Genomic DNA, 56,175 nt, shown 5'->3' with positions numbered 1-56,175 from the left:
ATCGGATCAGGCAGCTTTCTGTGCGCCATTGGGACGGATGCCCAGCAAATGGCTGATCGCGAACACGAGGTCCGCGCGGTTCATGGTGTAGAAGTGAAAGGTGTCGACGCCCTGTTTTGCCAATTTCTGCACCTGGCCCGCCGCGACAGTTGCGGCCACGAGCTTTCGCGTCTCGGCGTCGTCGTCGAGCCCTTCGAACTTGTCGGCGAGCCAGGACGGCACGGTGGTGCCGGCGCGGGTCACGAAGCTGCGGGCCTGCTTGAAATTGTGCATCGGCATGATGCCGGGCACGATCGGAATGTTGATGCCGCGGGCGCGGACGCGGTCGAGGTAGCGCAGATAAAGGTCGTTATCGAAGAACACCTGGGTGATGGCGCGCGCCGCACCGGCGTCGACCTTGGCCTGCAGCGTGTCGATGTCAGCGTCGAGGTTCGGGCTCTCCGGATGCTTCTCCGGATAGGCCGAGACCGAGATTTCAAAATCGGGATAACGCTTCTTGATGCCGGCGATCAGGTCGGGCGAACTTTGATAGCCGTCGGGATGCGCGTTGTAGGCAGTGCCGATGCCGGTGGTGGGGTCGCCGCGCAGCGCCACGATGTGGCGGACGCCGATCTCGTGATAGCGCGCGACCACGTCGTCGATCTCGCCCTTCGGCGCGCCGACGCAGGTCAGATGCGCGGCCGGCGTCAAGCTGGTCTCTTTCAGGATGCGGGCGATGGTCGAATGGGTGCGCTCCCGCGTGGATCCGCCGGCGCCATAGGTCACCGACACGAAATTGGGGGCAAGCGGCGCCAGCCGGTTGATGGTTTCCCAGAGCGAGCGCTCCATCTCCTCGGTCTTCGGCGGGAAGAACTCAAAGGAGATTTTTGGCGATTGCAGCGCGCGGTGAATGGACGCGGCGGACGTAACTTCGGTCATGGCACTCACAGGCTCCACAGGCGGACGGGCATCAGGCCTAGCGGCCATCAGCTAAAATAGGCCAAACGAGGCCGTCTCAATAGCCCATCAGGGATGGGAACTTGCCCACTAAATACATGAATAGTGAAATTTTAGCCCGTAATAATAGATTGGTGGGCCGAATGCTCCTTCGGCCCAATAGAACAAAAGTTGTATATAATACAGCTAGTTGATCCGTTTTCGGTTCCTGGCAAGTCTTCAGGAGGTCGGTGGGCTATGTCGATATCGAACCAGTATATGGCGTCACGTCCCACGCAGCGAGCGTCGAGTCCTGATCTCCGTCCCCGGAAGCGCGGGCCTGATCTGCGCAGGCCGGGCCTTTGTCGCTTCCACCGGCCGCACTAGTCTAGCGCGATGATCCCGCTTTCAGTCCTCGACCTCTCCGTCGTCACCACCGGCACCAAACCCGCCGCGGCCTTGCGCAACAGCATCGATCTGGCGCGCCATGTCGATGGGCTTGGCTATGTCAGGTACTGGCTCGCCGAGCATCACAACCTCGCCTCGGTCGCGAGCCCCGCGCCCGATCTGATGATCGGACAGATCGCGGCGGTGACGAAAAACATCCGCGTCGGCTCCGGCGGCGTGATGCTGCCCAATCACGCGCCGCTGGTGGTGGCCGAACGCTTCAAGATGCTGGAGGCGCTGTTCCCAGGCCGCATCGATCTCGGTCTCGGCCGCGCGCCGGGCACCGACGGCGCCACGGCTTACGCGTTGCGCAGCCGGCTCGACAAGCGCGAGGGCGACGATTTCCTGGAACGGCTGCAGGAGCTCATTCTGTGGGAGACGCGCGATTTTCCGGCCGGGCACCCCTACAACAATGTGGTGGCGATGCCGGACGATTCGCCGCTGCCGCCGATCTGGCTGCTTGGCTCCAGCGACTACAGTTCCGAACTCGCCGCCCAGGTCGGCATGGGCTTCGCGTTCGCGCATCACTTCGCCTCCTATGACGCGATCGCGGCGATGACGCATTACCGCGCGCGCTTCAAGCCGTCGGGCTGGCGCCCGGCGCCGCACGGCATTTTGGCGATCGCAGCCGTTGCCGCCGAAACCGACGCGGAGGCCGAAAAGCTGGCGTCCTCGATGGATCTCAATCGCCTGCGCCGCGACCGCGGCCAGTATCTGCCCTTGCCTGATGTCGAGGAGGCGCTGGCCTATCCCTATTCGGACGCCGAGCGGGCCTCGATCACCCGCAACCGCTCGCGGCTGTTCGTCGGCAGCCCGGCAACGCTGATGGCCAAGCTGCAGCCGATGATCACGGCAAGCCAGCCGGACGAACTGATGATCATCACGGCGGTCTACGACCACGACGCGCGCAAGAAGTCGTATAGTTTGCTGGCGGATGCGTTCGGGCTAGGCAAAAAAGCCGCGGCGTAACGCCTGTCGTCCCGGCGTTCGCCGGGAAGACAACTGAGATTAATCCACCATCTCGCTGAACGTGGCGCGGAACGGCTGCGCCGGGTAGACGCCGACGATGCGGAATTCGCGCGAGAAGAATTTCAGCTCCTCCAGCGCGAACGCCAGGCCCCGGTCCTCGGGATGGCCGTCGACATCGGCGTAGAATTGCGTGGCGGAGAATTCGCCGTCGACCATGTAGCTTTCCAGCTTGGTCATGTTGACGCCGTTGGTGGCGAAGCCGCCGAGCGCCTTGTAGAGCGCAGCGGGAAGGTTGCGCACCCGGAAAACAAAAGTCGTGACCAGCGGCCCCGATCCCTGTTCGGCCCATTTGGCCTCGCGCGCCAGCACCACGAAGCGGGTGGTGTTGTGGGCCTCGTCCTCGACGTCCTCGGCGAGAATGTCGAGACCATAGATATTGGCGGCGAGGCGTGACGCAATCGAGGCGCAATGCTTGTCGCCGCGTTCGGCGACGATGCGCGCGCTTCCGGCGGTGTCGCCCGAAACGACCGGCTTGATGCCGAGCTTGCGGATGATGCGGCGGCACTGGCCGAGCGCGTGGACGTGGCTCTCGACGGTCTTGATGTCGGCGAGCTTGGCGCCGCGCGGCGCCATCAGCTGGTGGTGGATCGGCAGGAACCATTCGCCGACGATGAACAGCCCGGAATGCGGCAGCAGATGGTGGATGTCGGCGACGCGGCCGGCGACCGAATTCTCGATCGGGATCATCCCCAGATCCGCTTCGCCAGAGGAGATCGCGGCCAGCGCGTCCTCGAAGGTCGGGCACGGCAAGGGCTCGGCGTCCGGATAGGCCTCGACGATAGCGATATGGGAGTTGGCACCAGGTTCGCCCTGGAACGCGATTTTCAGCTTGCTTGTCATGTCGTCTTTCTGGGGGCCTTGTATCAGCCGTTCAGGTTTTGGCCAGGATCTGGCGGGCAGTTTCGAGGTCGGCCGGGGTATCGACGCCCCGAGGGACCGTGTCCACGATCATGACGTCGATCCGCATGCCGGCTTCCAACGCGCGGAGCTGCTCGAGTTTCTCCTGCTGCTCGAGCGGCGAGGGCGGCAGCCCGACGAAACGCTCCAGCGCGGCGCGGCGGTAGGCGTAGAGGCCGATATGATGGTAGCGCGGCCCGACGCCTGTGGGCGCCGTGGCCCGCGTAAAATAGAGCGCCCGCAACCGCCGCGGGCCGATCGGTGAGCCGACCGCCTTGACCACACTCGGCGCGAGGTCCTCTTCCTCGGTATGGATTTGGGCCGCCAGGGTCGCGATATCGACCGCCGGATCGGCCATGGGCGGCAGCACGTCGCGGATATTCTCTGGCGAAATGGTCGGAAAATCGCCCTGCAGATTGACGATGATCTCGGCTTTCCCATCGGGATCGAGCGCCTTCATCGCCTCGTAAATCCGATCCGAGCCCGAGGGGTGTTCGGGGCGGGTCATGACCGCCTCGCCGCCATGGGCCGTCACCGCGGCGGCGATTTCCGCCGTGTCGGTGGCGACCGCGACCCGGCCGATGTTGGCGGCTTCCGCCCGCCGCAGCACATGGACGATCATCGGCACCCCGCCGATGTCCAAGAGCGGCTTGCCGGGCAGCCTTGTGGCGGCCATGCGGGCGGGAATCAGCACCAGGTTGCGGGTTTCGGTCATCGGGCGCGAGGTCACGTTCTAGCGAAAACAGGCCGGAAATAATGGGGATTGGCGGAAAGTCGGGGCGTTTATACGGGTTGCCAGAGCCCGGGCAAACCGATATCTCAACCCTGCTGAGGGTGCGGCGCGAAAGCCTGATTCCTGAGGCTAAACCGCGGCCGTTCTGCCGGCCTTTAAGTCGATCCTTTAAGGCCTGGAGCCTGATCCGCTATGGACTCCTTCGAACTCAACAAGATTATCGGCGCCGTTCTCGCCACCTGCCTTCTCGTCCTGGTGACGAGCTTTGCCGCCAACGCGATTTTCGCGCCCCATATGCCGGAAAAGCCGGGCTTCGAGATTGCTGTGAAGGAAGTGGCGAAAGGCGGGGCCACGGAAGCCGCGGCGCCGTCCGAGCCGATCGAAAAATTGCTGCAGACCGCCTCGGTTGAAAAGGGTCTCGGCGCCGCCAAGAAGTGCGCGGCCTGCCACACCTTCGAAAAGGGCGGCCCCAACCGGGTCGGTCCGAACCTGTTCAGTGTCATCAACGAGAAGAAGGGCGAGGGGCGCGGCGGTTTCAATTTCTCTGCTGCGATGAAGGGCAAGGGCGGCACCTGGACCTTTGACGACCTCAACAAGTTCCTCGCCAATCCGAAGGGCTTTATTCCGGGCACCGCGATGGGCTTTGCCGGTATCACCAAGGACAGCGAGCGCGCCGACGTGATCGCTTATCTGGCCACGCTGGCGGACAAGCCGGTGCCGCTGCCGACGGCGGCGAAATAACATTTCGACAGTCCTGCACGGACTTCGGCGACACGACGGCCAGGCATTGCCTGGCCGTTTGCGTATCGCGGATACGCAGTTTGCGTATCCTGGATCGCGTTGTTGTTATCGGGACCTTTCGCCGCACCGGCGCGTTGCGTTGGCTGATAACATGAGGAAAAAGCAACGTAATTTGTCGAACCCTTGCCTTATATTGGGTCCTCACTGGAGCATGATCCGGAAAAGCGGGCGCCGGTTTTCCGATTAGGATCATGCCCTCGGCCCGCAGCACAGGAATTCCGCATTGGCGATCACCCGACGACATCTCCTGCAAGGCGGCGCGGTCGCCGCGATGGCTCCGGCGCTGGGGCTCAACACAGGTCTTTCCGCGATTGGGACCGCGCATGCGCAATCCGCGCCGGACGGACTGAAATGGCGCCACGGCGTCTCCACCTTTGGCGACATCAAATACCCCGCCGGCTTCAAGCGCTTCGACTACGTCAATCCGGATGCGCCGAAGGGTGGCGTCGCGCGCCTGTTCGAGCTCGGCACCTATGACAGCTTCAACATTGTGGTTGCCGGGGTGAAGGGGTCGTTCCCCGCCGGCGTCTCGCGCATCTATGAATCGCTGATGGACTCGGCCTCGGACGAGCCGGACAGCTATTACGGTACGGTGGCGGAACTCGTCACGTATCCCGACGATTTTTCCTACGTGATCTATCGCCTGCGTCCGATCGCGCGGTGGCATGACGGCAAGCCGATAACCCCGGAAGACGTGATCTTTTCGTTCGATGTGTTCAAGAAGAACAGTCCACGGGCGAGCTTCTACTACCAGCATATTGTCAAGGCCGAGAAGGTCGGCGACCACGACGTCAAGTTCACCTTCGACAGCCCTGGCAACCGCGAGCTTCCGCTCATCACCGGCCAGCTCAACGTGCTGCCGAAGCATTGGTGGGAAGGCACCGACGCGCAGGGCCGCAAGCGCGACGTGACGGCGACGACGCTGGAGCCGCCGCTGGGGTCGGGTCCATACCGCATCAAGGATTTCGTCGCCGGGCGGACGCTGGTGCTGGAGCGCGTCAAGGAGCACTGGGGCAAGGACCTGCCGTCGAGCGTCGGCCAGCACAATTTCGATGAACTCCGCTACGAATTCTTCCGCGACGACGTCGTCGGCCGCCAGGCTTTTCGGGCCGACCAGTTCGACTGGTACGCCGAGCGCAGCGCCAAGGAATGGTCGGTGGCGTACGATTTCCCGGCGGTGCACGACAAGCGGGTGATCAAGGAGAAATTCCCGGTGCTGAGTTCGGGACGGATGCAGGGCTGGGCCTTCAACCTGCGCCGGCCGCTGTTCAAGGATGTCCGGTTGCGCCGCGCCTTCAACGCTGCGTTCGATTTCGAGGAGATGAACCGGGTGCTGTCGACCGGCGAATATCATCGCGACAGCAGCTATTTCGATGGCATCCCCGATTTCATGGCCACCGGACTTCCCGAGGGCCTCGAACTGCAAATGCTGGAGCCGCTGCGCGACAAGGTGCCTGCCGAGGTTTTCACGACGCCCTACAAGGATCCCGTCAACGGCAGCCCCGAAAATGTGCGCAACAATTTGCGCGAGGCGACGCGGTGGTTGAAGGAGGCCGGCTTCGAGGTCCGCGACCGCAAGCTGGTCGATCCTGCCGGACAGCCTGTCACCGTCGAGATTCTATCTCCCGACGAAGGCAATGAGCGAATAGCGCTGTTCTACAAGCCGTCGCTGGAGCGGCTCGGCGTCACCGTGAACATTCGCCGGGTCGACGATGTGCAGTTCCAGAACCGCACCCGGGATTTCGACTTCGACATGACGACCGTGGTCTGGCCGCAATCGCTGTCGCCCGGCAACGAGCAGCGCGAATGGTTTGGCTCGCAAGCAGCCGACAAGCCCGGCTCGCGCAATATGGGCGGGATCAAGAACCCCGCGGTGGACGCGCTGATCGAGCGCATCATCTTTGCCAAGGACCGCAAGGAACAGATCGCGGCCTGCAAGGCGATGGACCGGGTGCTGCTCTGGAATTTCTATTGCGTGACGCAATTCAACTACGGCTTCCAGCGCTATGCGCGCTGGGATCGCTTCAGCCGTCCCGACCCGTTGCCCAAATACGGCGTTTCCGCTTTCCCGGACGTGTGGTGGTATGACGCCGAAAAGGCAGCCAAGATCGGAAAGCGCAGTTGAAGGAAAAGTGCAAGGAACCTTGGATGGCGCACCTCAATCGCCGGCACGTGCTTGGCCTCGGCGCCGGCGCCCTGAGTGCCGGCATGTTTCGTCCCGCTGCCGCCGACAATGGCGGCACCGAAATGCACGGCATGTCGGTCTTCGGTGACCTGAAATATCCGGCTGACTTCAAGCATTTCGACTACGTCAATCCGGATGCGCCGAAGGGCGGCTTGTTTTCAACGATTCCGTCGATCCGCGCCTACAACCAGTCCTTCCAGACGTTCAATTCGTTCAACGCCTTCGTCCTCAAGGGCGAAGGCGCCAAGGGCATGGAGCTGACATTTGATACGCTGATGGCGCGCGCCAATGACGAGCCCGACGCGATGTATGGCCTTGCGGCGAAGTCGGTGCGGATCTCGCCCGACAAGCTCACCTACCGCTTCACCATGCGTCCCGAGGCTCGCTTCCGCGATGGCTCGAAGATGACCGCGCATGACGTCGCCTTCTCGCTCAACACGCTGAAGGAAAAAGGCCACCCGCTGATCGTGGTCCAGCTGCGCGACATGGTGAAGGCCGAGGCGCTCGACGATGCGACGGTGGCGGTGATGTTCGCACCAAACCGCGCGCGCGACGTCCCGCTTTATGTCGCTGGTCTGCCGATCTTCTCCAAGGCCTATTACGCGACGCGGCCATTCGAGGAATCGACCACCGAAATCCCGCTCGGCTCGGGACCGTACAAGGTCGGCAAATACGAGATCAACCGCTTCGTCGAATACGATCGCGTCAAGGACTGGTGGGCGGCCGATTTGCCCGTCAATCGCGGCAGCTACAATTTCGACACCGTGCGCTATGAATTCTATCGCGACCGCGACGTCGCGTTCGAAGGCTTTACCGGCAAGAATTATCTCTACCGCGAGGAATTCACGGCGCGCATCTGGGCCACCCGTTACGATTTTCCCGCGGTCAAGGACGGCCGGGTCAAGCGTGAAACCCTGCCGGATGAGTTGCCCTCGGGTGGACAGGGCTGGTTCTTCAACACCCGCCGCGACAAGCTGAAAGACCCCAGGGTACGCGAAGCGGTCATCAACGCGTTCGATTTCGAATGGACCAACAAGACCGTGATGTACGGCGCCTATGCGCGCACGGCTTCGCCGTTCCAGAATTCGGACATGGTGGCGACCGGGCTGCCGTCGCCTGAAGAGCTGAAGCTGCTCGAGCCGTTCCGCGGGCAGGTGCCCGACGAGGTGTTTGGTGAGCCGTTCGTGCCGCCGGTGTCGGATGGCTCCGGCCAGGACCGCACCTTGCTGCGCAAGGCCGGGCAGTTGCTGCTGGACGCGGGACTTGTCGTGAAGGACCGTAAGCGCCTGCTGCCGAACGGCGAGGTCTTCAAGATCGAGTTTCTGCTCGACGAGCCCTCGTTCAAGCCGCATCACGCGACCTTCATCAAGAACCTGGAACTGCTCGGGATCGAGGCGGAAATCCGGCTGATCGATGCCGTGCAGTATCGCGCGCGGGTGGAGTCGTTCGACTTCGACATGACGACGATGCGCCTCAGCATGTCGCCGACGCCGGGCGACAGCCTGCGGCCTTACTTCACATCGCATGCGGCGGCCACCAAGGGCTCGTACAATCTGGCTGGTGTAGCTAATCCTGCAATTGACGCGCTGGTCGACAAGGCCATCGGCGCCGAAACGCGTGCGGATCTGACGATCGCGTGCCGTGCGCTCGATCGGGTGTTTCGGGCCGGCCGTTATTGGGTGCCGCAGTGGTTTCGCACCAATCACCCGATCGCCTACTGGGATCAATTTGCCCATCCGCCCAAGCCGGCACGCTACACGCAAGGCACCGGAGCGCCCGAGAACTGGTGGTACGATCCGAACAAGGCTGCGAAACTCGAGCAGGCGAAATAATCCATGGCCGCTTACATCGCCCGCCGTATTTTTCTGATGCTCCCGACGCTGCTCGGCATCCTGTTCGTGTCGTTCATCGTCGTGCAGTTCGCCCCCGGCGGTCCGGTCGAGCGCGTACTCGCGCAGCTCTCCGGCGCCGACACCGGCGGCACTTCCAGAATATCGGGCGGCGGCGGCGATATGGGCCCGCGCGGCCAGGTCGGCGCGTCGGCGGATGCCGTCAGCTCGAAATACCGCGGCGCGCAGGGGCTCGATCCGGAATTCATCAAGAAGCTGGAAGTTCAGTTCGGCTTCGACAAGCCGGCGTATGAGCGCTTTGCGCTGATGGTATGGAATTTCGCGCGCTTCGATTTCGGCAAGAGCTATTTCCGAGACGTCAGCGTGATCCAGCTGATCAAGGAGAAACTGCCGGTCTCGATGTCGCTCGGGATCTGGATGACGCTGCTCACCTATCTGATCTCGATCCCGCTCGGTATCCGCAAGGCCGTGCAGGACGGATCCCGGTTCGACACCTGGACCTCGGCGATCATCATCGTCGGATTCGCGATTCCCGGCTTCCTGTTCGCGATCCTGCTTATCATCCTGTTTGCCGGCGGCTCGTTCTTCAACATCTTCCCGCTGCGCGGGCTGACCTCGGACGGCTGGGCGCAGTTCCCCTGGTACTGGAAGATCATCGATTATTTTTGGCACATCACGCTGCCGCTGATCGCGATGGCGCTCGGCGCCTTCGCCACCATGACGCTGCTGACCAAGAACTCGTTCCTCGACGAGATCCGCAAGCAATATGTGATGACGGCGCGCGCCAAGGGCTGCGGCGAACGGCAGGTGCTGTACAACCACATCTTCCGTAACGCCATGCTGATCGTGATCGCAGGCTTCCCGAGCGCGTTCATTCACGCCTTCTTCTCCGGCTCGCTCTTGATCGAGACCATCTTTTCGCTCGACGGGCTCGGCCTGCTCGGCTTCGAAAGCGTGCTGAACCGCGACTATCCCGTGGTGTTCGGCACGCTGTTCATTTTTTCGCTGGTCGGTCTCGTGGTCAATCTGATCTCCGACCTCGCCTATATGTGGGTCGATCCACGGATCGACTTCGAGGCGCGTGAAGTCTGATGACCATCACCGCGCCCCAGCCGGTCGAGACCACGACGCAATCGCCGCTCGGCGAGGCCGTGCCGATGACGCGCCATGCCTTCACGCCGTCGCCGCTCAACCGCCGCCGCTGGCAGAACTTCAAGGCCAACCGCAGGGGTTACTGGTCGTTCTGGATCTTCATGGTCCTGTTCGTGGTCTCGCTGTTTGCGGAGCTGATCGCCAACGATCGCCCGTTCCTGATCAAGTACGAAGGCCATCTCTACTGGCCCGCCTTCTTCAGCTATTCGGAGACCACTTTCGGCGGTGACTTCGAGACCGCCGCCGACTACCGCGATCCGTACTTGCAGAAGCAGATCGCCGACAAGGGCGGCACCATCGTCTGGCCGCTGATCCGCTATTCCTACAGCACGCATAACCTCGATCTGCCGACGCCGGCGCCGTCGAAGCCGACCTGGATGCTCACTGAAGCCCAGTGCAAGGAAGTGGTGACGAAGAAGGGTCTGAGCGGCTGCCGCGACCTCGAATACAACTGGCTTGGCACCGACGACCAGGGCCGCGACGTGGTCGCGCGCCTGATCTACGGCTTTCGCATCTCGGTGCTGTTCGGCCTGACCTTGACGATCTTCTCCTCTATCATCGGCATCGCCGCTGGCGGCGTGCAGGGCTATTTCGGCGGTATGACCGATTTGCTGTTTCAGCGCTTCATCGAGATATGGAACGCGATTCCCTCGCTCTATCTGCTTCTGATCATTTCGGCGGTGCTGCCGCCGGGTTTCTTCATCCTGCTCGGGATTCTGCTGCTGTTCTCCTGGGTGTCGCTGGTGGGTCTGGTGCGCGCCGAGTTCTTGCGCGGCCGCAATTTCGAATACATCCAGGCGGCGCGGGCGCTCGGCGTCTCCAATGCCAGGATCATGTTCCGCCATCTGCTGCCGAATGCGATGGTGGCGACCATGACGTTCCTGCCGTTCATCGTGTCGTCGTCGGTGATGACGCTGACGGCGCTGGATTTTCTCGGTTTCGGCCTGCCGCCGGGCTCGCCGTCGCTGGGCGAATTGCTGGCGCAGGCAAAGGCCAACGTGCAGGCGCCCTGGCTCGGCCTCACCGGTTTCTTCTCGGTCGCGATCATGCTGTCGCTCCTGATCTTCATCGGCGAAGCCGCCCGCGACGCCTTCGATCCGCGCAAGACGTTCAGGTAAGGGCAGCATGGACGCCATCAACCAGCCTCTGCTCGATGTCCGCGATCTCTCGGTGGCGTTCGGCGACAGCCTTGCGGTGGATCATGTCTCGTTTTCGATTCGGCGCGGCGAGTGCGTGGCCCTGGTCGGCGAATCCGGCTCCGGAAAATCCGTCAGTGCGTTGTCGATCCTGAGGCTGCTGCCTTATCCGAGCGCCTCGCATCCTTCCGGCAGCATTCGCTTCCGCGGCCAGGATCTGTTGACGGCGCCCGAGAACGAGATGCGCGGAATCCGCGGCAACGACATCTCGATCATCTTCCAGGAGCCGATGACCTCGCTCAATCCGCTCCATACGATCGAGGCGCAGATCGGCGAGATACTGTTTCTCCACAACGGCGTCCGCGGCACGATGGCGCGGGCGCGCACGCTCGAACTCCTGACCCAGGTCGGCATTCCCGATCCGGAGCGGCGGCTGCAAAGCTATCCGCACCAATTGTCCGGCGGCCAGCGCCAGCGCGTCATGATAGCGATGGCGCTCGCCAACGAGCCGGACCTGTTGATCGCGGACGAGCCGACCACGGCGCTGGATGTCACGGTGCAGGCCCAGATCCTGGCGCTGCTGGCTGAAATTCGCACCCGGCTCGGCATGAGCATGCTGTTCATCACCCATGATCTCGGCATCGTCCGCCGCATCGCCGACGTCGTCTGCGTCATGAATGGCGGCAAGATTGTCGAGCAGGGGCCGGTGGAACAGGTTTTTACGGCGCCGAAGCATTCATACACACGAGACTTGCTCGCGGCCGAACCAAAGCCGGACCCGGCGCCGCCGCGGCCCGATTCTCCGGTGGTGATGTCGGCGGATAATTTGAAGGTCTGGTTTCCGGTCAAGCGCGGCCTGCTGCGCCGGACGGTCGACCACATCAAGGCGGTGGATGGCGTCAGCCTCGCGGTGCGCAAGGGCGAGACGCTCGGCGTTGTCGGCGAGTCCGGTTCCGGCAAGACCACGCTCGGCCTCGCGCTGCTGCGGCTGATCTCGTCGGACGGGCCGATCGTGTTCCTCGGCAACAACATCCAGGGCCTGCGTTTCAAGGCGTTGCTGCCGTTCCGCCGCGACATGCAGATCGTGTTTCAGGATCCGTTCGGCGCGCTCTCACCGCGCATGTCGGTCGGCGATATCGTCGCCGAGGGCCTCACCGTACATCAGCCCAAGCTGACATATGAGGAGCGCAAGGCGCGCGTCATCAAGGCCCTCAGGGAGGTCGGCCTCGACCCCAAGACCCGGTTCCGCTACCCGCATGAATTCTCCGGAGGCCAGCGCCAGCGCATTTCCATCGCGCGCGCGGTGGTGCTGGAGCCGGATTTCGTCGTGCTGGACGAGCCGACCAGCGCGCTCGACATGCTGTTCCAGGCCCAGATGGTGGATCTCTTGCGTGAGCTGCAGCGCAAGCGCGACCTCACCTACATGTTCATCTCGCATGATCTGCGCGTGGTCGCGTCGCTTGCGAGCCATCTGATCGTGATGCGCCACGGCAAGGTGGTGGAGGAGGGGCCGGCCGCCGAGCTGTTCAAGAATCCGCAGAGCGACTACACCCGCGCGCTGTTCGCCGCCGCGTTCCGGATCGAAGCCGTGCCGGACGGGACGGTGGAGGTCTAGATAGCGTTTTCGAGCGAAGGGTTCGCGTAAAGAAAACGCGTCAAAGAACTAAAGCCGCTTGATCGCCATCACTTCGCTGCCTGCCGCCTTGATGCGGGCGATGGCCTCGGTCGTATTTTCAACCACCGTGGCCATGTGATGTGCATTGGCGTGGACGATGGTGTCGGCGTCGCGCACGATCGCGACATGGCCCTTCCAGAAGATCAGATCGCCGCGTTGCAGCTTTTTGGTCTCCGAAGCATTCAAGGCGCGGCCGAGGCCGTCCTGCTGCATGTCGCTGTCGCGCGGGCAGCCGGTGCCGGCGGCTGTCAGCGAGATCTGTACGAGGCCGGAGCAATCGATGCCGAGGCTGCTCTTGCCTCCCCACAGATAGGGCGTGCCGACGAATTTTTCTGCGACCGCAACGAAATCCTTCTCCATCGCCTCCAGACCGCCGACATGGCGGCGCGGCAGGTGCCAGCCTTCACGCGTCACGGCGAACGCGCCGTCTTCGCGCGCCACGTTGAGCAGCGCGCCCAGCGACAGCGTCTCCACCGGCGGCAGCTTGATCGACGCGGCCGGAAACGCAAAGGTCCGCAAGGCCGTGACCTTGTGGGTCGGTGCAGCAGATGGTTTGCCGAGCGCGGCATCGGGAATCCAGCCGACATAACCGTCGCTGTTCAATTGGCCCCAGGCAAAGCCTTCGCCATTGCGGTCGTAGATCCTGACGCGTTCGCCTTTCAGCGCCTGCGTCAGCAATGGGGCATCGGCGGCCGGCGCCTCGCGCAGCGGCGCGATCGCATCGATCACACAGTATTCTTCGCCCGTCACGAAACGCGCTGCCTTGACCTTGCCTTCGAGATATTTGGCGGCGAGATCAGGGCGTGCAGGCGTCAGGCGTGGATCATCCATAGCGTTCGCTCAACAGTTTGTAGATCGCGCGCGCGGCCTGGCATTCGCCGCCCTCGGGGCGCGCGGGTTTCGCCGACGGGGTCCAGCCGTAGATATCGACATGCAGCCAGCTTTTGACGTCGGAGACGAAGCGCTGCAGGAACAGCGCGCATGTGATCGAACCGGCAAAACCGCCGGACGGCGCGTTGTTGATATCGGCGACTTTCGAATCCAGCCATGAGTCATAAGCCGGCCACAGTGGCATGCGCCACAGCGGATCCCGCTCTTCCACCGCGAAACGCGCAACGTCCTGCGCCAGCGTCTCATCATTGGTGTAAAAGGGCGGTAAATCCGGCCCCAATGCAACACGCGCCGCACCGGTCAGGGTTCCCAGATCGACCAGCAGGTCCGGCTTCTCTTCGCAGGCAAACGCCAGCGCATCGGCCAGCACCAGCCGGCCCTCGGCGTCGGTGTTGCCGATCTCTACCGTTGGCCCCTTGCGCGACTTGAAGATGTCGAGCGGGCGGAAGGCGTTGCCGGCCACCGCGTTCTCGACCGCGGGGATCAGCACCCGAAGGCGGACTTTCAGTTTGGCGTCCATCACCATCTGGGCCAGCGCCAGCACGTTGGCCGCACCGCCCATGTCCTTCTTCATGATCAGCATGCCGCTGGAGGGTTTCAGGTCGAGCCCGCCGGTGTCGAAGCACACGCCCTTGCCGACCAGCGTCACCTTGGGATGCGAAGCGTCGCCCCAGCTCATATCGATCAGCCGCGGTGCGCGCGTCGAGGCCATGCCGACGGCGTGGATCAGCGGGAAATTCTGTTGGATCAATTCGTCGCCGACGATGGCTTTGAAGCTGGCGCCGAAACGATCCGCGAGTTGCCCGGCGGCGGCCGCCAGCTCTTCCGGACCCATGTCGTTCGATGGCGTATTGATGAGGTCGCGCGCCAGCGCGGCTGCTTCCGCCATCCGTGCGATGTCCGATATGTCGACGCCATCGGGCGGCACCAGCCGCACATCGGGGCTATCAGCCTTGCGATAGCGGCCGAAGCGATAGCTTCCGAGCGCGAAAGCGAGCGTCGCGAGGCGCGTGTCGTGCGGCGCATTGGCGAAGCGATAGATTCCCGGCGGCAGCAGCCCCGGCAGCGCGCCGGGCCGGAACAGGTCACGGGATTTGCTTGCCTCCTCTTCGAGGCCGAAAATGACCTGCGCAATCTGTCCGTCGGGCGAGGGGAGCGTCAGGCACTTGCCGGGCTTGGCGGAAAAATCGTTGGCCAGAGCAAATTGCTGGGCGTGCGGAGGAAGCTCCTTGCTGACCGTGGCCCATGTCGCCTTGGTGGCAAAATAAATCGGAATGCTGGAGGCGGCGGGCGCGGTCTCGAACGGGGATTGCATGCTTGTCTCGCGGAATGGAGCGGGCTCGGTCAGCTGCCGAGCTTGCAGGATATTCGTGTGACTTCAATGGTGAAGCCACAAAATTGTGGGTCAAAACCCCGTCGGTGCCGCAGCGCTGAGCCGCAGCTCCCACCTGCCGATTAACCAGCCGTTAGGGTTAACAGTCTATTGCTGGCGTGTTCGGCTCCACCCGAAATCGTGAGTTGAAGTGCCATGCGTGCATCATCCAGCCTTGTCCGGCCCAATGTGGCCCGGTTTCTCGCCTCCGCGGCCGTGACGGCGATTTTGGCCGCAGGCCTTGGCGGCTGCCAGACCATGTCCGATGTGACGGGCGCGCTGACCCAGAAGTCCAACAGCAGCGCCGCCGCTCCTGCCATTCCCGACGATCCGCGCCGTGCCGTCGAAGTCTATGGCGAGCGCTATCGCGCCAATCCCAAGGATGCCAACGCCGCCCTGGCCTATGGCCAGGCGCTGCGTGCCACAGGCCAGCGTTCGCAGGCCGCCGCCGTTCTCGAGCAGGCCACCATCGCCCATCCCGGCAACAAGGCGCTGCTCGCCGGCTATGGCCGCGCGCTTGCCGACAACGGCAATTCGCAGGCCGCCTTCGACGTTCTCAGCCGCGCCCATTCGCCCGACAATCCCGATTGGCGCATCCTCTCGGTGCAGGGCACCGTGCTCGACAAGCTCGCCAAGCATGAGGAAGCCCGCCGCTATTACGCCAGCGCGCTGAAGATCGCGCCGGAAGAACCGTCGGTGCTGTCCAATCTCGGCCTCTCCTACATGCTGACGCGCGAACTGCCCGACGCCGAGGCGACGCTGCGGCGGGCCTATGGCAATCCGCGGGCGGACGCGCGGGTGCGGCAGAATCTGGCGCTGGTGGTCGGCCTGCAGGGCCGCTTCGCCGAGGCCGAGACCATCGCCAAGGGCGATCTGCCGTCCGAGGAAGCCGCGGCGAACGTGGCCTATCTGCGCGAAATGCTGAGCCGCAAGGATCCGCGCGGCGGCAAGACGGTTCCGGTGGCCGCACTCAACCGGCCCGACTGACAGCTGCGCGGTGGGTCGATCGGCCGGACCGCTCAATCCACATTTTTCCGGCGGACCAATCCCGATCTAGAACGCTTCCGAGCGAAGCATGTCCTCGGACTTGATCCGGGAGCATACCGGTTCGCACAGCAATCGAGTTTACGCCGCTTGCGTAGGCCCATCTGCGCTAGAAACCAAAGCCAAAGCAGCTATCGGCTCTGATTTAATCAGAACCGATGATGCCTTAGAGGATCGGCGTCGTCTGCAGCTTGATGTAGGTCGGCCCGAGAATGACGATGAACAGGCAGGGCAGGAAGAACAGGATCATCGGCACGGTCAGCTTCGGCGGCAAGGCGGCCGCCTTCTTCTCAGCCTCGGTCATGCGCATGTCGCGGTTTTCCTGTGCCATCACGCGCAAGCTCTGGCCGAGCGGCGTTCCGTAGCGTTCGGACTGCTGCAAGGCCAGACAGACCGATTTGACGCCGTCGAGGCCGGTACGCTTCGCCAGGTTCTCATAGGCCACCTTGCGGTCCTGCAGATAGGACAGTTCGGCCGTGGTCAGCGCGAATTCTTCCGACAGCGCCACCGATTGCGAGACGATTTCGACGGAGACCTTGCGAAAGGCGACTTCGACCGACATGCCGGACTCGATACAGATCAAGAGCAGGTCGAGCGCGTCGGGGAACGCGCGTTTGATGGAAAGCTGGCGCTTGGTGATCGCATTCTGCAGGAACAGCATCGGCGCCTGCAGCCCGAAATAGGCCGCGCCGAGGCAGATGCCGATCTTGACCGGCATCGATTTGTCCATGTGCGTGATCACGAAGACGTAGAGGACCGCGCCAATGAGACATACCAGCGGCGCCACCGCGCGGGCGAACAGGAACGTGACGTAGGGTGCGTGGCCGCGGTAGCCGGCCATGATCAGCTTGTCGCGCGCGGCTTCCTGCGCCAGCCATTTGGTCAGGTTGAAGTCTTCCACCACCTTGGAAACCAGCTGCTTCGGGCTCTGGCGCAGCGATACCTTTTCCGTCTTTGCAAGACGGTCGCGCTCGCGCTGCCGGATCCGTTCGCGCTCGCTGGCGACCGCCTTCATGCGCTTGGCGAGGCCTTCGCCGGCAAACAGCGGCGTGACCAGCGTGTAGGCGGTCAGGGTCGCGGCAATGGCGGCCAGGAACATGGTCATGAACCGGGCGTCGTGCATCTTGTTTATGAGGAACTCAACCATGCTACACCGTCAGAAGTCGAAGTTGATCATTTTCTTCATCACGAGGACGCCGATCGTCATCCAGCCAACGCAGCACACAAGCATGAATTGGCCGAGCCGGTCGGTCCACAGCAGCGAGATGTAGTCGGGCGTTGTAATCCAGACCAGCACCATCACGACCGGCGGCAGAGAGCCGATGATGGCGGCGGAGGCCTTGGCTTCCATCGACATCGCCTGAATTTTCTCCGCCATCTTCTTGCGGTCGCGCAGCACCTTCGAAAGGTTGCCGAGCGCTTCCGACAGGTTGCCGCCCGACTTCTGCTGAATCGCGATCACGATGCCGAAGAAGTTGGCTTCCGGCACCGGCATCCTTTCATAAAGGCGCGCGCAGGCTTCGCCGAGCGGCATGCCGATGGTCTGGGTCTCGATGATGGCCAGGAACTCGCTCCTCAGCGGCTCCGGCGAGTCGGCCGCGACCACCTTGATCGATTCGAACAGCGGCAGTCCGGCCTTGATGCCGCGGACGATGACGTCGACGGCGTCCGGCAGCGCTTTCAGAAATGCCTTTTCGCGCTTTTTCTTGAGATAGCCCAGCAGCCAGCGCGGCAGCCCGAAGCCGGCGCCGAAGGCCATGCCGACGGCGCCCAAAACTCCGCCGCCGGCGCTGAGCGCGGCGAAGCCGGCGACCGCGGCCAGGACGCCGGAGATGATCCAGAATTTCTGCGTCGACCAGGAAAGTCCGGCCTGGGTGATGCGGGTGCTCAGGGGAACGGATTTTTCCTTCAGCCGGCGCGACTCGAGATCCTTCAGCGATCCCTCGACCTGTTCGCGGCGTGAACGCTGGCTCTTGTCGGCCTGACGCGCGGCCGCGGGTTCGGACCGCGCGATCGAGGCGCGGCGCGATTCCGCTTTCTTCTCGCCGGACAGCATCGGATAGATGAAAACCCAGGCGATGCCCCCGATCGCGGTGAATGCGAGAAAGGCCAGCGCGAGCGCTTGCATGGACATCAGCGTGCTCCGGGTTCAGCAGTGACTTCGGCGGCATCGAGCGCGGCCGCGAGACGCTTCTCCTCGCCATAATATCGTGCGCGTTCCCAGAACCGCGGGCGTCCGATGCCGGTCGAGCGATGCTTGCCGATGATCTTGCCGTTGGCGTCTTCGCCGATCAGGTCATACACAAACAGGTCCTGGGTGATGATGGTATCGCCTTCCATGCCCATCACTTCGGTGATGTGGGTGATGCGCCGCGAACCGTCGCGCAGACGCGCGGCCTGCACGATGACGTCGATCGAGGCGCAGATCATCTCGCGAATGGTGCGGGACGGCAGCGAAAATCCACCCATCGTGATCATCGATTCGCAGCGCGACATGGCTTCGCGCGGGTTGTTGGCGTGCAGCGTTCCCATCGAGCCGTCATGGCCGGTGTTCATCGCCTGCAGCAGGTCGAACGCCTCGGGTCCGCGGACTTCGCCGACGATGATGCGTTCGGGCCGCATACGCAGGCAGTTGCGGACCAGTTCGCGCATCGTGACCTGGCCTTCGCCTTCGATGTTGGGCGGCCGGGTTTCGAGCCGCACCACGTGCGGTTGCTGCAGCTGGAGCTCGGCGGCGTCTTCGCAGGTGATGACGCGCTCGTCATGCTCGATGAACTGGGTCAGGCAGTTCAGGAGCGTGGTCTTTCCGGAGCCGGTGCCGCCGGAGATCAGCACGTTGCAGCGGACGCGGCCGATGATCTGGAGGATTTCCGCGCCTTCCGGCGAGATCGCGCCGAACTTGACCAGCTGCTCGAGGGTCAGCTTGTCCTTTTTGAATTTGCGGATGGTGAGCGCGGGCCCGTCGATCGCCAGCGGCGGCACAATGGCGTTGACGCGGGAGCCGTCGGCGAGACGCGCGTCGCAGATCGGCGAGGATTCGTCGACGCGCCGGCCGACCTGGCTGACGATGCGCTGGCAGATGTTGAGCAGCTGCTGGTTGTCGCGAAACCGGATGCCGGTCTTCTGGATCTTGCCGGCGACTTCGATGAACACCGTGCCGGCGCCATTGACCATGATGTCGGCGATGTCGTCGCGCGACAATAGCGGTTCCAGCGGACCGTAACCCAGCACGTCGTTGCAGATGTCGTCGAGCAGTTCTTCCTGCTCGGCAATCGACATCACGATGTTCTTGATCGCGATGATCTCGTTGACGATGTCGCGGATTTCCTCGCGCGCCGACTCGCCGTCGAGTTTGGCGAGCTGGGCAAGATCGATCGCTTCGATCAGGGCGCCGAAGATCGTGGCCTTGACCTGGTAATAATTGTCGGAGCGCCGCGCTTCCATGGCGGGCGCCGGCGGCGGTTTTGAGGGCGCGATCGGCGGTGAAGAGACGGTCGGCGCGGCTATTTCGCGCGAAACGGCCGCCATGCCGGAGGGCTCCGGCGCGTGAATGGCGGGCTTCGGCGCCCGCGTGTCGTTGTCTCCGCTACGCTTACCAAACACGATCGTACTCCACGCGGACGGCTTACTTCTTGGCCCGCAACTTCTCGATCAGGGGCGACAGGAACGACCCCTTCGGCTTCTTGGTCTCGCCGCGGCCTGTCAACCGCTGCGCAATCTGCAGGAACATCTCGGTGGTCCGGTGATTGGCGGAGATTTCCGCAATCATCTGGCCGTTGTTGGCGGCCGAGCCGAACATCTGCGGCTCGAACGGGATCGTGGCGATCGGCTGGCTCTCGATGGCCTTGGCGAACTCGCTGGCCGGGATCTCGGGGCGCTTCGGAATGCCGACCTGGTTGAGGCAGTAGAGCGGCGCGCGGTCGTTCGGCCGCGACGCCTTCAAGAGGTCGTAGATGTTCTTGGTGTTGCGCAGATTGGCCAGATCGGGCGCCGCCACGATCAGAATATCGTCGGCTGCGATCAGCGCGCGCTTGGTCCATCCCGACCACTGATGGGGGACGTCGAGCACGATGCAGGGCATCGTGGTGCGAAGCGTGTCGAAGATCGCATCGAAAGCGTCAGCGCCGAAATCATAGACCCGGTCGAGCGTCGCCGGCGCCGCGAGCAGGCTGAGATGGTCGGTACATTTCGACAGCAGGCGGTCGATGAAGGCGGTATCGACCCGGTCGGGCGAGAACACCGCGTCGGCGATGCCCTGCGGCGGGTCCTGGTTGTAGTCGAGGCCGGCGGTGCCGAAGGCAAGGTCGAGATCGGCGACCACCGAATCCAGCGCCAGATCGCGGGCGATCGCCCAAGCGACGTTATGCGCGACGGTGGACGAGCCGACGCCTCCCTTGGCGCCGACCACGGCAATGATGCGGCCGACCGCCTTGGCTTCGGGCGCCGAGAACAGGTTGCATACCGAGCGGACGACGTCGATGGCGGTGACCGGGGCGATGACATAGTCGCTGACGCCGCGGCGCACCAGCTCGCGGTACAGCGTGACGTCGTTGATGCGGCCGATCACGATCACGCGCGTTCCGGCGTCGCACACGGTGGCCAGCTGATCGAGGCCGAGCAGGATATCGTTGCGGCCCTCGGTTTCCAGGATGATCACGTTCGGTGTCGGCGCGGAGCGATAGGCCTCGATGGCCGCGGCCATGCCGCCCATCTGGATCTTCAAATGAGCCTTGCCGAGGCGGCGGTCTTCGCCGGCCGACTGCACGGCGGCAGCGGTTTCCACCGTCTCGCAGAACGCCTGGACGGACACCCGCGGCGCCGGCGCGATATGATCTTCCGTCGACGGCGGCGGGCCGTCCGGCTGCTGTTCGGGGGTCTGGCGCGAGTAGCTGATCATTTGCCTGTATCGCTGAGTTTGGCCTTGTCGGCTTCGGGATAAACGGTCGTGGTTGACGTACCCTTGCGATATTTGTCGAAGGCGATGTTGCGCCGCGGCGTATAGGCGGGTGTCTCCTCACGCGGCTGCACGAGATCCGACGGATTATCGACCATCGCGGCAAGATTGCGCTGATTGGAGCAACCGAGATTGTAATAGGGCTTGTTTTCGAAATAGCCCCTGTTGTTGACGGACGGTCCGAGGTCGTCGGGCCACAGGCCGCAGGGGCCGGCGGTGGCCGAGATCTTCGGATAGGTCAGCCGGATCGCCGCCATGTGCCTCGGATCCTCGGGACGGTACTGGCGTATGGCGACCGCGCGCGGCGGGACGCCGGCAGCGGCGAACGTCGCCTGGATCTCGCGCAATGATTCGCTGGCAGCGCGCGCGTTCGGCGTATCGGTGGGCATGTCGATGGTGATGCCGCCGGTGCCCTCCTTGAGCCAGGTCTGCGCCATTCCCATCACATCGGAGCGCTGGTTCGCGGAAATTCCGCCGCGGCCACGGCCGACGAATACGATCACCGTGCGATCGGCTTCCTGAATCGCGATCGGATGGCGCAGGCGATAATCGTCCGGCACGCTTGCCGTCGCCACCGGGTCGGTGTGCTTGCAGGCGCCCAGCACCACGGCAAGACCGATCAGCGCTCCCGCGAGTCGGAGAGCGCGCTTGCGGTCGGCGGTTAATGCGGATGTGCTTTGTCGTGTCATCGTCCCGCCTCAGTCCGTAATAAAGCCGTAGGTGCCGCGATATTTCCGTCCCGGCTCATTGCTGCGGCCCGGAACGCCGTAGACGCGATTGATGCTGCCGAGCAGATCGGTCTGCGGATCGGAAGCGTTGGCGAACCCGTCATCGGGGCGCGAGAGATCCTTCTGCGCCACCGCGCGAACCACGTAGGGGGTGACCAGGACCATCAGCTCGGTCTGGCTGTTGACGAAGTCGCGGCTGCGGAACAGCGTGCCGAGCACCGGCAATTGCGCCAGACCCGGGAAGCCATTGATGGCCTGCTTGGTCTGCTCCTGGATCAGGCCGGCCATCGCCATCGCGCCGCCCGACGGGATTTCCAGCGTCGTCTCCGCGCGGCGGGTCTTGATCGAGGGAATGGTCAGCGAGTTGGTGCCCGCGGAGCTGAGCGACTGGGTCAACGTGATCGAGTTGTCGTTGGACAGTTCGGATACTTCGGTCATCACGCGCAGGCTGATGCGGCCTTCGGTCAGCACGACCGGCGTGAAATTGAGCGAAATGCCGAACTTCTTGAACTGGATCTGGGTCGTACAAACGCGCGTGACCGGGTCGCAGGAATAGCCTGCGGGAACCGGAAACTCGCCGCCGGCGATGAAGGTGGCGGACTCACCGGAAATAGCGGTCAAATTGGGTTCGGCCAGTGTCCGCACCACGCCGGCGCTTTCCATGGCGCGAAGGGTAGCCGTCACCGACGGGACGTTGCCGCCGCCGAACGTTCCCGATGCGACGTTGCCTGGGACCAGCGGACGGCCATAGGCGGTGAACGGGTTGGCGTTGCTGAAGTTCACCACCGCCGTGCCGTAGGTCATGCTGGCCGTGAGGTCGATGCCCATCTGCTTGATGATGTTGCGCGCGACTTCGGCAACCGTCACCTTCAGCATCACCTGGTCGCGGCCGCGGACGGCGATCGAATTGACGACCTTGTCCGTGCCACCGGCGAGGCGGGAGGCCAGATCGAAGGCCTGCTGCGCGTCGATCGGGCTTGCCGCCGTGCCGGTCAGCACCACGCCGTCGCCGACGCCGTCGATACGGATGTCCGAGTTCGGCAGCGTCTGCTTCAGCGCCGCACGCACGCCGTTGAGGTCGCGCGTGACCGCGATGTCATAGGCCGCGATCTGCTGGCCCGCCGAATCGAAGAATACGATGTTGGTCTGGCCCACCGCCGCGCCGATGATGTAGGCGCGCTGGGCGGAACGGACGACGGCGTTGGCGATCTTCGGATCGGCGACCAGCACGTCCTTGATGTCGCGCGGCAGGTCGATCACGATCGACTTTCCGATCCCGAGCGAAACCGCGCGCGCGTTCATCTGCCCGTCCATGGCGACCGGCGCCGCGGCGCGATAGTCGCTTGCCTTGACCGGGGTCAGGGCCGGATTGAGCGTCAGTGCTGCGACCGCCGAAAACGACAGGGCACGGACGATAAACGTCCGCAGCATCGGCTGATTTCCCCTGCACTTCATAACGAGCGTCCTTTCGGTCACGTCTGCACCGACTGCTGGCTGGCCACGCCGTATCTGACGAGGCTGATGCTGTCGCCGCGCCGGTTGGGCTGGTCGTCTGTCTTGTTTCCGGCCTTGTTGGCCCTGCTGATGAAACTGCCGCTGGCGGTCGCGGCCGGCCAGGTCTGCCATTGCGCATTCTCAGCCTTGAGCGACTGGCCGAGGCCGATGTCGCCCTTGGCGACCAGAATACCGGTGGTCTGCAGCTCCGCGACCGGATCCGGCGCGGCGGATCCGCTGGCCGGATATGGGGCAATGCCGCCAGCGCCGATGGCGATGGTCAAAACGACAATGCGAGCGGTATTCATACGCTTCACTTTCCACATTACGCCGCGACGCTTCCGTCGCCGTGATGGGAGTTGACCAGCTATTCGTCAAAGCATGGTTAATGAGGCGTGAGTAAATTGCCTTAACGGTGCGTTACCGTTCGAAGGATCAACGCATTGCGAGGTGCGTGACGTCGATCGACTTGATCCACTCGGTCTCCGGATAGACCATCAACGCGCCGATCGCGAGCGCGATGCCGTAGGGGATTCCGGTCTGCTTGTCGTGGAGGCGGAGCAGCCAGGCCTGGCCCGTGAGCGGCCGGGGGAGCGGCCATTGCCTGGCATAGAGCAGCAGCAGCGTCAGGGCGCCGCCGAGCAGCGAGGCATAGAGCAGATAGTTGAGCAGGTGCTCGAAGCCGAACCAGAGCGCCACCCCGGCCGCGACCTTGGCGTCGCCGCCGCCGACCCAGCCCATCGCGAAACAGCCAAAGGCCACGACGAGGACGGTGGCGCCGGCGCCGAGATGCATCAGGAAATCGTGCAGGCCCATTCCGCCCAGCGGCGCCAGAACCAGAAAGCCGGCCACCAGGGCCAGCGATATCCGGTTCGAAATCGTCATGGTGAAAAGGTCGCTCGCGGCCGCGAATGCCATCAGGGCCGGAAACAGCATGAGGCGGGCAATATCGAGGATCATGGATTCACACAGCCCGTGCTGCCAACGCGAAGGCCCGGAAGACCTGAAAGAAGACGTTCCAGCATCCGGCAAACCTATCGACGAGAAGTGAACAATCGGAAAACGGCCTGCACGAGACGGCCCCCGCAAAAACCCCGGGTCTCGAAAACGACCCCAGTCCCGCAAACGACAAAGGCCCCGGGTGACCGGGGCCTTTGAAGCAGATTGCGACGATCGCTTATTTCAGCGAGGTCGAGATCGTGCCGAAGTTGGTCGACAGCTTGCCGCCGACGCCCTGAACGGCGGTGATGATCGCGATCGCAATACCGGCGGCAATCAGGCCGTATTCGATGGCAGTCGCGCCGGACTCATCCTTGACGAAACGCGAAACGAGATTCTTCATAATAGATAACTCCTGTGTACACGTGGCTGGTCGAACTATCATTTGGTCTCGCCGGCGTTCTCAGCACCGTGACCATGACGCCACCCTAAAACCCGACCATTGCGGCGCAGTTAATTCGATTGCGCAAAACCGGGGGGAACTCGCTGTTCTCACTCAGAGTAAACGCGGAATTAAGCCAGTTGATAAAATGCGCGTAGTATTGCGGGCCTTGTTGTCGCAGCCGCGCAGGGCCTGGACAATGCCGGATTCACCGCTCCTTAAGCGCGAGGGTGATACCCCCTAAATCTCCCCATCAAGCGAGGCCGTCATGTCGGGTATGCCGTTGGAAGTCATCGAGATGATGGGCCAGACGATGGCGAAGGTGGTGCCGGTTACGATCGGCCTCGCCCTGGTGTTCACGGTGCTCTCGCATTTCTGGGCCTGCAATCCCGGCAAGCCGTGGTGGCGCAAGCGCGAACTCATCACCGACATCTGCTACTGGTTCTTCGTTCCCGTGTTCGCCCGTGTGCTCCGCATCGGGCTGCTGGTGCTCGGCGCCGGTGTCGTCTTCAACATTCATGATGTCGACGCCCTGATCGCATTCTACGACAATGGCCATGGGCCGCTGGCCGCGCTTCCGCTCTGGGTGCAGGCGTTGCTGTTCCTGGTTGCCTCCGACTTCATGCTGTATTGGCTGCACCGGATGTTTCACAGCGGCGGCTTCTGGAAGTACCACGCGATCCATCATTCATCGGAAGATCTCGAGTGGATTTCCGCGGCGCGGTTTCACCCCGTCAATCTGTTCATCGGAACGATCATGGTGGACGTCATCCTTTTGATGGCGGGCATCTCGCCCAACATCATGCTCTGGGTCGGGCCGTTCACGACCTTCCACTCGGCCTTCGTCCACGCCAATCTGAACTGGACGCTCGGCCCGTTCAAATATGTGCTGGCGACGCCGGTGTTCCACCGCTGGCATCACACTTCGCAGGAAGAGGGCGGCAATACCAATTTTGCCGGCACCTTCCCGCTCTGGGATATTATGTTCGGAACGTTCCGGATGCCGGAAAACGTGATGCCGGACAATTACGGCGTCGACGCCGATCAGTCGGTCCCGACCGAAATCGGCGGGCAATTGGCCTATCCGTTTCGCCACTAGCGCGCGTTGGAGCGAAGCATGCCCTCGGACTTGATCCGGGGATGGACATCCGTCCGGAAAGATCTGGCGCGGGGCTCGGCAGATTCCTGCCGGAAGTTCTCCCGACGACGGAATTGACCGCCCAACGCAATCGCTGCACGCTGCGTGCCGTGAGCCTTGCAGAGATCGAGTTCTGCGGGGCGCTTTATCGCGCAAGGTGCTAAGAAGCGGCAATGTTCCTGGGCCTGGAAATCGTCGAGATGCTTGGCCAGACGATGGCCATCGTGGTGCCGGTGACGATCGCGCTCGCGCTGGTGTTCTCGGTGCTGGCGCATTTCTGGGCCTGCAATCCCGGCCGGCCGTGGTGGCGCAAGCGCGAGCTGGTGACCGATCTCGCCTACTGGTTCCTGGTGCCGCTGTTCGCCCGCGTGTTCCGGATCGGGCTATTGGTGCTCGGCGCCGCCCTGGTGTTTCAAATTCATGATGCCGACGAACTGATCGCCTTCTATGACAATGGCCATGGGCCGCTGTCGACGCTGCCGCTGTGGCTGCAGGCGGTACTGTTCCTGGTGCTCGCTGATTTCATGATGTACTGGCTGCACCGCATGTTCCATGGCGGCGGCTTCTGGAAATACCACGCCATCCATCATTCCTCCGAGGATGTGGACTGGATTTCGGCGGCGCGCTTTCACCCCGTCAACCTGTTGCTCGGGACCATCGGGATCGACGTCGCGTTGCTGATGGCGGGTATTTCGCCGAACGTGATGCTGTGGCTTGGCCCTTTCAACATTTTCCATTCGGCGTTCGTTCACGCCAATCTGAACTGGACGCTCGGCCCGTTCAAATACGTGCTTGCCACCCCGGTGTTCCACCGCTGGCATCACACCGCGCAGGAAGAGGGCGGCAATACCAATTTCGCGGGCACCTTTCCGCTCTGGGACATCCTGTTCGGAACCTTCCGGATGCCCGAAGACCGTTTGCCGGACAATTACGGTGTCGACGATCAGTCGACCTTCCCGCGCGAGATCGCCGGGCAACTGGCCTATCCATTCCGGAAATAGACTCGGAACGCGAAGCGTCAGGTGTCGGTCCGGTTCCGGACAACGGGGTTTGTTAACGCGACTTCGATGCGCTCCCTTAACCTTGCTTTGACCTATATCCGGCAGACTCGCTTCAGCGCCGGAAGCGTCGCTGCGTCATGTATGAGTAAAAGCGTATGAATACCGCCCGAATTGTCGTTCTGGCCATCGCAATCAGTGCTGGTGGTGTTGCCGCATACCTTGCAAGCGGTATCGACAAAGAAGCTCCCGCACCGGTCGCAGCAGTACCGCAACTGCCGACGGTGGATGTGCTCGTGGCCAAGGACGACATCGGCCTTGGCCAGACTGTCGCCGCCGAAAACCTGCAATGGCAGACCTGGACCGAGTCGTCTTCGAGCGGCAGCTTCATTCGCAAGAAGGACCGGCCCGAGGCCATCACCCAAATCGTTGGCTCCATCGCCCGCATGCCGTTCATCGCGGGAGAACCGATTCGCGAGCAGAAGTTGGTCAAGGCGAACGGTTCAGGGTTCATGGCGGCGATCCTGCCGACGGGAATGCGGGCCGTCTCGACTGAAATCTCGGCCGAAACCGGGGCAGGCGGCTTCATTCTGCCGAACGACCGCGTCGACGTGATTCTGTCGAAGCGCGAGAAGCAGCAGAGCATCGATGGCGCGGGGCAGCCGCCCGATATCATCTCCTCCCAGACCGTTCTGACCAATGTCCGGGTTCTCGCCATCGACCAGGCCCCCAAGGAAAAAGAGGGCCAAAACGCGGTGCTGGGAAAAACGGCGACGCTGGAAATGACGCCGGATGAAGTCGAGGTTCTGGGAAAAGCACGCCTGAGCGGGACTTTGTCGCTGGCGTTGCGCAGCATCGCGGACAGCAAAACGACCGCCGTTGCTTCAACCGGCAACAGCAAACTGGTCACGGTTTACCGCGGAAGCACCAGCGCCGACGTGCTGAGCTGCACGCCGCTTTGCGCCCGGCGATAGAGGGTTAACACCCGCTTAACGGCGCGGGTCGTTCTGCTTCTATCCGGCGAAACACTTCGACAATCTGTTTCGGCTACTTATGACGGCAGTTCCGCTCGCGCCTGAGGTCGCTTCGATGCCGTCGCATATCCGCTCCTTCAGCCAGTTGTTGCGCCGTTTTCGCCGCAATCGCGGCGGCTCGGTCGTCGTCGAGTTCGCGTTTGTCGCGCCGATATTCTTTGCGCTGCTGTTCGCGATCATCGAGACGGCGTTGATGTTCTTTGCCAGCCAGGTGCTCGAGACGGTGACGCAGGATTCGGCGCGCATGATCATGACCGGACAGGCGCAGAACCAGCAGCTCAATCAGGAGCAGTTCAAGGCGGTCGTCTGCGGCAAGGTCGCCGCGCTGTTCGACTGCAACAAAATTGAAGTCGACGTACAGAGCTATACGCAGTTCGGCAGCGTCGACGTCGGCAACCAGATCACCAAGAAGGCATTCACCAATCCGAACAATTACAAACCCGGCGGCGCCGGCGACATCGTCGTGGTGCGGCTGTTCTATCGATGGCCGATCCTGGTCACCAAGTTCGGCTATGACATTTCGAATCTCTCCGACGGCACGCGGCTGTTGACCGCAACTGCTGCGTTCCAGAACGAACCTTTCAATTAAGGGCAGGGCGATGAGTCTGATGACCAGAGTTTGGCTTCGCATGCGGCGTTCGGCGCGCGCTCTGCCCGGTGACACCAGGGGTATCGCGGCGGTCGAATTCGCCATGGTCGTGCCGGTGATGCTGGTGTTGTTTTTCGGTACGGTCGAGTACTCGACGGCCGTCGCGGTCGACCGCAAGGTGACGTTGGTGGCGCGAACGCTGTCCGATCTGACGTCGCAGAACGTCTCGGTGACGGCTGGTCAATTGAGTAACATATTCAATGCCAGCACCGGCATCATGACGCCGTATCCGTCCTCGGAGGTGAATGCCAGGATCGTGGAGCTCTACATCGACAAGGATCTTGTCGTGCGTCAGATATGGACCGCTACGTCGGGGTCATCGCCGCCGGCGGGTGCCGTGACTGTACCTGCCGCACTCAAGGTCGCCGGCTCGTATCTGATCTATAGCGAGGTCACGTACCAGCATAAACCGATCATCGGCTATCTGATGCCGAAGGCCGGGAAAAATTTGAGCGACCTCACCTATACCCGTCCGCGTCAGTCGCAGTGCGTTTTCTATCCGCCGCCCAGTGGCAGCTCCACTGGCAGCTGTCCTACTTCATAGGCCGCGCTGAGCAAGGATAGCGCTTCCGGCACGCACGCAAAAAAAAAAGGCCGCGCCATGGGCGCGGCCTTTCGTTATTTCGAAGCAATTTTCAAGGGCGCGCCGGGCGTCCTGAAAAATCACTCATCCAGCGGCGCGCAGATTGTCGGCCGAAGATTTGCCAGAGCGACGATCGGCCACGATTTCGTAGCTGATCTTCTGGCCTTCACGCAGCGTACCAAGACCGGCACGTTCGACAGCGCTGATGTGCACGAACACGTCATTGCCGCCGTCATCCGGCTGGATGAAGCCATAGCCCTTGGTTGCGTTAAACCACTTCACGGTTCCCATGCTCACGGGGGTAGTCCCTTCTCAGATATACTAGTCGTAGCCCACCTCTCGATGGGCTGGTGAGATCGAATTTTTGGAAGGGTCGTCAGCGTCTAAACCGGCTGTACCGGTGGATAGCTAATGTCGTCCGGCCGAAAATCGATCCCCAATATTATTCGATCAAGGGGTCCAAAACAATCCTGACGTGCACGATTTTTTGATCAGGGCAAGCCCGGACCATCGCGCACCGACATCATCTGTCGGGCACGATGGCAATCGGTCGCTGGAAGCCCGTTACCGGCGGCGGAACTGGCCGCCACGCGGCGGTGCACCACGCGGCGGACCGCTCGAGGGACGCTCATCCTTGTGCCGGAAAATCAGCCGGCCCTTCTCCAGATCATAGGGCGACATTTCGATCGTGACCCGATCGCCTGCCAGCGTCTTGATCCGGTTCTTCTTCATTTTACCGGCGGTGTAGGCAACAATTTCGTGTCCTGCGTCGAGCTGCACGCGGTAGCGCGCGTCGGGGAGGATTTCGGTCACCAGTCCTTCGAACTGGATCAGCTCTTCTTTAGCCATATTTGTCTCCAGATCGATCGAGGCTAGCGCTGCGGCCGATGGGTACGGTTGGGTTGGGTATTCGGGCGGCTCTCGCGATGCAAGAAGGCGACGCCTTGAATGCTTTCGCTGTTGCCACCCTGCGCCGGACGCGGCGACTCATGCCGGGTCGGCTGCGACGCGGCATTATTACCACCACCGCGGCGGGGACGGCGAGGGCCTTTTGAGCCCGGCGATTGCTCGTGGGAACGGCCGCCATGGCCATGGCCGTGGGCGGAATGGCCGCGCGGAGCGGAGCGTCCGCCCCGGTTCTGGGACGGCTTCTGGGACGGCGCAGGCGCGGTATCGCGCGTGCCCGGTGTGCGACGATCTTCGCGGGGCAACGCCACCCGGATCAGCCGCTCGATGTCGCGCAGATAACCCATTTCCTCGGCGCCTGCGATCAGCGAGATCGCAACGCCTTCGGCGCCGGCACGCGCGGTGCGGCCGATCCGGTGGACATAGGTTTCCGGCACGTTCGGCAGATCGAAATTCACCACATGGCTGATGCCGTCGACGTCGATGCCGCGGGCGGCAATGTCGGTGGCGACCAGGGTGCGGATCTCGCCGGTGCGGAACGCCGCCAGCACGCGCTCGCGGTGGTTCTGCGACTTGTTGCCGTGGATGGCGTTGGCGTTGATGCCGGACTTGGCAAGCGCCTTCACCACCTTGTCCGCGCCATGCTTGGTACGGGTGAAGATCAGCGCGCGGTCGACCGGTTCCTGCTTCAGGAGCTGGGCCAGCACGCCCTGCTTGGCCGCGAAATCGACCTGGATGATGCGCTGGGTGATGCGATCCACGGTGGAGGCCACCGGCGTCACCGCCACGCGGGCGGGGTCGCGCAGCATCGCTTCGGCGAGCTCGGCGATGTCCTTGGGCATGGTGGCCGAGAAGAACAGCGTCTGCCGCTTGATCGGCAGTTTGCCGACGATTTTGCGGATGTCGTTGATGAAGCCCATGTCGAGCATGCGGTCGGCTTCGTCGAGCACCAGGAACTCGACCTGGTTGAGCTTCAGGCCGTTGCTCTGCACGAGATCGAGCAGGCGGCCGGGGGTGGCCACCATGACTTCGACGCCCTGCATCACGGAGCGGACCTGACGGCCCATCGGCACGCCGCCGATCGCCAGTGCCGAGGAGAGGCGGATGTGGCGGCCATAGGCGTTGAAGCTGTCGAGGATCTGACCCGACAATTCGCGGGTCGGCGAGAGCACCAGCACGCGGCAGCTCTTGGGCTGCACCCGGACGCGGTTCTCCAGAATGCGGTGCAGGATCGGCAGCGCGAAGGCTGCGGTCTTGCCGGTGCCGGTCTGGGCGATGCCGACGACGTCGCGGCCGGTCATGGCGAGGGGGACGGTCTGGGCTTGGATGGGCGTCGGGGTGAGGTAATTTTCTTCCTTGAGGGCACGCGAAATGGGATCGGCAAGGCCGAAATCCTGAAAGGAGGTCAAAAGAGGGGTTCTTTCCATTAAAAAGGCAGGCGCCCGGCCGATACAGCCAGGAGCGCGCGAGGGGGTGTCTGAGACACCCGCGTGTTTGGGGCGTCGGTTTTGCTAGGCTGAAGGGGCAAGCCAGAAACCGTTGAACGGGATCAGAACACGCGGCTCGCAAGGACCTGATGATTCTCTAGGTCACGGGGCTCATATGGAACATGAACGCGGCGCTTTCAAGGTAAATCGCCGGATATGCTTGGCGCGGTTAAGAAACAGCCGGAAATTCGCTCGTTCCACTGGCCATGCGCGCCTCTCGTTGGCCACTGCATCGCCAAATTTTCGTGCCGTAAAATTAGACAAATGGCCTATTTTGCCTAAAATATAGACTGTTTGCCGCAAAAGAATACATTTCTCAGGTCCAAAAAATAGGCAGGTTTCTCGGCGATTTCCCCACAAGCGGAAGATTCCGCTGCAGTTCTATAGGCTTACCCTGTGCTCAGACCGTGGCATGGTTCTTGCGATTCCGTTAACGCAGGCGGCCGTTGGGGCCGTTTCGCAGCGTTTCACGCCTGCGTCAGGGAGATGACATTTCATGCTTACACAACTTACCCACGATATAGCGACGCTGAGCCGCCGCCGTTGGCTGGCGGCGACCGCTGGTCTGGTTTTGGGCCTCGCTGCGTTCACCAATGCCAAAGCGGCCGACGACACCATTAAGGTCGGCGTCCTGCATTCACTTTCCGGCACCATGGCCATCAGCGAAACCACGCTGAAGGATACCGTCCTCTTCCTGATCGACGAGCAGAACAAGAAGGGCGGCATACTCGGCAAGAAGCTCGAGGCCGTCGTGGTCGACCCGGCGTCGAACTGGCCGCTGTTTGCGGAGAAGGCCCGCGAGCTGATCACCAAGAACAAGGTCTCCGTCGTGTTCGGCTGCTGGACCTCGGTGTCGCGTAAATCCGTGCTCCCGGTGTTCAAGGAGCTGAACTCGATCCTGTTCTACCCCGTGCAGTACGAGGGTGAGGAGAGCGAGCGCAACGTGTTCTACACCGGTGCGGCGCCGAACCAGCAGGCGATCCCCGCGGTCGACTACCTGATGAAGGACGAGAAGGTGAAGCGCTGGGTGCTGGCCGGCACCGACTACGTCTATCCGCGCACCACCAACAAGATCCTCGAAGCCTACTTGAAGTCGAAGGGCGTCAAGCAGGAAGACATCATGATCAACTACACGCCGTTCGGTCACAGTGACTGGCAGACGATCGTCGCCGACATCAAGAAGTTCGGCTCGGCCGGCAAGAAGACCGCTGTTGTCTCCACCATCAACGGCGACGCCAACGTTCCCTTCTACAAGGAACTCGGCAACCAGGGTATCAAGGCGACCGACATTCCGGTTGTCGCGTTCTCGGTCGGTGAAGAAGAACTCGCCGGCATCGACACCAAGCCGCTGCTCGGCCATCTGGCCGCCTGGAACTATTTCCAGTCGATCAAGGATCCGGCCAACGAGAAGTTCATCAAGGCCTGGCAGGCCTACACCAAGAATCCGAAGCGCGTGACCAACGATCCGATGGAAGCGCACGTCATCGGTTTCGAAATGTGGGTCAAGGCGGTCGAGAAGGTGAAGTCGACCGACGCCGACAAGGTGATCGACGCGCTGCCCGGCATCGAAGCCAAGAACCTGACCGGCGGCACCTCGAAGATGCTTCCGAACCATCACATCACCAAGCCGGTGTTCATTGGCGAAATCAAAGCCAACGGCCAGTTCGACGTGGTGTGGAAGACCCCGGGCCTGGTGGCCGGCGATGCATGGTCGAAGGAGCTCGACGGCTCCAAGGACCTGATCGGCGACTGGGTTGGCAAGAAGTGCGGCAACTACAACACCAAGACCAACAAGTGCGGTGGTCAGGGCTCATAATCCCGGACTAATCCGAAGGATTATGTCCCGATTTGATCCGACAGGATCATGGTCTGACTGCAACAAGAAACTTCCAAGAGAAAAAGAAGACCCGGAAGGCGGCGATGTCGCCGCCTTCCACTTACTCCTGCCGGGGTCGTAACGTGCCTGCCAATTTCCTTGACCGTCTTCGCGCTATTGTTCTGTCATTTTTCCTGATCGCAGCGTTCGCTGTGCCGGCGCTGGCGGGTCCGTTCGAGGACGCGGTCGCCAAATTCGCCAATGACGAATTCTCCGACACCGACGAGGCGATTGGCCTGATCGCATCGTCAGGCAACGCGCTGGCCTTTCCGATCATCAGCGCGCTCCAGGATGGCCGGCTGTCGGCCGATCCGGAATCCAAGAGAGTTTTCGTCACGGGGGCCGACGGCAAGATCGTCGATGCCGCGACCGGGGCTGCGGTGGCCAGCCTGCCTGCCGGCGCGTCCGCCGTTCGCCTCAACAACCGCCTGCGCCGCGCGGTGGAGGCTGCCCTTGGCAGCCTGACCCTGCTGTCCCCCGATCCCGCCAAGCGGATCGCGGCGGCGCAACAGGTGTTCAAGAGCCATGACGAGGCTGCGCTTCCGGTGATCGACGGCGCGCTGGCGAAAGAGACCAACAAGGCTGCGAAATCGGCTTTCGCCGAGGCCCGCGCCGCCATCCTGCTCTACAAGTCGGATGCGTCAGACGCCGAGAAGCTGGAGTCCATCGCCATCATCAAGGCGCGCGGCGATCAGGAAGCCCTCGCGCTGTTGACGGGCCTTGGCAGCGACGCGCCGCCGCTGGTGGCGCAGGCTGCTAGCAGCGCCATCGCCGCGATCCAGAGCAATCTTGCGCTGTGGTCGATGGTGCAGAACGCCTGGTACGGCCTGTCGCTGGGCTCGGTGCTGCTGCTCGCGGCGATCGGGCTTGCGATCACCTTCGGCGTGATGGGCGTCATCAACATGGCCCACGGCGAAATGGTGATGATCGGCGCCTACACCACCTTCGTGGTGCAGGAGGTCATCCGCACCAGCTATCCCGGATTGTTCGACTATTCGCTGCTGATGGCGGTCCCGCTGGCCTTCCTTGTTGCCGGCGCGCTCGGCGTGGTGATCGAGCGCAGCATCATCCGCTTCCTCTACGGCCGCCCGCTGGAAACCCTGCTCGCGACCTGGGGCCTCTCGCTGGTGCTGCAGCAGGCGGTGCGCACCGCGTTCGGCCCCACCAACCGCGAGGTCGGCAATCCCTCCTGGATGAGCGGCGCGTTCGAACTCGGCCAGATCACCATCACCTATAACCGGCTCTGGATCCTCTGCTTCACGCTGGCGGTGTTCGCGATCCTGCTCGCGATGCTGCGCTACACGGCGCTCGGGCTCGAGATGCGCGCGGTGACGCAGAACCGCCGGATGGCGGCCTCGATGGGCATCGCTACCTCGCGCGTCGACGCGCTTACCTTCGGCCTCGGCTCCGGCATCGCCGGGATCGCCGGCGTGGCGCTGTCGCAGATCGACAATGTCAGCCCCAACCTCGGCCAGAGCTACATCATCGACAGCTTCATGGTGGTGGTGTTCGGTGGCGTCGGTAATCTCTGGGGCACGCTGGTCGGCGCCTTCACGCTCGGCATCGCCAACAAGTTTTTGGAGCCGGTGGCGGGCGCCGTGCTTGGCAAGATCGCGATCCTGGTGCTGATCATCCTGTTCATCCAGAAGCGGCCGCGCGGCCTGTTCGCGCTCAAGGGACGGGCGATCGAAGCATGACGCCGCATGTCCTCACCCGCTCGCTGGATCGCAGCGCGACCGTCTTCCTGCTGATCGTCGCCGGTCTCGGCGTGCTGATCCCGCTGTCCAACCTGCTGCTGCCGTCAGGTTCGATGTTCCAGGTGCCGACCTATCTGGTCGCGCTGTTCGGCAAATATGTCTGCTACGCCATCCTGGCGCTCTCGATCGACCTGATCTGGGGCTATTGCGGCATTCTCTCGCTCGGCCATGGCGCGTTCTTCGCGCTCGGCGGTTACGCGATGGGCATGTACCTGATGCGACAGATCGGCAGCCGCGGCGTCTACGGCAATCCGGTCCTGCCCGACTTCATGGTGTTCCTGAACTATCCGGAGCTGCCCTGGTACTGGTACGGTTTTGATATGTTCTGGTTCGCGGCGCTGATGGTCTTGGTGGTGCCGGGCCTGCTCGCCTTCTGCTTCGGCTGGCTGGCGTTCCGCTCACGCGTCACCGGCGTTTATCTTTCGATCATCACGCAGGCGATGACCTACGCGCTGCTGCTGGCGTTCTTCCGCAACGATTTCGGCTTCGGCGGCAATAACGGCCTGACCGACTTCAAGGACATTCTGGGCTTCAACGTTCAGGCCGACGGCACCCGCGCCGCTTTGTTCATCCTGAGCTGCCTGGCGCTGATCGTCGCGTTCCTGATCTGTCGCGCGGTGGTGACGTCGAAACTCGGCAAGGTGCTGATCGCGATCCGCGACGCCGAGTCTCGCACGCGCTTCCTCGGCTACCGCGTCGAATCCTACAAGCTGTTCGTGTTCACGCTGTCGGCTTGCATGGCCGGCGTCGCCGGTGCGCTCTACGTGCCGCAGGTCGGCATCATCAATCCCGGCGAGTTCGCGCCGGGCAATTCGATCGAGGCGGTGATCTGGGTGGCGGTCGGCGGCCGCGGCACGCTGATCGGGGCTGCGCTCGGCGCCATCGTGGTCAATTACGCGAAAACCGTGTTCACCTCGGGCCCGCTGGCGCCGTATTGGCTGTTCATGCTGGGCGCGCTGTTCATCCTGGTGACGCTGCTGCTGCCGAAGGGCATCATCGGCACCTTCAATGCCTGGTATGAGCCATGGAGCGCCAAGCGCCTCAACGCCGAAAGTGCCGCCCGCGAAGACGGCATCAGCGAACCGAAGCCGGCGGAGTGAGCGCATGAACGCGATGAACACCAGGACGACGTCCGCGCTGCTCTATCTCGACGGCGTGCACGTCTCGTTCGACGGCTTCCACGCCATCAACAATCTGTCGCTGACGCTGGAGCCGGGCGAGATGCGCGCCATCATCGGCCCGAACGGCGCCGGCAAGACCACGATGATGGACATCATCACCGGCAAGACCAAGCCGGACGAGGGGGTGGTGCTGTTCGACGGTGTCACGGACCTGACGCGCCTCGATGAAACCCGCATCGCCGAACTCGGCATCGGCCGTAAATTCCAGAAGCCGACGGTGTTCGAGAGCCAGACCATCGAGGACAATCTGCTGCTGGCGCTCAATGTCGATCACAGCGTCAAGGGCACGCTGTTCTGGCGCGGCAGCAAGCCCGACGCCGAGCGCATCGAGCGCGTGCTGGAAACCATCCGGCTGAAGGATTCGCGGACCAAGCTCGCCGGGAGCCTGTCGCACGGCCAGAAACAATGGCTCGAGATCGGTATGCTGCTGGCGCAGGATCCGAAACTGCTGCTGGTCGACGAGCCCGTTGCCGGCATGACCGACGTCGAGACCCATCAGACCGCCGAGCTGCTCAAGGAAATCAACAAGGACAAGACCATCATGGTGGTCGAGCACGACATGACCTTCGTGCGCGAACTCGGGGTCAAGGTGACCTGCCTCCACGAAGGCACCGTGCTGGCCGAAGGATCGATCGACCAGGTTTCAACCAATGACCGCGTGGTCGAAGTCTATCTGGGGCGGTGATCCATGCTGAACGTTGATAACATCAGCCTCTATTACGGCGCTGCGCAGGCGCTGCGCGGCGTTTCGATCAAGGCCGAGCCAGGCAAGGTGACCTGTGTGCTCGGCCGCAACGGCGTCGGCAAAACCTCGCTGCTTCGCGCCATGGTCGGCCAATACCCGATTGCCTCGGGTTCGATCACGCTCAACGGTGACGATATCACCGGCCTCAAGCCGTATGAGCGAGCGCGAAAAGGCATTGGCTTCGTGCCGCAGGGCCGCGAGATTTTTCCGCTGCTGACGGTGGAGGAAAATCTCAAGACCGGCTTTGGCCCGCTGAAGCGTGACGACCGCAACATTCCCGACGACGTGTTCTCGCTGTTTCCGGTACTGAATTCGATGCTCGGCCGGCGCGGCGGCGACCTCTCCGGCGGTCAGCAGCAGCAGCTCGCGATCGGCCGGGCGCTGGTGATGCGGCCGAAACTGCTGCTGCTCGACGAGCCGACCGAGGGCATCCAGCCCTCGATCATCAAGGATATCGGCCGCGCCATCTCCTATCTGCGTAGCCTCGGCACCATGGCGATCGTGCTGGTCGAACAATATCTCGACTTTGCCTGCGAGCTCGGCGACAATTTCGCAGTCATGGACCGGGGCGCGGTGAAATATGCGTGCGACCGGAGTGCGATGGATCCCGCCGAGATCAGCCGCCAGATGGCGCTGTAACTTTAGAACGGATTGAGCCGCGGCGGCCGGTTTTGGGGAACGGATGCGGACCGAAACGACGGGCGCAGCTTCATCGACTTTCGCTGACAACCGGGCCCGGGGCGCGGTGAAGTTCGACGTGCGGCTGCAGGATGGTGTCACCCGCCGCGGCGTCTTGCATGAATCCGACTCGCTCCGCGTCAGGTTTCCCTCACCCGAGGACGACGGCCTGTCCGGCGTGTTCGTCAACACGGCTGGTGGCATCGCCGGCGGCGACCGTTTCGACATCGACATTGTGGCCGGTGAGGGCGCGCGGCTGACGCTGACGACGGCGGCCGCCGAAAAGGTCTATCGCGCGCCGGGGCCGGCAGCCGCGCTCAACATTGTGCTGAAGGCCGAGGCGGGCGCGCACCTTTCCTGGCTGCCGCAGGAGACCATCCTGTTCGACCGCGCGCGGATCTTGCGGCGCATCGACATCGACCTGGCCGATGACGCCTCGCTTCTGCTGTGCGAAATCGTGGTGTTCGGCCGCGCCGCGATGGGTGAAAAGATGCTGCATGGCGAGTTCGTCGACCGCTGGCGGCTGCGCCGTGGTGGTCGGCTGGTGTTTGCCGAAACCATCCGGCTCGACGGCGATATCGGCGCAAAGCTCGCGCAACCCGCCATCGCCAAAGGCGGCGTCGCGATCGGCACCGCGCTGATCGTGCCCGGCGACGAAGCTGTGGTGGAGCGGATCCGCGAAGCTGCCGACAGCTTTGGTGGTGAGGTCGGAATCTCCGCATGGAATGGATTTGCAATGGCGCGCTTCTGTGCCCAAGATGCGGCGCGGCTCCGCGCCGACATGATGACCGTGCTCGGCCGCGCCTCCGGCGTGCCGCTGCCAAGACTCTGGCTCAATTAACGTCTCTGGCTCAACTATACATCACTCGAGTGCCCGCATGAATCTCTCCCCCCGCGAAAAAGACAAGCTCCTGATCTCGATGGCCGCGATGGTGGCGCGCCGCAGGCTGGAGCGCGGCGTCAAGCTCAACCACCCCGAAGCGATCGCGATCATTTCCGATTTCATCGTCGAAGGCGCGCGCGACGGCCGCACGGTGGCTGACCTGATGCAAGCCGGCGCGCAGGTGATCACGCGGGCGCAGTGCATGGATGGGATTCCCGAGATGATCCACGACATCCAGGTCGAGGCGACCTTTCCGGACGGCACAAAGCTCGTCACCGTGCATGAGCCGATCAGGTGAAGAGCATTGTCCATATCCGTCATGCCCGGCCTTGTGCCGGGCATCCACGTCTTTCGAACCGCAAATTAAGACGTGGATGGCCGGGACAAGCCCGACCATGACGCAGCAAAGTGTTGTGAGGTGAAAAAGATGATCCCCGGTGAACGCTTCATCCAGGACGGCGAGATCGAACTCAATGCCGGCCGCAAGACCGTGACGCTGACGGTCGCCAATACCGGCGACCGGCCGATCCAGGTCGGCTCGCACTACCATTTCTTCGAGACCAATCCGGCGTTGAAATTCGACCGAAAGAAAGCCCGCGGCATGCGCCTCGACATCGCCGCCGGCACCGCAGTCCGCTTCGAGCCCGGTCAGACCCGCGACGTGCAACTCGTCGCGCTGGCGGGCAAGCGTGTGATCTACGGTTTCCGCGGCGAGGTTCAGGGCAAGCTGTGATCGCTATTCGCCACCCCCACCGCCGTCATCCTGAGGTGCGCGCTCACTTGAGCGCGCCTCGAAGGATGGGCTACGCGCGCAAACCCAATCATCCTTCGAGGCTCGCCCAAGAGGGCTCGCACCTCAGGATGACGACCTGCTTTCTGGAGCTAAGTTCATGTCCGTAAAAATCAAACGTTCCGTCTATGCCGACATGTTCGGGCCCACCACCGGCGATCGGCTGCGGTTGGCCGATACCGATCTCATCATCGAGGTCGAAAAGGATTTTACGATCTACGGCGAGGAAGTGAAATTCGGCGGCGGCAAGGTGATCCGCGACGGCATGGGGCAGTCGCAGGTCACCAACCGGCAGGGCGCTGTCGATACCGTCATCACCAACGCGCTGATCGTCGATCACTGGGGCATCGTCAAAGCCGACGTCGCGATCAAGGAAGGCATGATCTCGGCGATCGGCAAGGCCGGCAATCCCGATATCCAGCCGGGCGTGACCATCGTGGTCGGGCCCGGCACCGACATCATCGCGGGCGAAGGCAAGATCCTCACCGCCGGCGGTTTCGACAGCCACATTCATTTCATCTGCCCGCAGCAGATCGAACACGCGCTGATGAGCGGCGTCACCTCGATGCTGGGCGGCGGCACGGGTCCGTCGCACGGCACCTTTGCCACCACCTGTACGCCCGGCCCGTGGCACATGGGGCGGATGATCCAGTCGTTCGACGCGTTCCCGGTCAATCTCGGCATATCGGGCAAGGGCAACGCGGCGCGCCCGGCGGCGCTGGTAGAGATGATCAAGGGCGGCGCCTGCGCGCTCAAGCTGCACGAGGATTGGGGCACCACGCCGGCCGCGATCGACAACTGCCTGTCGGTGGCCGATGATTACGACGTCCAGGTGATGCTGCATTCCGACACGCTGAACGAATCCGGCTTTGTCGAAGACACGGTGAAGGCCTTCAAGGGCCGCACCATCCACGCCTTCCACACCGAAGGCGCCGGCGGCGGCCACGCGCCGGATATCATAAAAATTGCCGGCCTGAAGAACGTGCTGCCGTCCTCGACCAATCCGACGCGGCCGTTCACGCGCAACACCATCGACGAGCATTTGGACATGCTGATGGTGTGCCACCATCTCGACCCGTCGATCGCGGAAGATCTCGCGTTCGCCGAAAGCCGCATCCGGAAAGAAACCATCGCGGCGGAAGACATTCTGCACGATCTCGGCGCACTCTCGATGATGTCGTCGGACTCGCAGGCCATGGGCCGGCTCGGCGAGGTCATCATCCGCACCTGGCAGACCGCCGACAAGATGAAGAAGCAGCGCGGCTCGCTGCCCGAGGACAAGGGCAACAACGACAATTTCCGCGTCAAGCGCTACATCGCCAAATACACCATCAACCCCGCGATCGCCCACGGCGTGTCGAAGCTGATCGGCTCGGTGGAGAAGGGCAAGCTTGCGGACCTCGTGCTGTGGTCGCCGGCGTTCTTTGGCGTCAAGCCGGATTGCATCATCAAGGGCGGCTCGATCGTGGCAGCTCCAATGGGCGATCCAAACGCGTCGATTCCGACGCCGCAGCCCGTGCATTACCAGCCGATGTTCGCGGCCTACGGCAAGGCGCTGACCGCCTCATCCGTGGTGTTCACGTCCAAGGCAGCAATTACAGGCGGGCTCGCGCGCAAGCTCGGCATCGCCAAAAAGCTCTATCCGGTGAAAAATACCCGGGACGGCATCTCCAAGAAGAGCATGATCCACAACGGCGCCACCCCCAAGATCGAGGTCGATGCCGAGACCTATGAGGTACGCGCAGACGGCGAGCTTCTGACCTGCGCGCCGGCCGAGGTGCTGCCCATGGCGCAGCGCTATTTCATGTACTAGGGTTTCTCCCAGGCAGTCTTAGCCAGAACAAAAATCCGGGAGGATTCTTCATGATTTACGTCGTTGCCACGCTCACCATCAAGCCTGAAACACGCGCCGATTTCATCGCGGCGGCCACCGCCTGCATCATGGAAACCCGGAAAGAGCCGGGCAACATCGCCTATGATCTGCATGAAAGCGTCACCGACCATTCCAAGATGGTGTTCGTGGAGCAGTGGGAGAACATGGAGGCGCTGGGGCCGCACCGGACCGCCGAGCACATGAAAACCTTCGGCCGCGTCGCGGTCAAATGCATGAGCGCGCCGCCGAAGATCGAATACATCACCCCCGAAAAAGTCGAAACCCGCTAATCAAGAAAAACGAGGGAGAGAATCCATGATCTACGTCATCGCCACCACGCCCATGAAGCCGGAAAACAAGGACGACTTCATCAAGGGGCACAAGGCCTGCACCGTTGAAACGCTCAAGGAGAAGGGCTGCCTCTCCTATGACGGCAATGTCAGCGTCAACAATCCCAATCTCTATGTGGTGGTGGAGCGCTGGGAAACCCGCGACGACCTCAATGCGCACGGCAAGGCGCCGCACATGAAGGTGTGGCGGGAGTATTCGTCGCAGATGAAGACGGCGCCGACTGTGATCGAGATCATCAGCGACGGCAAGGTGGAGAAGTTTTAGTGCGCATGCTGCATCGTCGCGCATTCGGTGGCTTCATCCTTCGAGACGGCGCGGAGCCTGTCATCGGGCCGTGCGTCGCACGGACCCGTTGGCGCCTCCTCAGGATGAGGTCTAAAACCCTCATGGTGAGGAGCGCGGCAATGCCGCGCGTCTCGAACCATGCGGCCCCCTTGCTCGATCTTGCGTCAGGTATTTTAGCATGATCCGCGCCACCAAAGTCCTCGGCCAGCATCGCTGGACGGAAGCCGCCGCCGATACCGTGGTGCTCGATTTCGACGATCGGCACCGGCGGCGGATGGCGATGACGGGCACGCGCGGGCTCGAATTCCTGCTCGACCTGGAAAACGCCATCGCGCTTCGCGGCGGCGATGCGCTGGTGCTGGAAGACGGCCGCCTGATCGAGGTGGTTGCCGCCCCCGAGCCGCTGATCGAAATCCGCGGCGCCGATCCGCTGCACCTGGTTCGCGTCGCCTGGCATCTCGGCAACCGCCATCTGCCGACCCAGATCATGCCGAAGGGCCTTCGCATCCGCAGGGATCACGTGATCGAGGCGATGGTGAAGGGCCTCGGCGCGCGCATCATCGAGATCGAGGCGCCGTTCGATCCCGAAGGCGGCGCCTATGCCGGCCACGCCCACGCACCGGAATCCGCGCACGGGCATACCGGCCACGACCATTCTTCGCATGACCATGCCTCGCACGGTCACGCGCACGATCACGACCACCACCATCATCATGACGAGCATTGCGACCACGATCATCACCCCCACGATCATTCCCATGCTCATGACCACAAGTGAGCCCGTCCCGGCTGACGGGATGACGGCAGACGAGGGCGCGGCGCTGTACCGGCTGATGACGTGGCTCTCGCCGGCCTTTCCGGTTGGCGCGTTTTCCTATTCCAGCGGCATCGAATGGGCGGTGGAGGCTGGCGACATCACCGATGCCGCCTCGTTGCGAGCGTGGCTGACAGCGATGCTGGCCGACGGCTCGGGCTTTTGCGACGGCGTGTTTCTGGCAAGGGCGTACCGGGCGGCGACTGCAAACGACACGGCCGCGTTGGGCGAGATCGCGGAGCTTGCCGCGGCCTTCGTGCCGTCGCGCGAGCGCCAGCTCGAAACCTCGACGCAGGGCCGCGCCTTCATCGACATCGCGCGCGCGGCCTGGACCTGCGACGGCCTCGACGATCTGGTTTCAGCTTGCGGCGGCGTCACCATCTATCCCGTCGCGGTCGGCCTCGTCAGCGCCGCGCATAAAATTCCGCTGGCGCCGGTGATGCATGCGTTCCTGCATGCGGTGGTCTCGAATTGGATTTCCGCAGGCGCGCGGCTGGTGCCACTGGGGCAGACCGACAGCCAGCGCATCCTGGCAGCACTGGAACCGGTGGTGGTCGCGACCGCGTCGCGTGCGCTGCAGGCCTCGCTCGACGATCTCGGCAGCGCGACGTTTCGCGCCGATCTTGCGAGCCTCCGGCATGAGACACAATACACCAGGTTGTTCAGGTCATGATAACGACGACAATTGAGGGGACGATTTAAATGGCAAGTTCTCACGGCCCCCTGCGTGTCGGCGTCGGCGGTCCCGTCGGCTCCGGCAAGACCGCGCTGATGGACCTGCTCTGCAAATCGATGCGCGAGCGTTACGACATCGCCGCGATCACCAACGACATCTACACCAAATGGGACGCCGAGTTCCTGGTGCGCTCGGGCTCGCTGACCGCGGACCGCATCGCCGGCGTCGAGACCGGCGGCTGCCCGCACACCGCGATCCGCGAGGACGCCTCGATGAATCTCGCCGCCGTTGCCGACATGCGCGCGAAATTCCCCAATCTCGATCTGGTGCTGATCGAGTCGGGCGGCGACAATCTCGCCGCCACCTTCTCGCCCGAACTCGCCGATCTCACGATCTACGTCATCGACGTCGCCGCCGGCGACAAGATCCCGTCCAAGGGCGGGCCGGGCATCACCCGCTCGGACCTGCTGGTCATCAACAAGATCGATCTGGCGCCGCATGTCGGCGCGTCCCTGGAAAAGATGGATACCGACGCCAAGAGGATGCGGGGCGAGCGCCCCTTCGTGATGACCAATCTGAAGAAGAGCGAGGGGCTCGAGCGCATCATCGGCTTCATCGAGACCAAAGGCGGCCTGCGCCCGGCGCCGAAGGCTAAGGTTGGCTAGAGGCAAGGTAGAGGAAGGTTAACGCCGCCGGATTTGGTTAACGGCCGCGGCCCACGGCCCTGCGTCGGGGCGCCTTCTTAAATCCGCCATCCCGGGGCGCGACGGTGACAGGATGTCGCTTCGCAAGATATTGCCGGGATGCCTGGAACCAAACGGGTCCGGCTTCATTAGCATCTTCTGGCCCCGCGAAATCAGCGTTAACGGCGGCCACTTGTTGCCCGCTGCCAACCCGTTAGTTGCGTGCTGATGATCGCTCATTCATATTCGACCGCGATCGGCCGTCGTCCGGTTTACATTTGTTGCCGCCCCGGCAGACCTCGAATGTTTTCTTCTCTTCGCCAACACATTATTCCCGAGTAAGCGAGTGGTCCGGCTGGGTTTCATTATCGGCTTCATCGCGCTGATCGGAGTTCTGCTCTCCGGTCTTGCGGCCTATCGCGTTCATGAACAGGAAGTGACTCTCGACGGCATCGCGCTGGCGCGCGCCATCGACGTCCACGCCAGCCTGGTGCAGGACCGGCTGACCGAACGCGAGCTGCTGGCGCGCGTCGCCTCCGGGCTTTTCCGCGCGCCGTCGGTGCTCAAGGCCAACATGCTGCAACCGCTGCGCGCGTCGATCTACGCCTTCAAGACCGATTTCGTGGTCGCCAACTGGATCGCGCGGCTCAAGCCGGACGAACTGGAAGCGGCGCGCGCGGTGCTGAAGAGCTCGGGGTTCACCGATCCGACGATTCGCGATTTCGACGACCAGCCGCTGGATATGAAGGCGATCGACAAGCCGATCAACGTGCTGATGGACCTCGAGCCGCGCAGCGCGGATACGCTGAGCTTTCCGGGCCGCGCTTACGACCGCCACTCGATCATCGGGCCGGTGCTGACGCAGGTGATGGAGGGCGGCAAGCCGGTCGCGTCGGACCCGATCCCGCTGTTGCGCAAGGATGGTCCGGTCGGAATCGTGCTCGCCGCGCCAGTTTATCAGGAAGGCTCCAGCGAGGCCGCAGGCTTCGTCACGTTTTCCTACGAACTGGCGACGCTGATGCTGACCAATGACGACCGGTCGCTGTTTTCGGTGGTGCTGAAGGACCCGACTGACGTCAATGACGAATTCGTCGCCAACGACCAGGGTGTCGTCACCTTGCAGCCGGTCAAGCCGGGAGGCCCGGCGCCGTCGATGGTTCGCACCGTGACCTTCGGCGGGCGCGACTGGTCGCTCGGCTATTACGCCAAGACCAACGTGGCCGTGCGGGCGCAGCAGACGGCGGCGATCGTGGCGGCGATCGGGCTGGCGCTGACCGGCATCGTCTGCGGCCTGTTCGGCTATGTCGCCTACAACAATCTGCGGCTCAGCCGCGAGATCCAGGTGCGGATCGGCTTCGAGCGGCGGCTGACGGCCGTGATCGACGAGCTCAACCACCGGGTCAAGAACATCCTCGCGGTGATCCAGTCGATCGTGACGCGAACGCTGCGCCACGGCTCCGACATCGACGTCTCGCGCGAGCTTTTGATCGGGCGCATCCATGCGATGTCGAACGTGGTCACGCTGCTGAGCGAGAGCCAGTGGCAGGGCGTCAAGCTGAAGGGGCTGTTCGAGGCGCGCGCGATTCCGCATGCTGACCGCATCGCGGTCAACGGTCCTGATATCGCGGTGAGCGCGCGCGCCGCGCAATCGCTGTCGCTGTTGTTCTTCGAACTGGCGTCGCATTCCGACGAGGGCCTGTCGCTGGTCGGCAAGCATCCGCATATCGTTGCGAACTGGGAAATATCGGGCGAGGAGCCGGATACGGTTTTCCATTTCCGCTGGGAAGAGTTCAACACGTCAGCGGCGACCCGGCGCGAGGACAGTGATTTCGGCCTGATCCTGCTCGACCGCGTGGCGCCGGAAGCGCTCGGCGGCACCGCCAAGCGCTTCTTCACCGACGTCAGCTACGTCTATGAGCTGATCGCGCCCATGGTCACCGTCGTCGACATGACCGAACGCGACCGCACCGAACAGCTCTCCGCCCCGGTGCGGCCGGTGAAGTCGTGACTTCGTAGGGTGGGCAAAGCGAAGCGTGCCCACCATTCAAGCGACGAATTCGATCGATGGTGGGCACGGCGCAAGCGCGCCTTTGCCCACCCTACGACGTGCGGAACCACCCGTGTCCCCCGCGCATCTATCCGTATCAATCAGATGATGGACGGAGACGCACCATGGGACGCTATCTGCTGTTGTGGCTGCTCGGCATACCCTTGCCGATTCTCGTGCTGATCTACGCCTTTGGCGGCCTGAACTAGAAACCCGGAACTTGCCGATAAACAAAAAAGGCGGCCCGGTCGGGCCGCCTTTTCGTCATGCGAACCGGTGCATGTCAGCTGTTGCCGCCGATCACCGCACGCACCGTGTTGTCGGGGCCGAAATCCTCGGCGCCGTCGACATAGAGCAGGGCGGAAAGCTTCGAGCGCGCGCGGTTGACGCGGCTCTTGATGGTGCCCACCGCGCAGCCGCAGATGGCGGCGGCGTCCTCGTAGGAGAAGCCGGAGGCGCCGACCAGGATCAACGCTTCGCGCTGGTCCTGCGGCAGCTTGTCAAGCGCAACGCGAAACTCCTCGAACTCCAGATGCGCGTTCTGCGCCGGCTGGGTCTTCAGGGTCTTGGCGTAATTGCCCTCGGCGTCCTCGACCTCGCGCCGCCGCTTGCGATAGTCGGAGCGGAACAGGTTGCGCAGGATCGTGAACAGCCAGGCCGGCAGGTTCGAACCGGGCTGGAAGGAGTCGATGTTGGCGATCGCGCGCAGCAAGGTTTCCTGCACCAGATCGTCCGCACGGTCGCCATTACCGCTGAGCGAAATGGCGAACGCGCGCAAGGACGGTACCGACGCCAGGATGTCGTCGCGGAGTGAATCGGTGAGAGGCATTAGCTACCTCCATTGTTTTTGTCAGGTTCGCCGCCGCCCTGGGCGGCGGTAGCCGCCTCCGGACCGTCGAGCTTCCGGATCAGCTCCGCAAAGCGGTCTGGCACCCCTTGCCGCACCACGTCATCATACATGGCGCGCAGCTGGTGGCCGATTCTGGACTGGATCTCTGCATTGAGACCGCCCTGCTTCTTTGCTTCTTTCATGATGTCATCCACGCTTCCCCGAGTGTTAAGTACCTTGTATTTCAAGACTTTTCCTCGAAATTAGGCCTTGGCCGCCCGCGCTCTTGGTCAAAGCCTAATGCGATGGGTCCCGAAAAGTTCCGAAATTAGGGAACTGTTTGAAGGAACTTTTTCGCCCCTCAGGCGTATTCGGGATGACAGGGGAACCGGGTCGCCCCGTTTCAGGATAGGTTACGCCGGACCAGGCGTTCAGGTTCGACCCAGATGTGGCCCGCACAGGGCCTCAGACAAGGATGGAGTGGGGATGTCCCGATCACAGCTCGTTGCTGAACATTTGCCGCTGCTGCGGCGCTACGCCCGCGCGCTGACCGGAAACCAGGCGTCAGGTGACGCTTATGTCGGGGCCATGCTGGAGGCCCTGCTGCAGGATGGCTCGCTGCTCGACGAAAAGCACGGTCCGCGCGCCGGACTGTTCCGGCTGTTCACGCAGATCTGGAATTCAGTCTCGGTCAACGAGAACCCTGATGTCGCGACGCTGGCCCTGCCGTCGGAGCGCCGGCTCTCGAACATCACACCTCTGCCGCGCCAGGCCTTCCTCCTGCTGTCGCTGGAAGGCTTTTCCGAGGAGGAAGTGGGTTACATTCTCGGCACCGACATCGCCGAGACCCGCAAGCTTGCGGACGCCGCCGGCCGCGAGATGGCGGCGGAAATCGCCACCGATGTTCTCATCATCGAGGACGAGACCTTCATCGCGATGGACCTCGAGAGCCTCGTGAAGAATCTCGGCCACAACGTCATCGGCGTCGCCCGCACCCATGCCGACGCGGTCGCGCTGGCCAAGAACAAGAAGCCCGGCCTGATCCTCGCCGACATCCAGCTCGCCGACGGCTCTTCCGGCCTCGATGCGGTCAACGAGCTCTTGAAGGTGTTCGAGGTCCCCGTGGTGTTCATCACCGCCTACCCCGAGCGCTTCCTCACCGGCGAACGCCCCGAGCCGGCGTTCCTGATCTCAAAACCGTTCCAGCCGGCGATGGTCTCGGCGGTGGCGAGCCAGGCGCTGTTCTTCCAGCGCAACTCCCGCAACCGCGCGCCAAGGGCCGCGACGGGCTAGGCTGGGATTGATGTGTTGAATCGAAACGGCGCGCTTAACGGCGCGCCGTTTTTTTACGCGCTCTTCCGTCGTCCCTGCGAACGCAGGGACCCATACTCCGCGGCCCGCATTATTGCGAAAGGAAGACAACGCTCAGCGAGCAAACAATTGCCACCGGTGGTCATGAATCCCTGCGTTCGCGGGCTCGACGAGACAACCGTTCAGCAACTATCGTCGCAGTGCGGCGACGATGGTGCGATCGACAAAATCTCCGATTGCATCCACAATGCTAACGTCAGAAACAGTGTCTTGCTGCACGATGATGGCTGGCTGAGTTTCGCGATCTTGAAATACGCCATCTGCCGACACCCCGCCGGCTATGATCAAATTCCAGTCGCGCCCATCTATCTTGATCTTTAGTTTTTTGACCGTAAGAATCATTCTTAGCTGACGATCATATCCTGGTTGGTCAGGCTTAATGCAGTTTGGTTCTGCTCGAACAGTCCTGACCGGTCGAAATGCTCTAAGCTTGGCTTGAAGTGAACTGCCGACGCGATCAGCGAAATCGTCACGCGTTCTAAAGCTCCGATCCTCGGTCAACTCGTAAACCCTGATGCATATGGGGCCCTGCCCGCCCAACTGCAGGTGCGCATTCGCCGACGTAATGCCGATCGCATTCACCAACAGGACCGAAACGAGAAGCGACCAAATTCCCATTCGCAGGAGCTTTCGCACGCCGACCATCAGCCTTTTCCTTCGTCAATTACAGTCCGGTTAAGAAGGAACTCTTCGCGCTCTCGACGCCTCATCGATACGCCCCACTCACCTCCCTGATATCGCCAGCGCATCGATCGCGCCGGGTCGTCAATTCAACAGCCCCGGCACAGGCTCCGTAGCCTGGCGTTGATCGCCGAGTTTTCCTCGCGGATGGCGCCGTCCTGCTTGCGGATTTCGGCTTCCCTAGCAGGGTCGATGGTTGTCGGTGGGCGTTGAGTAGAAAAAATTACCGGCAAGACAAAAGTCAGGTCGTCTGCTTCGGGCGGTGCTGCCGGAAAAGGTCGCGCCCGGTCGATCATCGCCAGAGCTTCGGCATCCAGGATCGGCGAACCGGTACTTTCCTTGAGCCAACTCGAAACCAGTTCGCCCGAGCGGTTCAGGACGAAGCCGACTACCGCCGAACCGGCCTGCTTCCGCGCCTCAGGCGGATATCGTCGGTTCGCCATCAAACGATCGCGGATTTGTTTCGTCCATTGAGCGGCAGGATCGGCCTCAGCGTAAACAGGCACTGCAGCGCAAATCAAAAAGATCAGGCAGCCGAGTCGTATCCACATCGATAATTTAACCGTTTTCGCATTTCGCCGCGTGCACCCTTCAGTTGATCGCAAGGCGAACTAACCGCGTCAAACGAAATCTACCGATGCGCCTCACTCACCTCCCTGATATCCCGCGCCAGCGTATCGACCCTTGCCGGATCGGCGTCCCAGGCGAACATGAAGCGCGCGCCGCCGCCGATGAAGGTATAAAACTGCCAGCCGCGCTGGCGCAGCGCTTCCAGGTGGTCGGCGGAGGCGCGCAGGAACACCGCGTTTGCCTCCACCGGAAACATCAGCTTGAAATCCGGCAAATCGGCCACCGCGGCAGCGAGCCGCGCGGCGCCGGCGTTGGCATGCTGTGCATTGCGCAGCCACGTGCCGTCCTGCAGCATGCCGACCCAGGGGGCCGCGAGGAAGCGCATCTTCGAGGCAAGCTGCCCCGCCTGCTTGCAGCGATAGTCAAAATCTTCGGCGAGACGCGGATCGAAAAACAATATCGCTTCGCCGACCGCCATGCCGTTCTTGGTGCCGCCGAAACACAGCAAATCGACGCCTGCCTTCCAGGTCATCTCCGCCGGCGAACAATTCAGCGACGCGCAGGCGTTGGCAAAGCGCGCGCCGTCCATGTGCAGCCGCAGGCCGATTTCCTGGCAGGTCGCCGCCAGCGCGCGGATTTCACCCAGCGAATACACCTGGCCGGTCTCGGTCGGCTGCGTGATCGTGACCACGCGCGGTTTTGGGAAATGGATGTCGGATCGGCCGGTGGCGAGGCCTCGCACCAGTTCCGGCGTCAGCTTGCCGTCCTCGCTCGCCGCGATCAGAAGTTTTGAGCCGTTGGAAAAGAATTCCGGCGCGCCGCATTCGTCGGTCTCCACATGGGCCGAGGAAGAGCAGATCACGCTGTGATAGGACTGGCACAGGGACGCCAGCGCCAGCGAATTGGCCGCGGTGCCGTTGAAGGCAAAAAACACTTCGGCGTCCGGCTTCTCGAACAATTCCCGGAACGCGTCCGAGGCGCGTTGGGTCCAGGGATCGTCGCCATAGGCGGTCGCGTGCCCCTGATTGGCCTCCGCCATCGCCGCCCACGCCTCCGGGCAAATGCCGGCATAATTGTCGCTCGCAAACTGCTGGGGGTTGGGGGTCATGGCGGGTCGCTTTCCTGATGTCATGGGCGCCATCGCTAGCATGAGGCCGCAACAGGCGCGAGGTTTGCTCCCCCCGAAAATCGCCAGAGAAAACAACGACTCGCAGGCGATGAACGCTTTGCATGGCTGGCGCCACTAAGCTCAGGACGGGCACTTGAGCCCAGCCCTCTCAACACCGGAAATCCATCCAATGGAGCGTCGAACGAAAGTTGTTTTGCTGGTCAGCGGCCTGCTGGTTGCGGCGGCCGCTTCCACGGTAGGCGTGCTGACGGTGGCGCTCGCGAAAGTGCTGGATCCCTATGATTATTGCGCGACCGGCTATTCACCGTTGGTCGTCCCGTGCGCCCTTCATTGGTCATCGCGGACCACCACTCAGGGGACTCCGGCAATCCCGTCGAACACGCCGCCCAAATTCCAGGGGAGCTATACCGACAAGACGGCATGGGCCATTGCTGACTGTCCGCAGAATGCCATCGGCAGGCGGCTGCTCTGCAGCGTCAGCTCGGACGCCAAGCCCGCAGAGGCCGCGAGCGACGATCTAGCCTCCGGCTTGCCGCGGCCCAAGCCCTGGGTTGTCACGACGGGCAAGAGTTCACGGTTCATTGACGCGGTTCACGTCGAAACGCCGCTCGATCTCGCAGGCACACTCCGCTTCTATCGCGAGGCACTCGCCAAGCGCGGCTGGACGGAAAATGAAGGCGCGGTCATCGAGCGAGACAAGGCCACGATCACGTTCGCCACCAAGGATGGACCGGCGCAGCTTCGGCTCACCCGCCAGGGCGACAGGACGATCGCCGATTTGTCGCAGCGCAAGCCTGCGGACGCGGATGGCGACATCCTGCCGATGCCAGGGCAAATGCGGCTGCGGCTTGGCAACGGCGCGAAGGAAGCGGCCGTCATCACCGTCAACCAGCAGATCATCAATTTGGCCGCTGGCGCCGGAGAAAGTTTGACTGACGATGCCCATAGCGGACGCAAATCGCCCAATGGTCAGGAAGTCAATCTGCCGCCCGGCAAATACAAGGTCAGCCTCAAGCTCGCGAGCGGCACGGCGCACAACCGGGAGTTCGAGTTCGCTCCCGGCGAGACTTGGGGCCTCGTGGTCGGCAAGGACGGCACCCCGCTCCCTGTGCAGCTTTATTGACGTGGGTGGCTCGGCTCGCGCCGATGTTCCTGAATTTTCAAAAAAAAGCGGGGCGCGACCGGCATCACCACGGTCGCGCCCCGCATCACCGGTCTATGGGGCAGGGGGAATGACCGGCTGTTGGAAAGACTCACAAGCCGGGAAGTCGTTCCAGGCGCCTTCAAATATTTTCGTACACGGTTAAGTGATCGATTGTCCGCCGAACCCGGACGGCCCGGTTCGTGTTGTGTTCATGATCGCCATGGGGCGAGGGACACACCAACATGTCACAGATTCATAAGGGAATTTTCGGCTCGCTCGCGATCGCCTTGACCCTTGGCGCGGGCGCGGTCCAGCTCGCATTCGCCCACGACCTGATCGGCAGTCGCCAGGCTACGGCCGCGGCGCCCGAAACCGGGGTCAATCGCGCCGGCAAGTCCGATCGCGCGTCGGTTCCCGCCTCGGCCGGGCAGACACAGACCATTGTGCTGCGGCACGACGGCGTCGCCGATACCTCGGTCTTGGTCCGCGTGCCTGTTGCCAAAGCGGCGCGCAACGAAACGCGCAACGGCCCGGTGCCGACACCGCCGGCGACCAAGCCCGCATCCAAAAAAATCGCCATCGCCTGCGAGCCGCCGGTCAGCGTGCTGACCGATGTGGCCAAGCTGCTCCAGCCCGGGCGGTGCGTGACGTAAGGGGTGCTGAGTAGCCACCTCTCGCTCTCCCTCTCGTCATTCCCCGATGCGCAATTGCGCATCTGAGGGCGCGCCGCTTGGCGCGAGCCCGGAATCCATTTGACCGCATGCGCTGTCGCCCGATGGATTCCGGGCTCTCGCTTCGCGAGCCCCGGAATGACGAGGAGGGATACTCGAACTGCGGCAAAACGACCCGACGGGCAAATCAGTTGCGATTTACCGAAATCATGTCAAGCCTCGAAATAAAAAATATTTCGCTTTTACAGAACGCAAATCAGGTGCATATATTTGCCCATCCCGTCCCACTCAGAGGGCGTCGGCCGTCGTCACGGACGTTGGGCGGGTTGCGGTGGACGCTGGTTTGCGCTGAGACGATGGCGCGGACTAAGCGTACGGCAAAACCGTGTGGTCCTGGCGCCCGTTGCAGGCGTCAAGCTGTCGGAGAAGCGCGAGCGGAAACGGCCGAGCGGAAACGGCAGCGACGGAGTCAACAAGAACTCGTCTCCGGGGAGATCACGGCATAAGCCGTAAAGCCATTGCGCAGGGAAGGCCGGGTGTTCTCCGCTGCCCTGTATGCTCGTGTGCAGCCTACTTAGTGCAAACCGCACACGGGACCGCGGGTGCAGCGCGCACCCGGTCTTCCCTGCGCCCTCTCGAGTTTTGGGGGCAAAGTTTTCTGGCAAAGCTCGGGCGCAATGCGTCGCGAGAAGGCGAAGGCGTGCATTCCAACCAAAACTGTCATCGCCCGCGAAGGCGGGCGATCCAGTATTCCAGAGACGCCAATGATCGAGACGATAGGCCGCGGCGTACTGGATCCCCCGCTTTCGCGGAGGATGACAGCTTTCATTGGGGCGCGATGCGCGAACACTCACGAACGGCCTTCACTCCGCCGGCGCTTCGCCGCCCGCCTGGCTCTGGCCGCGGCTCGCCAAGAATCCCAGCGCCAGGCCGCCGACCGCCAAAATCGGAATCAGTTTCTTGATGCCGATCGCGCGCACCACCTGAATGCCGGCCGCGACCAGCATCGGATCGGCCAGCATGGTTTGGGCGGCGGATTTCGTGGTTTCCTTGACGCGCTTCTCGATCTGTTTCTTGCGCACCAAGTAGGAGATCGCCGCGATCATCGTCACCACGAAGAAGATGCCGGCGCCGGTCAGGCAAGCATAAACGGAGCCGTACCTCTCCAGCACGAAGATGAAGGCGGCCGCGCACAGAAACGATGTGGTGACGAGCAAAGCAATCGCGGCTGCTGCCGCCAGCGAGGTCAGCCGGAGCGCAGTGCCGGTCGAATCCTTGAAATCATCGATCAGTCGCTGAAACATGGGCCCGCCTCGATCTGAAAAGAACATCAATAAAAGAAACGACCTCGCGCCAGCGCCGCCATCGGGAGATGAAGGATGGCTTTCCGGCGCGGGTCATCATTGCATCATCGCCGGATTACCGGCGCCACATTGCGCCGAGCAGGAAACCCACGCCGAGTGCGAGACCGACGGTTGCCAGCGGCCGCTGCGTGATGACGTCCTCCAGCGATTCCTCGATCGAGGAGGCCGCATCCTGCGCCGCGTCCATCATGGCGCTGCCGCGCTCGGACATGTCGTCCGCCGCCTGCTCCGCATTGGCGCGCGCCTGCCGGTAGCCGCGGCGCGCCTGCTTGCCCGCGGTGCCGGCGAAACTGTTGAGCGCTTCGGTGATCTGGTCGGTGAGGGCTGCGATATCATTTTTCACGGCGGTTACATCCTTTTCCAGGCGTTCGTAGGTGGCGTTGTCGGTCGGCGACATCGAAAGCTCCCGGGCATTCAATTCAGCTATCGGGGAAACGTCCGCCCGAAGCGGAAGTTCCTGCTGCGAAACCCCTTGATTCTAGGGCAACTGCGGCGAATTGACCGGCATAAGGTGCTCCTTGAGGATCAGCGCGACGATCAGGATCGGCGACGCCAGGAACGCGCCCATCGGTCCCCACAGCCAGGTCCAGAACGCCAGCGCGATGAAAACCGCCAGCGCGTTGAGCTCGAGCCTGCGGCCCACGATCATTGGCGTGAGGAAGTGGCCTTCGAGGAAGGTCATCGCGGCAAACAGCAGCGGCGCGAGCATCCCTGCGCTGATTGTCGGGAAGGCGACAAGGCCGACCACGATCAGCACGACGAACATCGCGACCGGTCCGATGATCGGAATGAAGTTCAGCGTCGCGGCCAGCGCGCCGAGGCCGGCCGGATTGGGCATGCCCGTGACCGCGCAGATGATGCCGGTTGCGATGCCGACGCCGACATTGATCATCGTCACCATCAGCAGATAGCTCCCCAGATGCTCTTCGATCTCATTGAGGATCCGCAGCGTTCGCAGCCGCACCGGCCGGTCGCCGAAATTCATCACCAGAGCCCGGCGCAGATCCTTCCAGCTCGCGATGAACAGGATCAGCGTGGCGACGAACAGCAGGAACTCGGCGAAGGTCGGCGACAGGAATTCGAGCGTCGGCTGCACCCATTCGAACTTCGGCATGTGGAAGGTCGCCAGCGTGTCGGAGCTGCCGAGCATGCCTTGCAGCTGACGCCACAGCGCCAGCGGCCGGTCGAAGACGTGCATCTTTTCCTTCAGCTCCGCCCCCAGTTCCGGAAGCTTGCTGCTCCATTCCATCACCGGCGATGCAATCAGGCCGACCATGAAGGCTGCGCCGGTGACGACGGCGGCCACGATCAGGACGGCGCCCAGCGCACGGGGAATGCGATGGCGCTCGAGGAAGTTCGCCGCCGGCGACAGCATCGTGCCGACGATGAACGCCATCGTGACCGGCAGGAAGAACGCTTTCGCGGCGTAGAGCACGGCGACGAGGCAAATGATCAGCAACGATACCAGCGAGAAGGCGACGATTTCGGCGCGGCTGATCAGCGGGGGCAGTTCGACATTGCTGTCGGGCACCGGTGCGCCTTCCGGCGCATTGCTTTTCTGGCGTTCGCCCGGCGAAACCTTGTTGTTGGAGGCCTTGCGGTCGGATGGCTTTCGGTCGGTTGGCTTGTGCTCGCCTTGCGCCGGCTTGCGTTCCGCCGGCTTGCTTTCATTGGATGCCTTGCGATCTTCAGGCGCCCTGCGTTCTTCAGGCAAAGGCTTGGGGGGCAATACGCGCACAACGATTCTCCCCCGCGCGAGGCGGTGTTCACATGGCAGCCGCGACATCGCCCCGCGAACCGAAATCTCAAGCCACACAACGGGCGGCTGAGGCAGAAGTTCCATCGCGGAAGCGTGAGCGCCAGCGCGCTTGACAGCAGGCCTATCAAACCGAGTCGCAGGGAACTGTGCAGCCCCGGTCGCGTTGCCAATTCAGTGCATCACACGATGCGTATCCAACCGGGGCAGTCCCATGACACAGTCCTCTCATCGCCGGCGTCAGTCGCGCGTAACTCACGCGCTCGTCTTCATCAGCACCGTGCTGCTGGCCCCCTCGGTATTTTCCAGCGCGGCGAGCGCGCAGCTGCTGGGTTACGCGTCCACCCAGCCAAACTCGTTTCCCACCGATGAGGTGATGATTGAGCCGGCAACGCCCGACGCGGGCGTCGTGCCGGAGCGGCTGCGCCGCGCCGTCGTTGCTTTCAATACCAATGAAGCGCCCGGTACCATCGTGATCGATACCGGCAACACCGCGCTGTATTACGTGCTCGGCCAGGGCCGCGCCGTTCGCTACGGCGTCG

At 62.8% G+C, this 56,175-nt stretch carries 57 protein-coding genes and 1 pseudogene (2 of these 58 running past the window's edge); 32 read left to right on the top strand and 26 right to left on the bottom strand.

From position 1 onward, the window contains the following. Both metH and metF read right to left on the bottom strand, forming a co-directional pair. Positions 1–2, bottom strand: a 2-nt sliver of a protein-coding gene (gene metH / locus JQ641_RS31525; protein WP_211999841.1) for a methionine synthase. The gene continues 3,853 nt to the left of window position 1, outside the view; a 2-nt sliver of its 3,855-nt coding sequence is all that appears in the window; only part of the start codon is in view: it crosses the left edge, with 2 bases visible at positions 1–2; the stop codon falls past the left edge of the window. 4 nt (positions 3–6) lie between these two features. Continuing rightward, positions 7–918 (bottom strand): methylenetetrahydrofolate reductase [NAD(P)H], encoded by a 912-nt coding sequence (metF, locus tag JQ641_RS31520; protein ID WP_211999825.1) that lies wholly within the window; start codon positions 916–918, stop codon positions 7–9. Positions 919–1,311: 393 nt separating this feature from the next. On the opposite strand from metF, the gene JQ641_RS31515 reads away from it, so the two are divergent. Next, a complete protein-coding gene (locus JQ641_RS31515; RefSeq protein ID WP_211999823.1) occupies positions 1,312–2,331 on the top strand; it encodes an LLM class flavin-dependent oxidoreductase in 1,020 nt (339 codons plus the stop codon). Positions 2,332–2,370: 39 nt separating this feature from the next. Here JQ641_RS31515 and JQ641_RS31510 read toward each other — a convergent pair whose 3' ends face one another. Continuing rightward, a complete protein-coding gene (locus JQ641_RS31510; RefSeq protein WP_192737130.1) occupies positions 2,371–3,231 on the bottom strand; it encodes a prephenate dehydratase in 861 nt (286 codons plus the stop codon). A gap of 31 nt (positions 3,232–3,262) precedes the next feature. Continuing rightward, a complete protein-coding gene (locus JQ641_RS31505) occupies positions 3,263–4,003 on the bottom strand; it encodes a 3-deoxy-manno-octulosonate cytidylyltransferase (protein WP_211999821.1) in 741 nt (246 codons plus the stop codon). Between the two features lie 210 nt (positions 4,004–4,213). On the opposite strand from JQ641_RS31505, the gene JQ641_RS31500 reads away from it, so the two are divergent. From JQ641_RS31500 to JQ641_RS31475, 6 genes are all read left to right on the top strand, one after another. Further along, entirely contained in the window at positions 4,214–4,762 is a 549-nt protein-coding gene (locus tag JQ641_RS31500; protein WP_211999815.1) for a c-type cytochrome, read from the top strand. Positions 4,763–5,045: 283 nt separating this feature from the next. Then, positions 5,046–6,947: an extracellular solute-binding protein gene (locus JQ641_RS31495; protein WP_249150875.1), complete on the top strand. Its 1,902-nt coding sequence runs from the start codon at positions 5,046–5,048 to the stop codon at positions 6,945–6,947. Between the two features lie 23 nt (positions 6,948–6,970). Beyond that, entirely contained in the window at positions 6,971–8,839 is a 1,869-nt protein-coding gene (locus tag JQ641_RS31490; protein ID WP_211999810.1) for an extracellular solute-binding protein, read from the top strand. 3 nt (positions 8,840–8,842) lie between these two features. Then, the gene (locus tag JQ641_RS31485) at positions 8,843–9,949 is read left to right on the top strand and encodes a microcin C ABC transporter permease YejB (RefSeq protein WP_192737135.1); all 1,107 of its coding nucleotides are present in this window, start codon (positions 8,843–8,845) and stop codon (positions 9,947–9,949) included. Further along, entirely contained in the window at positions 9,949–11,127 is a 1,179-nt protein-coding gene (locus tag JQ641_RS31480) for an ABC transporter permease (RefSeq protein WP_211999809.1), read from the top strand. The genes JQ641_RS31485 and JQ641_RS31480 overlap by 1 nt, the downstream gene beginning before the upstream one ends. A gap of 7 nt (positions 11,128–11,134) precedes the next feature. Further along, positions 11,135–12,760 carry an ABC transporter ATP-binding protein gene (locus tag JQ641_RS31475; RefSeq protein WP_211999800.1) on the top strand — a complete coding sequence of 542 codons (1,626 nt, stop codon included), beginning with the start codon at positions 11,135–11,137 and terminating at the stop codon, positions 12,758–12,760. A gap of 48 nt (positions 12,761–12,808) precedes the next feature. Here the strand turns inward: JQ641_RS31475 and JQ641_RS31470 are convergent, their stop codons facing one another. Together JQ641_RS31470 and JQ641_RS31465 are read right to left on the bottom strand one after the other, a co-directional pair. Beyond that, positions 12,809–13,651: a C40 family peptidase gene (locus JQ641_RS31470; protein ID WP_211999797.1), complete on the bottom strand. Its 843-nt coding sequence runs from the start codon at positions 13,649–13,651 to the stop codon at positions 12,809–12,811. Continuing rightward, the gene (locus JQ641_RS31465; protein WP_211999796.1) at positions 13,644–15,026 is read right to left on the bottom strand and encodes a leucyl aminopeptidase family protein; all 1,383 of its coding nucleotides are present in this window, start codon (positions 15,024–15,026) and stop codon (positions 13,644–13,646) included. The genes JQ641_RS31470 and JQ641_RS31465 overlap by 8 nt, the downstream gene beginning before the upstream one ends. A 213-nt stretch (positions 15,027–15,239) precedes the next feature. Between JQ641_RS31465 and JQ641_RS31460 the strand changes: the two genes are divergently transcribed. After that, positions 15,240–16,070 carry a tetratricopeptide repeat protein gene (locus JQ641_RS31460; protein ID WP_211999795.1) on the top strand — a complete coding sequence of 277 codons (831 nt, stop codon included), beginning with the start codon at positions 15,240–15,242 and terminating at the stop codon, positions 16,068–16,070. Positions 16,071–16,293: 223 nt separating this feature from the next. On the opposite strand, the gene JQ641_RS31455 is transcribed toward JQ641_RS31460, so the two are convergent. From JQ641_RS31455 to JQ641_RS31415, 9 genes and pseudogenes are all read right to left on the bottom strand, one after another. Next, on the bottom strand, positions 16,294–17,274 hold the full coding sequence (locus JQ641_RS31455; protein WP_211999794.1) for a type II secretion system F family protein: 981 nt from the start codon (positions 17,272–17,274) through the stop codon (positions 16,294–16,296). 9 nt (positions 17,275–17,283) lie between these two features. Continuing rightward, complete coding sequence (locus tag JQ641_RS31450; RefSeq protein ID WP_211999793.1) at positions 17,284–18,261, bottom strand: type II secretion system F family protein; 978 nt, start codon at positions 18,259–18,261, stop codon at positions 17,284–17,286. Then, positions 18,261–19,730 carry a TadA family conjugal transfer-associated ATPase gene (locus JQ641_RS31445; RefSeq protein WP_211999790.1) on the bottom strand — a complete coding sequence of 490 codons (1,470 nt, stop codon included), beginning with the start codon at positions 19,728–19,730 and terminating at the stop codon, positions 18,261–18,263. The genes JQ641_RS31450 and JQ641_RS31445 overlap by 1 nt, the downstream gene beginning before the upstream one ends. Before the next feature lie 22 nt (positions 19,731–19,752). Beyond that, on the bottom strand, positions 19,753–21,024 hold the full coding sequence (locus JQ641_RS31440; RefSeq protein WP_211999788.1) for a CpaE/TadZ family protein: 1,272 nt from the start codon (positions 21,022–21,024) through the stop codon (positions 19,753–19,755). After that, complete coding sequence (locus JQ641_RS31435; RefSeq protein ID WP_211999785.1) at positions 21,021–21,770, bottom strand: CpaD family pilus assembly protein; 750 nt, start codon at positions 21,768–21,770, stop codon at positions 21,021–21,023. The genes JQ641_RS31440 and JQ641_RS31435 overlap by 4 nt, the downstream gene beginning before the upstream one ends. A 9-nt stretch (positions 21,771–21,779) precedes the next feature. Further along, positions 21,780–23,264: a type II and III secretion system protein family protein gene (locus JQ641_RS31430; protein WP_192737152.1), complete on the bottom strand. Its 1,485-nt coding sequence runs from the start codon at positions 23,262–23,264 to the stop codon at positions 21,780–21,782. Between the two features lie 122 nt (positions 23,265–23,386). Further along, positions 23,387–23,611, bottom strand: a pseudogene (locus JQ641_RS31425) (Flp pilus assembly protein CpaB); the annotation flags it as partial. A gap of 127 nt (positions 23,612–23,738) precedes the next feature. Next, a complete protein-coding gene (locus tag JQ641_RS31420) occupies positions 23,739–24,263 on the bottom strand; it encodes an A24 family peptidase (protein WP_211999783.1) in 525 nt (174 codons plus the stop codon). Positions 24,264–24,480: 217 nt separating this feature from the next. After that, a complete protein-coding gene (locus JQ641_RS31415; RefSeq protein WP_192737154.1) occupies positions 24,481–24,645 on the bottom strand; it encodes a Flp family type IVb pilin in 165 nt (54 codons plus the stop codon). A gap of 307 nt (positions 24,646–24,952) precedes the next feature. Here JQ641_RS31415 and JQ641_RS31410 point away from each other — a divergent pair, with 307 nt between their 5' ends. From JQ641_RS31410 to JQ641_RS31390, 5 genes are all read left to right on the top strand, one after another. Continuing rightward, a complete protein-coding gene (locus JQ641_RS31410; protein WP_211999780.1) occupies positions 24,953–25,783 on the top strand; it encodes a sterol desaturase family protein in 831 nt (276 codons plus the stop codon). A 212-nt stretch (positions 25,784–25,995) separates the two neighbouring features. Further along, a complete protein-coding gene (locus tag JQ641_RS31405) occupies positions 25,996–26,823 on the top strand; it encodes a sterol desaturase family protein (protein WP_211999778.1) in 828 nt (275 codons plus the stop codon). A 155-nt stretch (positions 26,824–26,978) separates the two neighbouring features. Beyond that, positions 26,979–27,794, top strand: coding sequence for a Flp pilus assembly protein CpaB (gene cpaB, locus JQ641_RS31400; protein ID WP_211999777.1), 816 nt, complete (start codon positions 26,979–26,981; stop codon positions 27,792–27,794). Positions 27,795–27,909: 115 nt separating this feature from the next. Next, positions 27,910–28,443 (top strand): TadE/TadG family type IV pilus assembly protein, encoded by a 534-nt coding sequence (locus JQ641_RS31395; RefSeq protein ID WP_211999776.1) that lies wholly within the window; start codon positions 27,910–27,912, stop codon positions 28,441–28,443. A gap of 19 nt (positions 28,444–28,462) precedes the next feature. Next, entirely contained in the window at positions 28,463–29,047 is a 585-nt protein-coding gene (locus tag JQ641_RS31390; RefSeq protein ID WP_211999775.1) for a TadE/TadG family type IV pilus assembly protein, read from the top strand. A 123-nt stretch (positions 29,048–29,170) separates the two neighbouring features. Here JQ641_RS31390 and JQ641_RS31385 read toward each other — a convergent pair whose 3' ends face one another. From JQ641_RS31385 to JQ641_RS31375, 3 genes are all read right to left on the bottom strand, one after another. Then, the gene (locus tag JQ641_RS31385; RefSeq protein ID WP_002714433.1) at positions 29,171–29,383 is read right to left on the bottom strand and encodes a cold-shock protein; all 213 of its coding nucleotides are present in this window, start codon (positions 29,381–29,383) and stop codon (positions 29,171–29,173) included. Positions 29,384–29,650: 267 nt separating this feature from the next. Further along, positions 29,651–29,935 (bottom strand): translation initiation factor IF-1, encoded by a 285-nt coding sequence (gene infA / locus JQ641_RS31380; protein WP_211999774.1) that lies wholly within the window; start codon positions 29,933–29,935, stop codon positions 29,651–29,653. Between the two features lie 23 nt (positions 29,936–29,958). After that, complete coding sequence (locus tag JQ641_RS31375; protein ID WP_211999772.1) at positions 29,959–31,419, bottom strand: DEAD/DEAH box helicase; 1,461 nt, start codon at positions 31,417–31,419, stop codon at positions 29,959–29,961. 556 nt (positions 31,420–31,975) lie between these two features. Between JQ641_RS31375 and urtA the strand changes: the two genes are divergently transcribed. The 15 genes from urtA to JQ641_RS31300 all read left to right on the top strand — a co-directional run bounded on the left by urtA (position 31,976) and on the right by JQ641_RS31300 (position 46,079). Beyond that, entirely contained in the window at positions 31,976–33,295 is a 1,320-nt protein-coding gene (gene urtA, locus JQ641_RS31370; RefSeq protein ID WP_192737161.1) for an urea ABC transporter substrate-binding protein, read from the top strand. A 143-nt stretch (positions 33,296–33,438) separates the two neighbouring features. After that, complete coding sequence (gene urtB / locus JQ641_RS31365) at positions 33,439–35,052, top strand: urea ABC transporter permease subunit UrtB (RefSeq protein WP_211999770.1); 1,614 nt, start codon at positions 33,439–33,441, stop codon at positions 35,050–35,052. Then, positions 35,049–36,212 carry an urea ABC transporter permease subunit UrtC gene (urtC, locus tag JQ641_RS31360; protein WP_211999767.1) on the top strand — a complete coding sequence of 388 codons (1,164 nt, stop codon included), beginning with the start codon at positions 35,049–35,051 and terminating at the stop codon, positions 36,210–36,212. The genes urtB and urtC overlap by 4 nt, the downstream gene beginning before the upstream one ends. Positions 36,213–36,216: 4 nt before the next feature. Further along, complete coding sequence (urtD, locus tag JQ641_RS31355) at positions 36,217–36,978, top strand: urea ABC transporter ATP-binding protein UrtD (protein WP_211999765.1); 762 nt, start codon at positions 36,217–36,219, stop codon at positions 36,976–36,978. Between the two features lie 3 nt (positions 36,979–36,981). Further along, positions 36,982–37,677 carry an urea ABC transporter ATP-binding subunit UrtE gene (gene urtE, locus JQ641_RS31350; protein ID WP_192737165.1) on the top strand — a complete coding sequence of 232 codons (696 nt, stop codon included), beginning with the start codon at positions 36,982–36,984 and terminating at the stop codon, positions 37,675–37,677. A 43-nt stretch (positions 37,678–37,720) separates the two neighbouring features. Further along, positions 37,721–38,557, top strand: a complete 837-nt coding sequence (locus JQ641_RS31345) for an urease accessory protein UreD (protein ID WP_211999763.1) — start codon at positions 37,721–37,723, stop codon at positions 38,555–38,557. Between the two features lie 37 nt (positions 38,558–38,594). After that, positions 38,595–38,897 (top strand): urease subunit gamma, encoded by a 303-nt coding sequence (locus JQ641_RS31340; RefSeq protein ID WP_192737167.1) that lies wholly within the window; start codon positions 38,595–38,597, stop codon positions 38,895–38,897. Between the two features lie 129 nt (positions 38,898–39,026). After that, complete coding sequence (locus tag JQ641_RS31335; protein WP_192737168.1) at positions 39,027–39,332, top strand: urease subunit beta; 306 nt, start codon at positions 39,027–39,029, stop codon at positions 39,330–39,332. A gap of 157 nt (positions 39,333–39,489) precedes the next feature. Then, a complete protein-coding gene (gene ureC / locus JQ641_RS31330) occupies positions 39,490–41,202 on the top strand; it encodes an urease subunit alpha (RefSeq protein WP_211999761.1) in 1,713 nt (570 codons plus the stop codon). Between the two features lie 50 nt (positions 41,203–41,252). Beyond that, positions 41,253–41,552, top strand: a complete 300-nt coding sequence (locus JQ641_RS31325; RefSeq protein WP_192737171.1) for a putative quinol monooxygenase — start codon at positions 41,253–41,255, stop codon at positions 41,550–41,552. A 25-nt stretch (positions 41,553–41,577) separates the two neighbouring features. Next, positions 41,578–41,877 (top strand): putative quinol monooxygenase, encoded by a 300-nt coding sequence (locus JQ641_RS31320; RefSeq protein ID WP_211999759.1) that lies wholly within the window; start codon positions 41,578–41,580, stop codon positions 41,875–41,877. Positions 41,878–42,076: 199 nt separating this feature from the next. Further along, a complete protein-coding gene (locus JQ641_RS31315) occupies positions 42,077–42,676 on the top strand; it encodes an urease accessory protein UreE (protein ID WP_211999756.1) in 600 nt (199 codons plus the stop codon). Further along, positions 42,657–43,385 (top strand): urease accessory protein UreF, encoded by a 729-nt coding sequence (locus JQ641_RS31310; RefSeq protein ID WP_211999754.1) that lies wholly within the window; start codon positions 42,657–42,659, stop codon positions 43,383–43,385. Before JQ641_RS31315 ends, JQ641_RS31310 begins: the two co-directional genes overlap by 20 nt. 29 nt (positions 43,386–43,414) lie before the next feature. Next, entirely contained in the window at positions 43,415–44,053 is a 639-nt protein-coding gene (ureG, locus tag JQ641_RS31305; RefSeq protein ID WP_211999752.1) for an urease accessory protein UreG, read from the top strand. A 364-nt stretch (positions 44,054–44,417) separates the two neighbouring features. Continuing rightward, a complete protein-coding gene (locus tag JQ641_RS31300) occupies positions 44,418–46,079 on the top strand; it encodes a CHASE domain-containing protein (RefSeq protein WP_211999751.1) in 1,662 nt (553 codons plus the stop codon). A gap of 322 nt (positions 46,080–46,401) precedes the next feature. On the opposite strand, the gene JQ641_RS31295 is transcribed toward JQ641_RS31300, so the two are convergent. Together JQ641_RS31295 and JQ641_RS31290 are read right to left on the bottom strand one after the other, a co-directional pair. Beyond that, positions 46,402–46,947, bottom strand: coding sequence for a sigma-70 family RNA polymerase sigma factor (locus JQ641_RS31295; protein WP_211999750.1), 546 nt, complete (start codon positions 46,945–46,947; stop codon positions 46,402–46,404). Beyond that, the gene (locus JQ641_RS31290) at positions 46,947–47,150 is read right to left on the bottom strand and encodes a NepR family anti-sigma factor (RefSeq protein WP_211999868.1); all 204 of its coding nucleotides are present in this window, start codon (positions 47,148–47,150) and stop codon (positions 46,947–46,949) included. The genes JQ641_RS31295 and JQ641_RS31290 overlap by 1 nt, the downstream gene beginning before the upstream one ends. Before the next feature lie 283 nt (positions 47,151–47,433). Between JQ641_RS31290 and JQ641_RS31285 the strand changes: the two genes are divergently transcribed. Continuing rightward, on the top strand, positions 47,434–48,240 hold the full coding sequence (locus JQ641_RS31285; protein ID WP_211999749.1) for a response regulator: 807 nt from the start codon (positions 47,434–47,436) through the stop codon (positions 48,238–48,240). Positions 48,241–48,447: 207 nt separating this feature from the next. Here the strand turns inward: JQ641_RS31285 and JQ641_RS31280 are convergent, their stop codons facing one another. The 3 genes from JQ641_RS31280 to JQ641_RS31270 all read right to left on the bottom strand — a co-directional run bounded on the left by JQ641_RS31280 (position 48,448) and on the right by JQ641_RS31270 (position 50,677). Further along, the gene (locus JQ641_RS31280) at positions 48,448–48,963 is read right to left on the bottom strand and encodes a hypothetical protein (protein WP_211999748.1); all 516 of its coding nucleotides are present in this window, start codon (positions 48,961–48,963) and stop codon (positions 48,448–48,450) included. 125 nt (positions 48,964–49,088) lie between these two features. Then, on the bottom strand, positions 49,089–49,550 hold the full coding sequence (locus tag JQ641_RS31275) for an energy transducer TonB family protein (RefSeq protein WP_211999747.1): 462 nt from the start codon (positions 49,548–49,550) through the stop codon (positions 49,089–49,091). Positions 49,551–49,630: 80 nt separating this feature from the next. Next, on the bottom strand, positions 49,631–50,677 hold the full coding sequence (locus JQ641_RS31270; protein WP_211999746.1) for a threonine aldolase family protein: 1,047 nt from the start codon (positions 50,675–50,677) through the stop codon (positions 49,631–49,633). 190 nt (positions 50,678–50,867) lie between these two features. Between JQ641_RS31270 and JQ641_RS31265 the strand changes: the two genes are divergently transcribed. Both JQ641_RS31265 and JQ641_RS31260 read left to right on the top strand, forming a co-directional pair. Next, the gene (locus JQ641_RS31265; RefSeq protein ID WP_211999745.1) at positions 50,868–51,821 is read left to right on the top strand and encodes a hypothetical protein; all 954 of its coding nucleotides are present in this window, start codon (positions 50,868–50,870) and stop codon (positions 51,819–51,821) included. 263 nt (positions 51,822–52,084) lie between these two features. After that, positions 52,085–52,495, top strand: a complete 411-nt coding sequence (locus JQ641_RS31260) for a hypothetical protein (protein ID WP_211999744.1) — start codon at positions 52,085–52,087, stop codon at positions 52,493–52,495. A gap of 881 nt (positions 52,496–53,376) precedes the next feature. Here the strand turns inward: JQ641_RS31260 and JQ641_RS31255 are convergent. From JQ641_RS31255 to JQ641_RS31245, 3 genes are all read right to left on the bottom strand, one after another. Then, positions 53,377–53,817: a hypothetical protein gene (locus JQ641_RS31255; RefSeq protein ID WP_211999743.1), complete on the bottom strand. Its 441-nt coding sequence runs from the start codon at positions 53,815–53,817 to the stop codon at positions 53,377–53,379. Between the two features lie 115 nt (positions 53,818–53,932). Beyond that, positions 53,933–54,274, bottom strand: a complete 342-nt coding sequence (locus JQ641_RS31250) for an ElaB/YgaM/YqjD family protein (protein ID WP_211999742.1) — start codon at positions 54,272–54,274, stop codon at positions 53,933–53,935. Positions 54,275–54,355: 81 nt separating this feature from the next. Then, on the bottom strand, positions 54,356–55,408 hold the full coding sequence (locus JQ641_RS31245) for an AI-2E family transporter (RefSeq protein WP_211999866.1): 1,053 nt from the start codon (positions 55,406–55,408) through the stop codon (positions 54,356–54,358). 439 nt (positions 55,409–55,847) lie between these two features. On the opposite strand from JQ641_RS31245, the gene JQ641_RS31240 reads away from it, so the two are divergent. Next, positions 55,848–56,175, top strand: the 5' end (the start) of a protein-coding gene (locus JQ641_RS31240) for a L,D-transpeptidase (protein WP_211999740.1). It continues 434 nt past the right edge of the window; the window shows 328 of its 762 coding nt (coding positions 1–328); it begins with the start codon at positions 55,848–55,850; its stop codon lies beyond the right edge, outside the window.

It is taken from the genome of Bradyrhizobium sp. JYMT SZCCT0180 (assembly GCF_018130165.1).
GTDB lineage: Bacteria > Pseudomonadota > Alphaproteobacteria > Rhizobiales > Xanthobacteraceae > Bradyrhizobium.
The sequence above is the reverse complement of the archived record's forward strand: the minus strand, read 5'-3'. Positions and strand labels throughout refer to the sequence as shown.

Excerpts from the sequence above, each read along its gene's own strand:
- JQ641_RS31450 (WP_211999793.1), bottom strand. The coding sequence starts at position 18,261 with ATGTCCATGCAAGCGCTCGCGCTGGCCTTTCTCGCATTCACCGCGATC.
- JQ641_RS31475 (WP_211999800.1), top strand. The coding sequence starts at position 11,135 with ATGGACGCCATCAACCAGCCTCTGCTCGATGTCCGCGATCTCTCGGTG.
- JQ641_RS31375 (WP_211999772.1), bottom strand. The coding sequence starts at position 31,419 with ATGGAAAGAACCCCTCTTTTGACCTCCTTTCAGGATTTCGGCCTTGCC.
- JQ641_RS31410 (WP_211999780.1), top strand. The coding sequence starts at position 24,953 with ATGTCGGGTATGCCGTTGGAAGTCATCGAGATGATGGGCCAGACGATG.
- JQ641_RS31260 (WP_211999744.1), top strand. The coding sequence starts at position 52,085 with ATGTCACAGATTCATAAGGGAATTTTCGGCTCGCTCGCGATCGCCTTG.
- JQ641_RS31510 (WP_192737130.1), bottom strand. The coding sequence starts at position 3,231 with ATGACAAGCAAGCTGAAAATCGCGTTCCAGGGCGAACCTGGTGCCAAC.
- JQ641_RS31500 (WP_211999815.1), top strand. The coding sequence starts at position 4,214 with ATGGACTCCTTCGAACTCAACAAGATTATCGGCGCCGTTCTCGCCACC.
- JQ641_RS31320 (WP_211999759.1), top strand. The coding sequence starts at position 41,578 with ATGATCTACGTCATCGCCACCACGCCCATGAAGCCGGAAAACAAGGAC.
- JQ641_RS31275 (WP_211999747.1), bottom strand. The coding sequence starts at position 49,550 with ATGTGGATACGACTCGGCTGCCTGATCTTTTTGATTTGCGCTGCAGTG.
- JQ641_RS31270 (WP_211999746.1), bottom strand. The coding sequence starts at position 50,677 with ATGACCCCCAACCCCCAGCAGTTTGCGAGCGACAATTATGCCGGCATT.
- JQ641_RS31455 (WP_211999794.1), bottom strand. The coding sequence starts at position 17,274 with ATGGTTGAGTTCCTCATAAACAAGATGCACGACGCCCGGTTCATGACC.
- JQ641_RS31480 (WP_211999809.1), top strand. The coding sequence starts at position 9,949 with ATGACCATCACCGCGCCCCAGCCGGTCGAGACCACGACGCAATCGCCG.
- JQ641_RS31505 (WP_211999821.1), bottom strand. The coding sequence starts at position 4,003 with ATGACCGAAACCCGCAACCTGGTGCTGATTCCCGCCCGCATGGCCGCC.
- infA (WP_211999774.1), bottom strand. The coding sequence starts at position 29,935 with ATGGCTAAAGAAGAGCTGATCCAGTTCGAAGGACTGGTGACCGAAATC.
- JQ641_RS31490 (WP_211999810.1), top strand. The coding sequence starts at position 6,971 with ATGGCGCACCTCAATCGCCGGCACGTGCTTGGCCTCGGCGCCGGCGCC.
- JQ641_RS31310 (WP_211999754.1), top strand. The coding sequence starts at position 42,657 with ATGCTCATGACCACAAGTGAGCCCGTCCCGGCTGACGGGATGACGGCA.
- JQ641_RS31430 (WP_192737152.1), bottom strand. The coding sequence starts at position 23,264 with ATGAAGTGCAGGGGAAATCAGCCGATGCTGCGGACGTTTATCGTCCGT.
- JQ641_RS31460 (WP_211999795.1), top strand. The coding sequence starts at position 15,240 with ATGCGTGCATCATCCAGCCTTGTCCGGCCCAATGTGGCCCGGTTTCTC.
- urtD (WP_211999765.1), top strand. The coding sequence starts at position 36,217 with ATGAACGCGATGAACACCAGGACGACGTCCGCGCTGCTCTATCTCGAC.
- JQ641_RS31420 (WP_211999783.1), bottom strand. The coding sequence starts at position 24,263 with ATGATCCTCGATATTGCCCGCCTCATGCTGTTTCCGGCCCTGATGGCA.
- JQ641_RS31390 (WP_211999775.1), top strand. The coding sequence starts at position 28,463 with ATGACCAGAGTTTGGCTTCGCATGCGGCGTTCGGCGCGCGCTCTGCCC.
- urtA (WP_192737161.1), top strand. The coding sequence starts at position 31,976 with ATGCTTACACAACTTACCCACGATATAGCGACGCTGAGCCGCCGCCGT.
- JQ641_RS31335 (WP_192737168.1), top strand. The coding sequence starts at position 39,027 with ATGATCCCCGGTGAACGCTTCATCCAGGACGGCGAGATCGAACTCAAT.
- JQ641_RS31290 (WP_211999868.1), bottom strand. The coding sequence starts at position 47,150 with ATGAAAGAAGCAAAGAAGCAGGGCGGTCTCAATGCAGAGATCCAGTCC.
- JQ641_RS31435 (WP_211999785.1), bottom strand. The coding sequence starts at position 21,770 with ATGACACGACAAAGCACATCCGCATTAACCGCCGACCGCAAGCGCGCT.
- JQ641_RS31250 (WP_211999742.1), bottom strand. The coding sequence starts at position 54,274 with ATGTCGCCGACCGACAACGCCACCTACGAACGCCTGGAAAAGGATGTA.
- JQ641_RS31395 (WP_211999776.1), top strand. The coding sequence starts at position 27,910 with ATGCCGTCGCATATCCGCTCCTTCAGCCAGTTGTTGCGCCGTTTTCGC.
- urtC (WP_211999767.1), top strand. The coding sequence starts at position 35,049 with ATGACGCCGCATGTCCTCACCCGCTCGCTGGATCGCAGCGCGACCGTC.
- urtE (WP_192737165.1), top strand. The coding sequence starts at position 36,982 with ATGCTGAACGTTGATAACATCAGCCTCTATTACGGCGCTGCGCAGGCG.
- JQ641_RS31255 (WP_211999743.1), bottom strand. The coding sequence starts at position 53,817 with ATGTTTCAGCGACTGATCGATGATTTCAAGGATTCGACCGGCACTGCG.
- JQ641_RS31415 (WP_192737154.1), bottom strand. The coding sequence starts at position 24,645 with ATGAAGAATCTCGTTTCGCGTTTCGTCAAGGATGAGTCCGGCGCGACT.
- JQ641_RS31345 (WP_211999763.1), top strand. The coding sequence starts at position 37,721 with ATGCGGACCGAAACGACGGGCGCAGCTTCATCGACTTTCGCTGACAAC.
- JQ641_RS31485 (WP_192737135.1), top strand. The coding sequence starts at position 8,843 with ATGGCCGCTTACATCGCCCGCCGTATTTTTCTGATGCTCCCGACGCTG.
- JQ641_RS31470 (WP_211999797.1), bottom strand. The coding sequence starts at position 13,651 with ATGGATGATCCACGCCTGACGCCTGCACGCCCTGATCTCGCCGCCAAA.
- metF (WP_211999825.1), bottom strand. The coding sequence starts at position 918 with ATGACCGAAGTTACGTCCGCCGCGTCCATTCACCGCGCGCTGCAATCG.
- JQ641_RS31295 (WP_211999750.1), bottom strand. The coding sequence starts at position 46,947 with ATGCCTCTCACCGATTCACTCCGCGACGACATCCTGGCGTCGGTACCG.
- ureC (WP_211999761.1), top strand. The coding sequence starts at position 39,490 with ATGTCCGTAAAAATCAAACGTTCCGTCTATGCCGACATGTTCGGGCCC.
- JQ641_RS31315 (WP_211999756.1), top strand. The coding sequence starts at position 42,077 with ATGATCCGCGCCACCAAAGTCCTCGGCCAGCATCGCTGGACGGAAGCC.
- JQ641_RS31285 (WP_211999749.1), top strand. The coding sequence starts at position 47,434 with ATGTCCCGATCACAGCTCGTTGCTGAACATTTGCCGCTGCTGCGGCGC.
- JQ641_RS31405 (WP_211999778.1), top strand. The coding sequence starts at position 25,996 with ATGTTCCTGGGCCTGGAAATCGTCGAGATGCTTGGCCAGACGATGGCC.
- cpaB (WP_211999777.1), top strand. The coding sequence starts at position 26,979 with ATGAATACCGCCCGAATTGTCGTTCTGGCCATCGCAATCAGTGCTGGT.
- JQ641_RS31325 (WP_192737171.1), top strand. The coding sequence starts at position 41,253 with ATGATTTACGTCGTTGCCACGCTCACCATCAAGCCTGAAACACGCGCC.
- JQ641_RS31465 (WP_211999796.1), bottom strand. The coding sequence starts at position 15,026 with ATGCAATCCCCGTTCGAGACCGCGCCCGCCGCCTCCAGCATTCCGATT.
- ureG (WP_211999752.1), top strand. The coding sequence starts at position 43,415 with ATGGCAAGTTCTCACGGCCCCCTGCGTGTCGGCGTCGGCGGTCCCGTC.
- JQ641_RS31265 (WP_211999745.1), top strand. The coding sequence starts at position 50,868 with ATGGAGCGTCGAACGAAAGTTGTTTTGCTGGTCAGCGGCCTGCTGGTT.
- JQ641_RS31280 (WP_211999748.1), bottom strand. The coding sequence starts at position 48,963 with ATGGTCGGCGTGCGAAAGCTCCTGCGAATGGGAATTTGGTCGCTTCTC.
- JQ641_RS31515 (WP_211999823.1), top strand. The coding sequence starts at position 1,312 with ATGATCCCGCTTTCAGTCCTCGACCTCTCCGTCGTCACCACCGGCACC.
- JQ641_RS31440 (WP_211999788.1), bottom strand. The coding sequence starts at position 21,024 with ATGATCAGCTACTCGCGCCAGACCCCCGAACAGCAGCCGGACGGCCCG.
- JQ641_RS31340 (WP_192737167.1), top strand. The coding sequence starts at position 38,595 with ATGAATCTCTCCCCCCGCGAAAAAGACAAGCTCCTGATCTCGATGGCC.